General features: G+C 31.3%; 64 protein-coding genes and 1 tRNA gene (1 of these 65 only partly in view). 37 read left to right on the forward strand and 28 right to left on the reverse strand.

Translation table 11 applies throughout. The annotated features are described in order from the left end of the window. The 3 genes from B2741_RS01970 to ligA form a co-directional block, all read left to right on the forward strand. A partial coding sequence (locus tag B2741_RS01970; RefSeq protein WP_291134946.1) for a bL9 family ribosomal protein occupies window positions 1-318 on the forward strand: 318 nt, incomplete at its 5' end. Between the two features lie 73 nt (window positions 319-391). Then, window positions 392-865, forward strand: a complete 474-nt coding sequence (locus tag B2741_RS01975) for a DUF6495 family protein (RefSeq protein ID WP_291134948.1) — start codon at window positions 392-394, stop codon at window positions 863-865. Window positions 866-867: 2 nt separating this feature from the next. After that, entirely contained in the window at window positions 868-2859 is a 1992-nt protein-coding gene (gene ligA / locus B2741_RS01980; RefSeq protein ID WP_291134950.1) for an NAD-dependent DNA ligase LigA, read from the forward strand. Window positions 2860-3590: 731 nt separating this feature from the next. Here the strand turns inward: ligA and B2741_RS01985 are convergent. Then, entirely contained in the window at window positions 3591-4505 is a 915-nt protein-coding gene (locus B2741_RS01985; RefSeq protein ID WP_291134952.1) for a bifunctional metallophosphatase/5'-nucleotidase, read from the reverse strand. 9 nt (window positions 4506-4514) lie between these two features. Continuing rightward, the gene (locus tag B2741_RS01990) at window positions 4515-5303 is read right to left on the reverse strand and encodes a 5'-nucleotidase C-terminal domain-containing protein (RefSeq protein WP_291134954.1); all 789 of its coding nucleotides are present in this window, start codon (window positions 5301-5303) and stop codon (window positions 4515-4517) included. Between the two features lie 45 nt (window positions 5304-5348). Here B2741_RS01990 and B2741_RS01995 point away from each other — a divergent pair, with 45 nt between their 5' ends. The 13 genes from B2741_RS01995 (at window position 5349) to B2741_RS02055 (ending at window position 20981) form a co-directional block, all read left to right on the forward strand. Next, window positions 5349-5867 carry a DUF6913 domain-containing protein gene (locus tag B2741_RS01995; RefSeq protein WP_291134956.1) on the forward strand — a complete coding sequence of 173 codons (519 nt, stop codon included), beginning with the start codon at window positions 5349-5351 and terminating at the stop codon, window positions 5865-5867. Between the two features lie 3 nt (window positions 5868-5870). Then, window positions 5871-6749 carry a 4-hydroxy-tetrahydrodipicolinate synthase gene (gene dapA / locus B2741_RS02000; RefSeq protein WP_291134958.1) on the forward strand — a complete coding sequence of 293 codons (879 nt, stop codon included), beginning with the start codon at window positions 5871-5873 and terminating at the stop codon, window positions 6747-6749. A 97-nt stretch (window positions 6750-6846) separates the two neighbouring features. Beyond that, window positions 6847-7641 (forward strand): outer membrane protein assembly factor BamD, encoded by a 795-nt coding sequence (locus B2741_RS02005; RefSeq protein WP_291134959.1) that lies wholly within the window; start codon window positions 6847-6849, stop codon window positions 7639-7641. Window positions 7642-7651: 10 nt separating this feature from the next. Next, window positions 7652-7966, forward strand: a complete 315-nt coding sequence (locus B2741_RS02010) for a DNA-directed RNA polymerase subunit omega (protein ID WP_026726592.1) — start codon at window positions 7652-7654, stop codon at window positions 7964-7966. Between the two features lie 6 nt (window positions 7967-7972). Beyond that, window positions 7973-9184 carry a bifunctional phosphopantothenoylcysteine decarboxylase/phosphopantothenate--cysteine ligase CoaBC gene (gene coaBC, locus B2741_RS02015; protein ID WP_291134962.1) on the forward strand — a complete coding sequence of 404 codons (1212 nt, stop codon included), beginning with the start codon at window positions 7973-7975 and terminating at the stop codon, window positions 9182-9184. Beyond that, window positions 9174-10067 carry a DUF4835 family protein gene (locus B2741_RS02020; RefSeq protein WP_291134964.1) on the forward strand — a complete coding sequence of 298 codons (894 nt, stop codon included), beginning with the start codon at window positions 9174-9176 and terminating at the stop codon, window positions 10065-10067. The genes coaBC and B2741_RS02020 overlap by 11 nt, the downstream gene beginning before the upstream one ends. 22 nt (window positions 10068-10089) lie before the next feature. Next, entirely contained in the window at window positions 10090-11742 is a 1653-nt protein-coding gene (recN, locus tag B2741_RS02025) for a DNA repair protein RecN (RefSeq protein ID WP_291134966.1), read from the forward strand. 62 nt (window positions 11743-11804) lie between these two features. After that, complete coding sequence (gene fabV, locus B2741_RS02030; protein ID WP_291134968.1) at window positions 11805-12995, forward strand: enoyl-ACP reductase FabV; 1191 nt, start codon at window positions 11805-11807, stop codon at window positions 12993-12995. A gap of 185 nt (window positions 12996-13180) precedes the next feature. Next, window positions 13181-16939: a T9SS-dependent choice-of-anchor J family protein gene (locus tag B2741_RS02035; RefSeq protein ID WP_291134970.1), complete on the forward strand. Its 3759-nt coding sequence runs from the start codon at window positions 13181-13183 to the stop codon at window positions 16937-16939. A 77-nt stretch (window positions 16940-17016) separates the two neighbouring features. Then, the gene (locus B2741_RS02040; RefSeq protein WP_291134972.1) at window positions 17017-18015 is read left to right on the forward strand and encodes a glycosyltransferase; all 999 of its coding nucleotides are present in this window, start codon (window positions 17017-17019) and stop codon (window positions 18013-18015) included. Between the two features lie 3 nt (window positions 18016-18018). Continuing rightward, window positions 18019-18606: a dephospho-CoA kinase gene (gene coaE / locus B2741_RS02045; RefSeq protein WP_291134974.1), complete on the forward strand. Its 588-nt coding sequence runs from the start codon at window positions 18019-18021 to the stop codon at window positions 18604-18606. A gap of 71 nt (window positions 18607-18677) precedes the next feature. Then, window positions 18678-20261: a sensor histidine kinase gene (locus B2741_RS02050; RefSeq protein WP_291134976.1), complete on the forward strand. Its 1584-nt coding sequence runs from the start codon at window positions 18678-18680 to the stop codon at window positions 20259-20261. Between the two features lie 21 nt (window positions 20262-20282). Continuing rightward, window positions 20283-20981 carry a response regulator transcription factor gene (locus B2741_RS02055; RefSeq protein ID WP_290821244.1) on the forward strand — a complete coding sequence of 233 codons (699 nt, stop codon included), beginning with the start codon at window positions 20283-20285 and terminating at the stop codon, window positions 20979-20981. Between the two features lie 30 nt (window positions 20982-21011). Here the strand turns inward: B2741_RS02055 and B2741_RS02060 are convergent, their stop codons facing one another. From B2741_RS02060 to B2741_RS02095, 8 genes are all read right to left on the reverse strand, one after another. Then, the gene (locus B2741_RS02060; protein ID WP_291134978.1) at window positions 21012-21737 is read right to left on the reverse strand and encodes an acyl-[acyl-carrier-protein] thioesterase; all 726 of its coding nucleotides are present in this window, start codon (window positions 21735-21737) and stop codon (window positions 21012-21014) included. 2 nt (window positions 21738-21739) lie between these two features. Next, window positions 21740-22666 carry a tRNA (adenosine(37)-N6)-dimethylallyltransferase MiaA gene (gene miaA, locus B2741_RS02065; RefSeq protein ID WP_291134980.1) on the reverse strand — a complete coding sequence of 309 codons (927 nt, stop codon included), beginning with the start codon at window positions 22664-22666 and terminating at the stop codon, window positions 21740-21742. A 1-nt stretch (window position 22667) separates the two neighbouring features. Next, window positions 22668-23495, reverse strand: coding sequence for an ion transporter (locus B2741_RS02070; protein ID WP_291134982.1), 828 nt, complete (start codon window positions 23493-23495; stop codon window positions 22668-22670). A gap of 17 nt (window positions 23496-23512) precedes the next feature. Then, window positions 23513-24874, reverse strand: coding sequence for an exonuclease domain-containing protein (locus B2741_RS02075; RefSeq protein ID WP_291134984.1), 1362 nt, complete (start codon window positions 24872-24874; stop codon window positions 23513-23515). A gap of 40 nt (window positions 24875-24914) precedes the next feature. Continuing rightward, entirely contained in the window at window positions 24915-25580 is a 666-nt protein-coding gene (locus B2741_RS02080) for a YggS family pyridoxal phosphate-dependent enzyme (protein WP_291134986.1), read from the reverse strand. A 90-nt stretch (window positions 25581-25670) separates the two neighbouring features. Further along, a complete protein-coding gene (locus B2741_RS02085; RefSeq protein ID WP_291134988.1) occupies window positions 25671-26891 on the reverse strand; it encodes a DUF1015 domain-containing protein in 1221 nt (406 codons plus the stop codon). Window positions 26892-26956: 65 nt separating this feature from the next. Continuing rightward, window positions 26957-27847, reverse strand: a complete 891-nt coding sequence (locus tag B2741_RS02090; RefSeq protein WP_291134990.1) for a 3-hydroxyacyl-CoA dehydrogenase family protein — start codon at window positions 27845-27847, stop codon at window positions 26957-26959. Between the two features lie 26 nt (window positions 27848-27873). Further along, complete coding sequence (locus tag B2741_RS02095) at window positions 27874-28845, reverse strand: Gfo/Idh/MocA family protein (protein WP_290821260.1); 972 nt, start codon at window positions 28843-28845, stop codon at window positions 27874-27876. Between the two features lie 98 nt (window positions 28846-28943). Here B2741_RS02095 and B2741_RS02100 point away from each other — a divergent pair, with 98 nt between their 5' ends. Continuing rightward, complete coding sequence (locus B2741_RS02100; RefSeq protein ID WP_291134992.1) at window positions 28944-29585, forward strand: protein-L-isoaspartate(D-aspartate) O-methyltransferase; 642 nt, start codon at window positions 28944-28946, stop codon at window positions 29583-29585. On the opposite strand, the gene B2741_RS02105 is transcribed toward B2741_RS02100, so the two are convergent. Together B2741_RS02105 and smpB are read right to left on the reverse strand one after the other, a co-directional pair. Continuing rightward, entirely contained in the window at window positions 29586-29948 is a 363-nt protein-coding gene (locus B2741_RS02105; RefSeq protein ID WP_133607516.1) for a helix-turn-helix domain-containing protein, read from the reverse strand. Between the two features lie 10 nt (window positions 29949-29958). Next, a complete protein-coding gene (gene smpB / locus B2741_RS02110; RefSeq protein ID WP_133607514.1) occupies window positions 29959-30411 on the reverse strand; it encodes an SsrA-binding protein SmpB in 453 nt (150 codons plus the stop codon). 139 nt (window positions 30412-30550) lie between these two features. Here smpB and B2741_RS02115 point away from each other — a divergent pair, with 139 nt between their 5' ends. The 3 genes from B2741_RS02115 (at window position 30551) to B2741_RS02125 (ending at window position 32278) form a co-directional block, all read left to right on the forward strand. After that, on the forward strand, window positions 30551-31225 hold the full coding sequence (locus B2741_RS02115) for an OmpW/AlkL family protein (RefSeq protein ID WP_291134995.1): 675 nt from the start codon (window positions 30551-30553) through the stop codon (window positions 31223-31225). Between the two features lie 174 nt (window positions 31226-31399). After that, window positions 31400-31681: a hypothetical protein gene (locus B2741_RS02120; RefSeq protein ID WP_291134997.1), complete on the forward strand. Its 282-nt coding sequence runs from the start codon at window positions 31400-31402 to the stop codon at window positions 31679-31681. 18 nt (window positions 31682-31699) lie between these two features. Then, on the forward strand, window positions 31700-32278 hold the full coding sequence (locus B2741_RS02125) for a hypothetical protein (RefSeq protein WP_291134999.1): 579 nt from the start codon (window positions 31700-31702) through the stop codon (window positions 32276-32278). Here the strand turns inward: B2741_RS02125 and B2741_RS02130 are convergent. From B2741_RS02130 to B2741_RS02145, 4 genes are all read right to left on the reverse strand, one after another. Then, window positions 32275-32415: an SsrA-binding protein gene (locus B2741_RS02130; RefSeq protein ID WP_133607505.1), complete on the reverse strand. Its 141-nt coding sequence runs from the start codon at window positions 32413-32415 to the stop codon at window positions 32275-32277. The genes B2741_RS02125 and B2741_RS02130 overlap by 4 nt on opposite strands. Before the next feature lie 60 nt (window positions 32416-32475). After that, complete coding sequence (locus tag B2741_RS02135) at window positions 32476-34338, reverse strand: M56 family metallopeptidase (RefSeq protein WP_291135002.1); 1863 nt, start codon at window positions 34336-34338, stop codon at window positions 32476-32478. A gap of 1 nt (window position 34339) precedes the next feature. Further along, the gene (locus B2741_RS02140; protein ID WP_290821275.1) at window positions 34340-34699 is read right to left on the reverse strand and encodes a BlaI/MecI/CopY family transcriptional regulator; all 360 of its coding nucleotides are present in this window, start codon (window positions 34697-34699) and stop codon (window positions 34340-34342) included. An 83-nt stretch (window positions 34700-34782) separates the two neighbouring features. Beyond that, window positions 34783-36009, reverse strand: coding sequence for an MDR family MFS transporter (locus tag B2741_RS02145; protein WP_291135004.1), 1227 nt, complete (start codon window positions 36007-36009; stop codon window positions 34783-34785). A gap of 84 nt (window positions 36010-36093) precedes the next feature. On the opposite strand from B2741_RS02145, the gene B2741_RS02150 reads away from it, so the two are divergent. From B2741_RS02150 to B2741_RS02160, 3 genes are read left to right on the forward strand one after another with little or no spacing between them, the layout of a single operon-like run. Continuing rightward, the gene (locus B2741_RS02150; RefSeq protein ID WP_291135006.1) at window positions 36094-36684 is read left to right on the forward strand and encodes a DUF1684 domain-containing protein; all 591 of its coding nucleotides are present in this window, start codon (window positions 36094-36096) and stop codon (window positions 36682-36684) included. Further along, window positions 36677-37327 carry a TatD family hydrolase gene (locus tag B2741_RS02155; protein WP_291135008.1) on the forward strand — a complete coding sequence of 217 codons (651 nt, stop codon included), beginning with the start codon at window positions 36677-36679 and terminating at the stop codon, window positions 37325-37327. Before B2741_RS02150 ends, B2741_RS02155 begins: the two co-directional genes overlap by 8 nt. 32 nt (window positions 37328-37359) lie before the next feature. Beyond that, window positions 37360-38082 carry a tRNA threonylcarbamoyladenosine dehydratase gene (locus tag B2741_RS02160; RefSeq protein WP_291135010.1) on the forward strand — a complete coding sequence of 241 codons (723 nt, stop codon included), beginning with the start codon at window positions 37360-37362 and terminating at the stop codon, window positions 38080-38082. A 36-nt stretch (window positions 38083-38118) separates the two neighbouring features. Here B2741_RS02160 and B2741_RS02165 read toward each other — a convergent pair whose 3' ends face one another. The 3 genes from B2741_RS02165 to B2741_RS02175 are packed head-to-tail and all read right to left on the reverse strand — an operon-like array spanning window position 38119 to window position 39837. Then, window positions 38119-38568 (reverse strand): hypothetical protein, encoded by a 450-nt coding sequence (locus tag B2741_RS02165; RefSeq protein WP_262318125.1) that lies wholly within the window; start codon window positions 38566-38568, stop codon window positions 38119-38121. A 20-nt stretch (window positions 38569-38588) separates the two neighbouring features. Continuing rightward, on the reverse strand, window positions 38589-39614 hold the full coding sequence (locus B2741_RS02170) for a GyrI-like domain-containing protein (RefSeq protein ID WP_291135012.1): 1026 nt from the start codon (window positions 39612-39614) through the stop codon (window positions 38589-38591). Between the two features lie 34 nt (window positions 39615-39648). Continuing rightward, window positions 39649-39837, reverse strand: a complete 189-nt coding sequence (locus tag B2741_RS02175) for a hypothetical protein (RefSeq protein ID WP_291135014.1) — start codon at window positions 39835-39837, stop codon at window positions 39649-39651. Window positions 39838-39911: 74 nt separating this feature from the next. Here B2741_RS02175 and B2741_RS02180 point away from each other — a divergent pair, with 74 nt between their 5' ends. After that, window positions 39912-40295, forward strand: a complete 384-nt coding sequence (locus tag B2741_RS02180) for a nucleoside triphosphate pyrophosphohydrolase family protein (protein WP_290821285.1) — start codon at window positions 39912-39914, stop codon at window positions 40293-40295. Between the two features lie 51 nt (window positions 40296-40346). Here the strand turns inward: B2741_RS02180 and B2741_RS02185 are convergent, their stop codons facing one another. Beyond that, entirely contained in the window at window positions 40347-41414 is a 1068-nt protein-coding gene (locus tag B2741_RS02185; RefSeq protein WP_291135016.1) for a branched-chain amino acid aminotransferase, read from the reverse strand. A 298-nt stretch (window positions 41415-41712) separates the two neighbouring features. On the opposite strand from B2741_RS02185, the gene B2741_RS02190 reads away from it, so the two are divergent. From B2741_RS02190 to B2741_RS02205, 4 genes are all read left to right on the forward strand, one after another. Continuing rightward, a complete protein-coding gene (locus B2741_RS02190) occupies window positions 41713-42204 on the forward strand; it encodes a DUF4920 domain-containing protein (protein WP_291135018.1) in 492 nt (163 codons plus the stop codon). Next, the gene (locus tag B2741_RS02195; RefSeq protein ID WP_291135020.1) at window positions 42204-42662 is read left to right on the forward strand and encodes a hypothetical protein; all 459 of its coding nucleotides are present in this window, start codon (window positions 42204-42206) and stop codon (window positions 42660-42662) included. Before B2741_RS02190 ends, B2741_RS02195 begins: the two co-directional genes overlap by 1 nt. Window positions 42663-42733: 71 nt before the next feature. Next, the gene (gene mnmD / locus B2741_RS02200) at window positions 42734-43399 is read left to right on the forward strand and encodes a tRNA (5-methylaminomethyl-2-thiouridine)(34)-methyltransferase MnmD (protein ID WP_291135022.1); all 666 of its coding nucleotides are present in this window, start codon (window positions 42734-42736) and stop codon (window positions 43397-43399) included. Between the two features lie 132 nt (window positions 43400-43531). Further along, window positions 43532-43726 carry a hypothetical protein gene (locus tag B2741_RS02205; protein ID WP_111565666.1) on the forward strand — a complete coding sequence of 65 codons (195 nt, stop codon included), beginning with the start codon at window positions 43532-43534 and terminating at the stop codon, window positions 43724-43726. Window positions 43727-43778: 52 nt separating this feature from the next. Here B2741_RS02205 and B2741_RS02210 read toward each other — a convergent pair whose 3' ends face one another. Next, window positions 43779-44717, reverse strand: a complete 939-nt coding sequence (locus B2741_RS02210; RefSeq protein ID WP_291135024.1) for a LysR substrate-binding domain-containing protein — start codon at window positions 44715-44717, stop codon at window positions 43779-43781. A gap of 97 nt (window positions 44718-44814) precedes the next feature. Here B2741_RS02210 and B2741_RS02215 point away from each other — a divergent pair, with 97 nt between their 5' ends. The 5 genes from B2741_RS02215 (at window position 44815) to can (ending at window position 48758) form a co-directional block, all read left to right on the forward strand. Then, window positions 44815-45294 carry a Dps family protein gene (locus tag B2741_RS02215; protein WP_291135026.1) on the forward strand — a complete coding sequence of 160 codons (480 nt, stop codon included), beginning with the start codon at window positions 44815-44817 and terminating at the stop codon, window positions 45292-45294. A gap of 77 nt (window positions 45295-45371) precedes the next feature. Then, window positions 45372-45665, forward strand: coding sequence for a hypothetical protein (locus B2741_RS02220; protein ID WP_291135028.1), 294 nt, complete (start codon window positions 45372-45374; stop codon window positions 45663-45665). Between the two features lie 71 nt (window positions 45666-45736). Continuing rightward, on the forward strand, window positions 45737-47332 hold the full coding sequence (locus B2741_RS02225; RefSeq protein WP_291135030.1) for a SulP family inorganic anion transporter: 1596 nt from the start codon (window positions 45737-45739) through the stop codon (window positions 47330-47332). 2 nt (window positions 47333-47334) lie between these two features. Further along, complete coding sequence (locus B2741_RS02230; protein WP_291135031.1) at window positions 47335-48018, forward strand: carbonic anhydrase family protein; 684 nt, start codon at window positions 47335-47337, stop codon at window positions 48016-48018. A 104-nt stretch (window positions 48019-48122) separates the two neighbouring features. Next, window positions 48123-48758: a carbonate dehydratase gene (gene can / locus B2741_RS02235; RefSeq protein ID WP_291135033.1), complete on the forward strand. Its 636-nt coding sequence runs from the start codon at window positions 48123-48125 to the stop codon at window positions 48756-48758. 21 nt (window positions 48759-48779) lie between these two features. Here the strand turns inward: can and B2741_RS02240 are convergent, their stop codons facing one another. Beyond that, window positions 48780-49352: a pentapeptide repeat-containing protein gene (locus B2741_RS02240; RefSeq protein WP_291135035.1), complete on the reverse strand. Its 573-nt coding sequence runs from the start codon at window positions 49350-49352 to the stop codon at window positions 48780-48782. A 205-nt stretch (window positions 49353-49557) separates the two neighbouring features. Here B2741_RS02240 and B2741_RS02245 point away from each other — a divergent pair. After that, a tRNA-Ala gene (locus tag B2741_RS02245) sits at window positions 49558-49631 on the forward strand. A 31-nt stretch (window positions 49632-49662) separates the two neighbouring features. On the opposite strand, the gene B2741_RS02250 is transcribed toward B2741_RS02245, so the two are convergent. Together B2741_RS02250 and B2741_RS02255 are read right to left on the reverse strand one after the other, a co-directional pair. Continuing rightward, window positions 49663-50421 (reverse strand): TIGR02757 family protein, encoded by a 759-nt coding sequence (locus tag B2741_RS02250; protein ID WP_291135037.1) that lies wholly within the window; start codon window positions 50419-50421, stop codon window positions 49663-49665. 1 nt (window position 50422) lies between these two features. Further along, window positions 50423-51088 (reverse strand): ABC transporter ATP-binding protein, encoded by a 666-nt coding sequence (locus B2741_RS02255; protein ID WP_291135039.1) that lies wholly within the window; start codon window positions 51086-51088, stop codon window positions 50423-50425. Between the two features lie 280 nt (window positions 51089-51368). Here B2741_RS02255 and msrA point away from each other — a divergent pair, with 280 nt between their 5' ends. Genes msrA through B2741_RS02270 form a run of 3 tightly spaced genes read left to right on the forward strand, consistent with a single transcriptional unit; the run spans window position 51369 to window position 52942 of the window. Further along, entirely contained in the window at window positions 51369-51896 is a 528-nt protein-coding gene (msrA, locus tag B2741_RS02260; RefSeq protein WP_291135158.1) for a peptide-methionine (S)-S-oxide reductase MsrA, read from the forward strand. A gap of 15 nt (window positions 51897-51911) precedes the next feature. After that, on the forward strand, window positions 51912-52580 hold the full coding sequence (gene folE, locus B2741_RS02265) for a GTP cyclohydrolase I FolE (protein ID WP_291135041.1): 669 nt from the start codon (window positions 51912-51914) through the stop codon (window positions 52578-52580). Between the two features lie 47 nt (window positions 52581-52627). Beyond that, window positions 52628-52942, forward strand: coding sequence for a hypothetical protein (locus B2741_RS02270; protein ID WP_291135043.1), 315 nt, complete (start codon window positions 52628-52630; stop codon window positions 52940-52942). Between the two features lie 26 nt (window positions 52943-52968). On the opposite strand, the gene B2741_RS02275 is transcribed toward B2741_RS02270, so the two are convergent. From B2741_RS02275 to B2741_RS02290, 4 genes are all read right to left on the reverse strand, one after another. Beyond that, a complete protein-coding gene (locus B2741_RS02275; protein ID WP_291135045.1) occupies window positions 52969-53805 on the reverse strand; it encodes a GIN domain-containing protein in 837 nt (278 codons plus the stop codon). Window positions 53806-54102: 297 nt separating this feature from the next. Continuing rightward, window positions 54103-54828 (reverse strand): head GIN domain-containing protein, encoded by a 726-nt coding sequence (locus tag B2741_RS02280; protein ID WP_291135047.1) that lies wholly within the window; start codon window positions 54826-54828, stop codon window positions 54103-54105. 21 nt (window positions 54829-54849) lie between these two features. Next, window positions 54850-56574, reverse strand: coding sequence for a PspC domain-containing protein (locus B2741_RS02285; protein WP_291135050.1), 1725 nt, complete (start codon window positions 56572-56574; stop codon window positions 54850-54852). Window positions 56575-56579: 5 nt separating this feature from the next. Next, window positions 56580-56634: the end of a PadR family transcriptional regulator gene (locus B2741_RS02290; RefSeq protein ID WP_153200888.1), read on the reverse strand. 275 nt of this gene lie beyond the right edge of the window; 55 of the gene's 330 nt are visible here — the last part of the coding sequence; its start codon lies off the right edge, out of view; its stop codon occupies window positions 56580-56582.

The raw sequence follows: 56634 nt of genomic DNA on the forward strand, positions 1-56634 counted from the left end.
GCTAAAAAAGTTTTAGCTGAAAACTTAAAGCAAAAAGCACACAAAGAAGCTAAAATTGTTGCAGATGCTAAATCTTTAGCTGAAGCATTAAAAGCTTTAGATATCAAAATTACTGCTAAAGCAGGTGGCGATAAATTGTTTGGTTCTGTTACTAACGCTAATATTGTAGAAGCATTAGAAGCTAACGGTCATTCAATTGATAGAAAATTCGTTACTAGTGGTGTAGTAAAACGTGTAGGTAAATATACTGCAAGCGTAAGATTACACAGAGATGTTATCGTTGAATTACCATACGAAATCGTAGGTGAAAAAGCATAATTTTTCTTAAAATATAAATTAGCTCCGATTTTATCGGGGCTTTTTTTTTATCTTTACTTTATAAAATTACTACATGAAGTACGCAAGATTAACCAAAGAGCAATTAGAAGAATTACATCCTGAATTTATTACTTTTTTAGCGACACAATCGATAGATAAAAAAGAATGGGATGAAATTAAACAAAATAAACCACACATTGCCGAACAAGAAATTGACGTTTTTTCCGATATGATTTGGGAAAAAGCATTAACCAATGTAACTCACATTGATCATTTTTCTAAAAACTACATTTTTCTTTTTAAATGTATACAAAATGCGGTTTTTTCTTTCGTAATTAAAACCAATAATCCACAAATCGATTTTGTTTCTGCCGATGGAATTCATTGGTTGTCTGAAAATTTGTTTTCCGAGGATGTAGAAATCACAAGAGGTAAGAAAGACTTGTCAGAAAACAGAAACGAATCGTTGTTTGAAATCATCAAACAAGGTGGAATCATCAGTAAAGGAGAATTGTTTACCAAATTAGACAGCTTAATCAATCAGTAAAAATGAGCGTTTTAGATACTATTAAGAATTTAAGAGACGAATTAAATCAGCATAATTATAACTATTATGTGTTGGATAAACCCACCATTTCTGATTTTGAATTTGATCAAAAACTAAAACAATTACAAGACTTAGAAGCGCAACATCCTGATTTTTTTGATGAAAATTCGCCAACTCAACGAGTAGGAGGAATGGTGACCAAAAACTTCGAGACTATTAAACATGAGTATCGTATGTATTCGTTGGATAATTCCTATTCAATTGAAGATTTACAAGATTGGGAAACCCGAATTCAAAAGGTTTTAGGCGATGTTCCATTGGAATATACTTGCGAATTAAAATACGATGGCGCATCAATTAGTATCAGTTATGAGAATGGTCGTTTAGTTCGTGCTGTAACGCGTGGAGATGGTTTTCAAGGCGATGATGTGACTAATAATATCAAAACCATTAAAGCCGTTCCAATTCATTTAAAAGGTGACTTTCCTGAAAAATTTGACATTCGTGGCGAAATCATTCTTCCGTTTGCCGGATTTGAAAAAATGAATCAAGATTTGATTGAAATTGGCGAAATACCTTATTCTAATCCAAGAAATACAGCTTCAGGAAGTTTAAAGTTACAAGACAGTGCAGAAGTGGCAAAACGTCCTTTAGATTGTTTGTTGTACTTCGTAATTGGAAATAATTTACCCTTTAAAACCCAATTTGAAGGCTTGCAAAAAGCTAGAGATTGGGGATTTAAAGTACCAACACAATCTAAATTAGCTAAAAATTTAAACGAAGTTTTCGAATACATCAATTATTGGGACAAACACCGTCACGATTTGCCTTACGAAACAGATGGTGTAGTAATTAAAGTCAATAATTTACAGCATCAAGAGGAATTAGGTTATACGGCAAAATCACCACGTTGGGCGATGGCTTATAAGTTTAAAGCCGAACAAGTAACTACGAAATTAAATTCGATTTCATATCAAGTTGGACGTACAGGTGCGATTACTCCAGTTGCGAATTTAGAACCCGTACAATTGGCGGGTACAATTGTAAAACGTGCTTCTTTACATAATGCTGACCAAATCGAGAAATTAGATATACGAATTGGCGATGAAGTTTTCGTAGAAAAAGGTGGTGAAATCATCCCGAAGATTATTGCTGTTGCGCAAAGAGGAAATCAAGTGGAACCTACGAAATACATTACTCATTGTCCAGAATGCCAAACAGAATTGGTTAGAAGTGAAGGCGAAGCGAATCATTTTTGTCCAAATTTTTATGGCTGTCCGCCACAAATTATTGGAAGAATTCAGCATTTTATCACCCGAAAAGCCATGGATATTGATGGTTTGGGCGGAGAAACGGTTGCTTTGTTGTTCAACGCAGGTTTAGTTACTAATTATGCTGATTTGTATGAACTAAAAAAAGAGCAAATCATTCCGTTAGAACGAATGGCTGAAAAATCGGCTGAAAATCTAATCAACGGAATTGAAAAATCAAAAACAATTCCTTTTGAACGTGTTTTGTATGCATTAGGAATTCGTTATGTGGGTGAAACCGTGGCAAAAAAATTAGCTAAACATTACAAATCGATAGATGCAATTGCTCAAGCAACCATCATGGATTTGATTTTAGTTGATGAGATTGGTGATAAAATTGCACAGAGTGTTGTTCAATTCTTTGAAAATCAAGAAAATATTCGTATTATTGATAGGCTTAAGAGTTTTGGTGTTCAATTAGAATCTGGAGAAGATGATGTTTTACTTTCGGAAAAATTAAAAGGAAAAACATTTGTGGTTTCAGGAGTTTTTGAAGTTTATTCGAGAGATGATCTCAAAAAAGCGATTGAAGATAACGGTGGAAAAGTAGGAAGTTCTATTTCATCAAAAACCGATTATGTAATTGCTGGAGATAATATGGGTCCTTCAAAACTAGAAAAAGCAAATCAATTAAAAATTGCAATAATTTCTGAAATGGATTTCAAACACATGATAGATGGTTAAAGTAAATTCGGCTTTAATACTTTATTTTACTGCATTTGTACTTTACATAATTGCAGTGCTGATAGGTAGCGATAATTTAGAACTTTTTAGTAAGCCAATTATTATTCCGTCGATTTATTATTTCTATTATATTAGTGTTAGAGGAAAAATAAACTATTTGTTTTCGTTCTCTGTTTTGTCTTTTTTTATTGGCGAAATTCTGCATTTGATTAGCCGTGAAGAATTTAATATTTTGGGACTTATTTTTCTTTTAATTCCTTATTTTATTATTTTATATTTCATCATTCAAGATTTAATTTATTATTTAAAAAAGCATAAGATTAAGCTCAATACATTTTCCTTTTATATTATTTTAATGCTCTTAGTTTATCTCTTTTTTAATGTGTTAATGATGATGATAGAGGAGAGTAGTTTTGATTTTTTTATTTATGCGTTATTTGGAATAACATTGTTATTGATGGGGGTTCTAGTTTTTGTGATGCAAATAAATTACACTAATAGAACAATATTATTTTCGGCATTAATGGTGGCATGTTTTATCGTGTCTGATTTATTTTTTGTTTTTTACAGGAAATTACCTGACTTACTTGCATTGAAAATGATAAATGTTACTACACAAGAACTTTCGTTTTTTTGTTACATAAGTTATTTTATTTACAGGACTAAATTTAAGTCAACTGACATTTTTAATAGTAAATTCAAATACAATGAATAAATGATTAAAGTATTTATTACACAATGATATTCTTTATTTGATTGTGATGAAGTTTGTCGTTAGACAAATAGAAATCAATTCGTCCTAAATTCACACCAAAACATCCTACCTGGTTAATTAAAACTTCTTTTCCTTCGCTATTTTTTTCAATTACAGGTTTGTCTAAAAAAGTATGGGTGTGACCACCAATAATCAAATCGATGTTTTTAGTCTTTTGAGCCAATAGTATATCACTTGGTTTCTCTGGTTCGTCTTTGTACTTGAAACCTAAGTGTGATAAGCAAATAACCAAATCACATTTCTTTTCTTCTTTTAGAATTCGAGTCATGTCTTGCGCTACTTCAATTGGATTGTTGTAAACGGTTTCTTTGTATAATTTTTTATCTACAAGTCCATCTAATTGAACGCCTAATCCAAAAATTCCAATTTTAATTCCATCTTTAATAATGATTTTATAAGGTTTTACAATATCATTCAAAACGGTATTTTTAAAATCATAGTTAGCGGAAACAAAATCAAATTTCGCATGTGGTAATTGTGCATAAAACCCATCAATTCCATTGTCAAAATCGTGATTTCCCATTGTGGCAACATCGTATTGCATCATACTCATTAGTCTGAATTCTAATTCGCCACCATAATAATTGAAATATGGAGTTCCCTGAAAAATATCGCCAGCATCTAATAAAAGTACATTTTTTTCTTCTTTTCTAATGCTTTCAATAATAGCAGCTCTTCTGGCAGCGCCACCCATATTAGGGTTTTTTGGATGATCAACAGGAAAAGGGTCAATATGACTGTGCGTATCATTTGTATGTAGAATGGTAATCTTCTTAGTTTCTAATGTAGAAAAACTACTTAAACTCACTCCTGATAAACCAAGTAAAGCTGAACTCGCAGCTGTTTTTTGGATAAAATCTCTTCTCTTCATAGCTAAGTATTATTCTAAAATTATTTTTTCGGTTGTAATGTTTGGAATCGTATCCACTTTCTTGAAATAATCAATCATCATATTTCTAAGCTTGTATTCCATATCAAATTTGATTTTACTTTCTTTTAAAAACGTCATATTATCGCCTCCATTTGCTAAATAATCAGAAGTTCCTACATAATAAATTCGATTTTCATCCAAAGGTTTATTATTGATTTCGATTTTATTAATGGTTAAATTTGTTTTATTAATGTGAATTTTTATTCCGTATAATGGATGCGGTTTCTTTTCTTTAATGATATATTCGGCTAAGGTTTTAATTTCTTTTCCAGTAAGTCCAACAATTATTAAACTATTTTCAAAAGGCATTACTTCAAAAGCTGTTCTCGTAGTTACATCACCTTTAGGAATAACAGCTCTGATGCCGCCATGATTGAGTAAACAAACATCAATAGTTTTGTTTTCTCTTTTTTGAAAAACCGGATTTCCAAGTTCGAAAGTAATTTCAGCTAATAAATTTCCAATATTAGTTTGCCAAGTTCCTTTGCTTTTGTCTTGTGTTTCAGGGCAATAAGCCAATACACTGTTTAAATCCTTGTTGATGTTATCGCTGTATGGTTTTACATAAGTTGCAATGGCTTCGTTTTCTCCTTTTTCATTGGTAACACCTATTTTTTTTCCTTCAATTTTTGTGGTTTGATAGGAAGAAGTTGATTTACAGGATATAATAAGATTAAATGTTAATAATATAACAAAAAATCGAAAATATATTGTATTCTTTTTTACATTTACAAGCATAACAAAAGCTTAAATTTTTAATTTTGTCGAATAGGTAAAAATACTATGTTTTATAATATTATAAAGAACTTTTTTCTAAAAAAAAATGTTACTAAAAGGTTAGCAACTCAAAATGCGTTGGCTTCAAACGATAAAGTAGTAACTGTTGGAATTTTAGTTGATGAATCTTATTTCTCAGAAACAGCTCAATTAGTTGAAAGAATTACTTCACAGGGAATTGAAGCTGGCAATATTTCGATATTAGTTTACAAAGATAAAATCAAGAAAAAAGAAGAAATTAAGGAGCCTTTTTTGTCCTTGAAGAATATTTCGCTTTCGGGAGAAATCAATAAAAAAGAAGTTAATGATTTTATCGAAACTCCTTTCGACTTGTTAGTGAATTATTATGATGTGAATAAAAGCGGACTTTTGTTATTATCAACCAAATCAAAAGCTAAATTCAAAGTAGGCTTTGATACCGTTGATAAAAGAGTGAATCATTTTATTATAAAATCACTTGTTGAAAATTATAATGAATTTGTTTTAGAACTGTTTAAGTATTTGAAAATTTTAAATAAAATATAAAAAATGCAATCATTTATTGGAACTGGTGTTGCTTTAGTTACGCCATTTAAAAAAGATTTTTCGGTTGATGTTGAAGCGTTAGCTAGAATTGTAAATCATGTTGTTGAAGGAGGAGTAGAGTATTTAGTGGTTTTAGGAACTACAGCAGAATCAGCAACTTTATCGCAAGATGAAAAAGAATTGGTTATAGATACAATTATAAAAGCAAATGCAGGAAGATTGCCTTTAGTTTTAGGAGTTGGAGGAAACAATACGCACAAAGTAGTTGAAGAATTAAAAACAAGAGATTTTTCTCATTTTTCAGCAATTTTATCGGTTTCTCCTTATTATAATAAACCAACACAAGAAGGTATTTACCAACACTTCAAAGCGGTTGCAGAAGCGTCTCCGATACCAGTAATTTTGTATAACGTGCCTGGAAGAACAGCAAGTAACATGTTGCCATCTACTGTTATCCGAATTGCAAATGATTTCAAAAATGTAATCGGAATTAAAGAAGCGGCGGGTGATATTGTACAAGCAATGAAATTAATTCAAACAAAACCAGAAGGATTTTTAGTGATTTCTGGAGATGATATGATTACATTACCAATGGTTTTAGCGGGTGGTGCAGGAGTTATTTCGGTAATTGGTGAAGGTTTTCCAAAAGAATTTTCTGAAATGGTTCGTTTAGGATTACAAAGAAAAGTAGATGAAGCGTATGAATTACATTATTTATTAGCAGATAGTATTGATATGATTTTCGAACAAGGAAATCCTGGCGGAATTAAAGAAGTCTTTAAAGCATTAGGTTTGTCTGAAAACACAGTAAGATTACCACTTGTAAATGTAAATGAAGATTTAGCAACAAGATTGCATAATTTTACTCGTAAATTAAGTTAAAAAAAGATTTTTGTAGTAAACAAATAATGTCTAAATTTGCAGTTGCTTTTTTAGACTTCTAAAGTATTGAATTTTAAGAAAGATTAAATTTAAATAAATGAACAAAGTAGTTAGTTTTCTTTTTATTGCATTTTTATTGATTTCGTGTAGTGAGTATCAAAAGGCATTAAAATCAGATGATGTTGCGATAAAAAATGAAGCAGCAAATAAAATGTATGAAGCAGGAAAGTATGCAAAAGCTATTAGATTATACGAGCAAATAGCTCCTGCTTATAAAGGAAAACCAAGTGCTGAGCGTATGTTTTATTTTTATTCAATGTCTTTGTATAAATCAGAACAGTTCTATTTGGCGGGTTATCAGTTAGAAAATTTTGTAGCTTCTTATCCTAAAAGTGAAAAAAGAGAAGAATGTGCTTTTTATGCTGCAGAATGTTTTTATAAATTATCACCTGAATATAGTTTAGATCAAACAGATACTAACAAAGCATTAGATAAAATGCAACGTTTTATTGATATATATCCTGAATCTCAATTTTTACCTCAAGCAAATGTTTATGTAAAAGAATTAAGAGAAAAACTTGAGAAAAAAGCATTTGAAATCGCTAAGCAGTACAATACAATTTCTGATTTTAAAGGAGCATTAAAAGCTTTTGAAAATTTCTTAGCTGATTATCCAGGAACACCTTTTAAAGAGCAAGCTTTATTTTACAGATTGGATTCTGCATATAAATTAGCAATTAATAGTGTTGAATCAAAAAAACAAGAACGTTTAACTTATGCTAAGAACACATATTCAAATTTAATTAAGCATAACGCTCAAACAGAATACAAAGATAAAGCTGATAAAATGTTAGCTGAAGTGGAACAAGAATTACAAAAATATACTAAATAAAAAGTAAATCATGGATTTAAAGAAAACAAATGCTCCTGTAAATACTATTACTTACAACAAAAGTAAATTAGAAGAGCCTACTGGAAACATTTATGAAGCGATTACTATCATGGCAAAACGCGCTAATCAAATCAATACTGAAATTAAAAAAGAATTGATTGAAAAATTAGAAGAGTTTGCTACTTACAACGATAGTTTAGAAGAAGTTTTTGAAAACAAAGAACAAATCGAAGTTTCAAAATTCTATGAAAAATTACCTAAACCACATGCTTTAGCAGTTCAAGAGTGGGAAGAAGGTAAAATCTATTACAGAGAAGCTAAATAAATCATTATGTCTGTTTTAAGCGGTAAAAAAATCTTGCTAGGTGTATCTGGTGGTATAGCTGCTTACAAAACAGCCAACTTGGTTAGACTATTCATAAAAGCAGGTGCACAAGTACAAGTTGTAATGTCGCCTGCTTCTTTGCATTTTGTTACGCCACTAACTTTAGCTACACTTTCTAAAAACCCTGTGTATTCTACTTTTTATAACGAAGAAGAAGCAACTGGCGAATGGAATAATCATGTAGAGTTAGGATTATGGGCAGATTTAATGCTTGTGGCTCCAGCTACAGCCAATACACTTTCTAAAATGGCAAATGGGAATTGCGATAATTTACTTATAGCAACTTATTTGTCTGCAAAATGTCCGGTTTACTTTGCACCTGCAATGGATTTGGATATGTACAAACATCCTTCTACTTTAGATAGTTTTCACAAACTTAAATCGTTTGGAAACATAATAATTCCTGCCGAAAGTGGAGAATTAGCTAGTGGTTTATCTGGTGAAGGAAGAATGGCAGAACCCGAAAATATAGTTACTTTCCTTGAAAATGATTTGTTAGAAAAACTACCACTTAAAGGAAAAAAAATTTTAATTACAGCTGGTCCAACATATGAAGCAATAGATCCTGTTCGTTTTATTGGAAATCATTCTTCTGGGAAAATGGGATTTGATATTGCAAATGAAGCTGCAAATAAAGGGGCTGAAGTAATTCTAGTGTCAGGACCAACACATTTGAACGTGCAAAACTCTTCGATTAAATTGATTCGAGTAATTTCGGCACAAGATATGTATGACGCTTGTCATGAACATTATGAAAGAGTTGATGTAGCAATTGCTGCTGCTGCTGTAGCCGATTATCGTCCAAAAAATGTTGCCGACCAGAAAATAAAAAAGAATGAAGTAACGTTCTCTATAGAGTTAGAAAAAACAAAAGATATTTTGGCTTCACTAGGAGAACAAAAGAAAAATCAGTTTTTAATTGGATTTGCATTGGAAACCGAAAATGAAATTGAACATGCAAAGCTAAAAATCCAGAAAAAAAACTTAGATTTGATTGTTTTAAATTCGTTAAATGATAAAGGTGCAGGTTTTGGTTTACCAACAAATAAAGTAACTTTTATTTCAAAAGACTTTACCATTGAACCTAAAGAATTAAAATCTAAAGAAGAAGTAGCTCAGGATATTATTAATAAAGTAATTCAATTTTATGATGCGTAAAGTATTTGTATTAGTAGTTTTCTTATTTTCATTAGTGAATGTGTTTTCGCAGGAGCTAAATGCTACTGTTTCAGTAAATTTTCAACAGGTAGCTAATGGAAATCCTCAATTATTTAAAAATTTAGAAACTCAGGTTAAAGAATTTTTAAATACAACTAAATGGACTACGAAAGAATACTCTGATGTAGAAAAAATTGAATGTAATTTTTTTATAAATGTAAACTCTTTTGGTTCAAATAATTTTGAAGCTACTCTACAAATTCAGTCTTCAAGACCTGTTCATAATTCCACTTTGTCTTCACCTATTTTAAATATAAATGATAAAAATTTTTCATTTCGATTTATCGAATTTGAAAATTTAATTTATGATCCAAACACCTTTAACTCGAATTTGGTTTCTGTTTTGGCGTTCTATTCTAATTTAATAATCGGATTAGACCAAGATACTTTTTCTGAATTTGGCGGCTCTGAATACTACCAAATAGCTTCAAATATCGTTAATGTAGCTCAAACAAGTGGATTCAAAGGATGGAATCAATCGGAAGGAAACAATAATAATCGTAATTTTTTAATTTCGGATATTTTATCAAACACTTTTGCTCCATTTAGACAATCACTTTATCAATACCACAGATTGGGAATGGATTTAATGTCGGAAGATGTAAAAAAAGGTAAAGAAGGAGTTGTTAAAGGCATTAACACCTTAGCAGAAGTGCAAAAAATACGACCAAATGCTTTGTTAACCCGAACTTTTTTTGATGCAAAAACTGATGAAATTGTTTCTATTTTTAGTGGTGGACCAAGAGTTGAAGTGGCCTCTTTAGTAGAAACTTTAAATAGAATTTCTCCATTGAATTCTCAAAAGTGGAGTAAAATTAAATAATACTTTATATACTTTATTATTTATGTTACTTTCGCTATCCATAAAAAATTATGCGTTAATCGAATCGCTTGAAACTGATTTTTCCAATCAGTTTTCTGTTATTACAGGAGAAACTGGAGCAGGAAAATCGATACTTTTAGGTGCTTTAGGTTTGGTTTTAGGCAATAGAGCCGATTTGACTTCATTGAAAGATAAAGAGCAAAAATGTATTATTGAAGCACAATTTGCTATCTCTAATTATAATCTTCAGTCTTTTTTTGATGAAAATGATATGGATTATGAAGATAAAACCATTATTAGAAGAGAAATTTTACCATCAGGAAAATCGCGTGCTTTTGTAAACGATAGTCCTGTAAATCTTCAAGAATTACAAGAATTAGGCGCAATGTTGTTAGATATTCATTCTCAACACCAAACGCGCGAACTTACCGAAGAAAATTATCAAATTGATATTTTAGATGCCGTTGCTAATAACGGAAATAATGTAATTTCGTATAAAAATGCTTTATTTGATTTCAAATCAACTCAAAAAGAGTTAAAGCAATTGATTTCAGAGAAAGAAGCTTTGGTTAAGGAATATGAATACAATTCGTATTTATTGAACGAACTTTTAGCTGCCAATTTAGTTGATGGAGAACAAGAAGAGTTAGAACAAGAATTGGAGCAATTAAGTAATGTTGAGTTCATAAAAGAAAATTTTGAAAGAATCTTAGCCATTGCAAACGAAGAACAAGTAGGTGCTTTAATGAATTTAAAAGAAATTAAGGCTTCGCTTCTAAAAGTGGCTGGATTTTCAAGTCAAAATGCACAATTGTTAGAGAGATTGACAAGTAGTTTACTGGAAATTGAAGATATTATTTCTGAATGTGAGCAAAATAACGAAAAGATTTTAGCCAATCCTGAACGATTAGAATTGGTTAATACAAAATTACAATCGATTTATAATTTACAGAAAAAACATCAAGTACAAACTATTGCTGAATTACTTACAATTCAAAATGAATTGGATGCAAAAGTCATTCGTGTGGATGATTTGGATGGTGCAATAAATAAATTAGAGGCAGCATTAAATAGTCAACAGACTAAAGTTGATGGAATAGCAAAGACCGTTTTTGAAAACAGAATGAAAACAGCTCCAATCTTAATTGAAAAAATAAGAGCTATTTTATCACAATTAGGAATGGTAGAAGCAAATTTTCAAATTGAAATTAACCACACAGATTCATATTATCCAAAAGGAAAAGACGAAGTGATTTTACTATTTTCAGCAAATAAAGGAACTAGTTTTGGATTGTTAAAAAAAGTAGCTTCTGGAGGAGAAATGTCGCGTATTATGTTGGCGATAAAAGCTATTTTAGCCAATTATTCTAAATTACCAACTATTATCTTTGATGAAATTGACACTGGTGTTTCGGGAGAAATTGCAATAAAAATGGGAGAAATTATGAAAGAAATGAGTACTACGATGCAAGTATTTGCAATTACTCATCTTCCACAAATTGCTGCTAAAGGAAATTCACACTATAAAGTATCAAAACGAAATCAAGGTGATACTACGATTTCAGAGTTATATCTGCTGAGTCCAGAAGAAAGAATTCAACAAATTGCTGAAATGTTATCGGGTAAAGACATAACTGATTCAGCTTTACAACATGCAAAAGCTTTGCTTAATTAATTTTTTAAAGTACTTTTGTTATAGAAATTAAACGACAACAAACCAATATAAAAAAGAATAAGATGATTATAGAACCAAGAATGCGAGGATTTATTTGTTTGACAGCACATCCAAAAGGTTGCGAACAAAATGTAAAAAATCAAATTGAATATGTAAAATCTAAAGGAAAAATAAACGGACCTAAAAGAGTATTAGTAATTGGTGCTTCTACTGGATTTGGTTTAGCTTCAAGAATTACAAGTGCATTTGGTTCTGATGCTGCTACAATTGGTGTCTTTTTTGAAAAAGCACCATCTGAAGGAAAAACAGCATCTCCAGGTTGGTACAACTCTGCAGCCTTTGAAGTAGAAGCTGAAAAAGCAGGATTGTATGCTAAAAGCATTAATGGTGACGCATTCTCTAACGAAGTAAAACAACAAACAATCGATATGATTAAAGCCGATTTAGGTCAGATTGATTTAATTATTTATAGTTTAGCTTCACCTGTTCGTCAACACCCAATTACTGGTGTTTTACATCGTTCTACTTTAAAGCCAATTGGGTCAACTTTTACAAATAAAACTGTTGATTTCCACACTGGAAATGTAACTCAGGTTTCAATTGAACCAGCCAATCAAGAAGATATTGATAACACTGTTGTGGTTATGGGTGGAGAAGATTGGTCAATGTGGATAGATGCAATGAAAAACGCAGGTGTTTTAGCAGAAGGAGCAACTACAATTGCTTATTCTTACATAGGACCTGAAGTTACAGAAGCGGTTTATAGAAAAGGAACTATCGGAAGAGCAAAAGATCATTTAGAAGCAACTGCTTTCGAAATTACAGAGAAGTTAAAAGACTTAAACGGAAAAGGTTACGTTTCAGTTAATAAAGCGTTAGTAACACAAGCAAGTTCGGCTATTCCAGTTATTCCATTATACATTTCATTATTATATAAAATTATGAAAGCAGAAGGAATTCACGAAGGATGTATCGAGCAAATTCAACGTTTGTATGCTGATAGATTATATACAGGAAATGCAGTTCCAACAGATGATAAAGGAAGAATTCGTATTGATGATTGGGAAATGAGAGATGATGTACAAGAAAGAATTGCTAAACTATGGTTAGAATCAACTACAGAATCTTTAGTTGAATTAGGTGATTTAGCTGGATATAAACAAGATTTCTTAAATTTATTCGGTTTTGGCTTTGATGGAGTTGATTATCTGGCAGATACTAACGAAATGGTAATGGTGCCAAGTATTAAATAATAACACATTTCGCATAAAAAATGTTATAAAACCCTAATTAAATTAGGGTTTTGTGTTTTTTATCGATTTTTTTTGTTTTTCATCGATATTCTTGCTTGATTTTTGTTTTGAAATTTATTTTAACTTTTGGAGTATTATTAAATCGTTAAATTTGCTTTTATATAACACAAAAAAAACAGTATTTCATGAAAAAAATTACCTTATGGTTATTTGCTCTTTTAACCTGTTGGCAAGTAAATGCACAAACGTGTAGCCAAACTTTTACTGCAACAGGACAGGACGATGACCCAACAGTCTTAACAATTAATGCGGCAGACATAACTTGTTATGGTGCTAATCCATTAACAAGTTTGAAATTAATAAACCCAGCAGGAAGTTTAACTTCTGGTTTTTGTACTGCTGATGGTTCGAGTTGGTTTGGCTTTGATTTATCTGTTGATGGAGGTCCAATCATTACAGGTTGTGCAGCAGCTTTTAATAATTTGGACATCACAGGATTTACTACGCTTACCATTACTTCACATGATGATGATGTTTGGTCTGATGCAGTAACTATTACAATAGGTGTTGAAGCTACTTTTGTTCCTTTAACTCCACCTTCATGCGTGGCAGTTTCCTCTCCTTTAAATGGAGCAATTAATGTAAGTTCTACTATAGTTTCATGGCCAGCGGCGGCGGGTGGTGCAACAGGTTATAGAATAAGTGTTGGATCTTCATCAGGAGCAACAGATGTTTTAAATAATTTTGATGTTGGTAATGTACTTTCTTACTCATTAACTGGTTTAGTAGGTGGTTCAACTTATTATGTTACTGTTTTTCCTTATAATGTTAATGGAGCAGCAACAGGATGTGTTGAAAGTAATTTTACAACATGTGATGTTTTTACAGTACCTTTCTTAGAAACTTTTGATTCGACTTCTTCTTCAGAATCTTGTTGGTCAGTTTTAAACGTAAATGGAGATGGAGATACGTGGAATACGAGTTATGCTAATACACCAATTACAGGTGATGAATCAGCAAATATATACACTGACTTCAATGGTGGGGTAAATGATGATTGGTTAATTTCTCCTAGAATTACTTTAACTGGTAATCAAAGATTAGTTTTCAAATATAAAGTTCAAAGTGAGTTTGAACCAAATGATTTTAGAGTAATGTTGTCAACAACAGGAAATGCTCCTGCTAATTTTACTATCGAATTAGCATCTTTAGCAAGTTATTCTAATACGGCACCTGAAACTATGGCTTTAGATTTGAGTGGAGTTTCTGGTGATGTTTATTTTGCTTGGCACGTACCTTCTGGAGGTCTTGATGGATGGAGAATTTATATTGATGATGTAGTAGTTGAAGATATTCCTGCTGTTGCTCCAAACTGTGTAGCCATTACTTCACCAGCAAATAATGCAGTTAATGTAATGAATTCAAACGTAACATGGGCTAGTGATTTAGATGCTACTGGTTATTACATTAGCGTAGGGACTTCATCTGGAGCTACTGATATTTTAAATAATTTTGACGTGGGTAATGTTTTATCATATTCATTTCCAACAGATGCTGGATCAACTTATTTTGTAACTGTTTTCCCTTATAATGCATTTGGACAAGCTGCAGGTTGTACGGAAATTAATTTTACTACTTGTGACGCTTTAGCTGTACCTCATTTAGAGCAATTTGATACGTTCTTACCAAGTTGTTGGCAAGAAGCTGATGGTGGTGACTTAACTACAGGACCAGCTACATTTGGAGATTCTAGTTGGGCTGCTGATGGTTTTGCAAATGCAGGTGGAACTGGAGCAGTTAAAATTAATATTGATTTTACAGGAGATAATGATTGGGTTATTTCTCCAGTTGTTAACATCCCAGCAACAGGTTACGAATTAAAATTTGATGCAGCGGTTACTCAATGGAATGGAACAGTAGCTCCAACAACTCCGTGGGAAGCTGATGACTTTGTTGAAGTATTAGTATCAACATCTGGTTTAAATAACTGGACAGTTTTATATACTTATAACAATACAAATGTTCCAGCACCAACTGGATCATCAAATGTTATTGATCTTGACTCTTATGCAGGTGATGATGTTCGTTTTGCTTTTAGAGGTGTAGAAGGTGCTGCTGATGGTGGTGCGGATGTTGATTTCTTTATTGATAATTTTGAAGTTAGATTAACTCCTGCTTCAGCGCCAGTTTGTGCGACAAATGTTGTAGCAACACCAAATCCAACTTGTGGTAATTTTGCTAACGCTATTACATGGGATGCAGTTGCAGGTGCAGATGGTTACAATATAACTATTGGTACAACTTCTGGTGGAACTGAAATTGCTAATAATGTTAATTTAGGAAACGTATTAACTTACTCTTTTAGTGGTAATGCTAATACAATGTATTATTTTACAATTTCTCCATATAATGGTGTTGGTCCTGCTATAGGTTGTTCAGAAGTATCATTTACAACAAGCTTAAATGGATGTTATTGTATTCCTACTTACACAAATGGTGGAGGTGGAGATAACATTACAAACGTAGTAGTTGGCTCTTGGTCAAACGCTTCAACAGGTAATGTTTTACCATATTATGAAGATTTTACTTCACAACAACCAGCTCCGATAGCTATTCCTACATTAACTGCTGGATTAAATTCAACAGTTGCGGTAACAATGGGTACAGATGGAACTCAATATAGTAGAGTTTGGATTGATTTTAATCAAAATTTAACTTTTGAGCCTTCAGAATCATTCTCTTTAGGAACTAGTGCAGGTGGTAGTGGAACTGCTAATATTATCGTTAATGTTCCTTCTGGAGCAACTTTAGGAGTTACAAGAATGAGAATTAGAGGTGGAGATGATGCTGCAATTTTGGATACACAAGCTTGTGGCGCTTCTTCAAGCACATATGGTCAAACAGAAGATTATTTAGTAAATATATTGCCAACACCAGCTTGTTTACCACCTACATCTTTAAACGCGACAACTACTTCATCTTCAGCTAATTTAGGTTGGACAGAAGCAGGGACTGCAACATTGTGGGATGTAGAATGGGGAACTTTTGGATTTACTCCAACAGGAACTCCAACGATTGTTAATGCTACTAATACTCAAGGAATTTCATCATTAAGTCCAAATACTACTTATAGTTTTTATGTAAGAGCTAATTGTGGTGCGGGTGGTTATAGTACTTGGTCTGGACCATTTAGTTTTACAACTTCATGTGTTGCTGATAATGTACCTTATACTCAGAATTTTGAATCAGCAACTGTTCCAGGTTTACCTTCTTGTACAACTCAACAAAATGTTGGTACAGGTAATCTTTGGACTGTTCAAAATAATCCTGGATACGGATTTACTACTAATGCTTTACGTTATGCTTGGAATAGTTCTAATGCTGCTAATGTTTGGTTCTATACAAATGGAATTAATTTAGTAGGTGGAACTACTTATAGAATTACTTATGATTACGGTGGAACTGGAACTTTTTTCCCAGAAAGATTAAAAGTTTCTTATGGTAATTCGGCTAATGATGCTGCGATGACAACATTATTAGCAGACCACTCAAATGTAACAAGTGCAACTCCTGTTAATAATATTGTTGATTTTACACCTGGAACATCAGGAGTTTATTATTTTGGATTTAATGCTTATTCAGTTGCAGATCAATTCTATTTATTTGTAGATAATATTGTAGTTGATATAGCATTATCTAATGCTGATTTCGATAATTCTAATTTCATAGCATATCCAAATCCAGTTAGAGATATTTTAAATATTTCTTATACATCTGAAATCTCTTCTGTAAGAGTTATCAATATGTTAGGTCAAGAAGTAATTTCAAGAAATATTAATGCAACTTCAACTCAGGTTGATATGTCTGAATTAAGTGCTGGCACTTACATTGTGAATGTAACAGTAGGTGACTCAGTTAAAACTTTAAAAGTTGTTAAACAATAAATATTAAATTGAGTTAATGATTAAAGTCCCGATTTATTCGGGACTTTTCTTTTTATTATATTTGCAAAAAAAATTAGATGTATTTTTCGTTTATAGTTCCAGTTTTTAACCGACCAGATGAGATTGATGAATTACTTGAAAGCTTAACTAAGTTTACATCTACTATTCCTTTTGAAGTTGTAATTGTAGAAGATGGTTCGACTATTCCTTGTCAGAATATAATAGAAAAGTATACTGATAAATTAACTATTTCCTATTACTTCAAGCCAAATTCAGGTCCGGGTGATTCTCGAAATTACGGAATGAAAGTAGCCAAAGGTGATTATTTTATCATTTTAGATTCAGATTGTATCATTCCTCAAGAATATTTAACTCAAGTTCAGCAAAGTTTAGATACAGAATATGTAGATTGTTTTGGTGGACCTGATGCAGCCTTAGATTCATTTTCAGATATCCAAAAAGCAATTAATTTTACGATGACTTCTTTCTTAACTACTGGTGGAATTAGAGGAGGAAGCGAAAAAGTAGATAAATTTCAACCTCGAAGTTTTAATATGGGATTATCCAAAAATGCTTTTGAAGCTTCAAATGGTTTTGGAAATATCCACCCTGGTGAAGATCCTGATTTATCTATTCGATTGTGGAATTTAGGTTTTAAAACAAAACTAATTAAAAATGCATTTGTTTATCATAAAAGAAGAATCAGTTGGGAAAAATTCCAAATCCAAGTCAATAAATTTGGAAAAGCACGTCCAATCTTAAATTCATGGTATCCAGAATATACTAAAATCACATTTTGGTTTCCAAGTCTGTTTTTATTAGGATTTCTATTTTCTGGTTTAGTAGCTTTTTTTAATATCTACTTTTTTATCGGTTTGTATGGATTGTACTTTTTTATGCTTTTCATAAATTCACTACTAACCAATAAAAGTCTCAAAATTGCGTTATATTCAGTATGGGCTGCGGTAATTCAGTTTTATGGTTATGGAAAAGGATTTTTGCTTTCGTACTATAAAGTTGCGATATTAAAACAAGAGCCTCAAAAAGCATTTCCAGAATTGTTTTTTAAGAAATAAGTCATGACAAAAATTATTGGTTTAACAGGCGGTATTGGAAGTGGAAAATCTACTGTAGCAAATTACATTGCTTCAAAAGGAATTCCTGTTTACATTGCTGATGATGAAGCCAAAAAAATAATGGAAAATGCAGATGTGAAACAAAGAATTCAAAATTTGTTTGAAGAATCTATTCTTAATGCTGATAAAACTTTAAATCGAAAAAAAATAGGCGAACTCGTTTTTACTAATCCAATTAAATTAAAAGAATTAAATGCCATTGTACATCCTGAAGTGCATGATCATTTTAAAAATTGGGTCAAGAAACATAAAAAATGCCCTTTTGTAATTAAAGAAGTCGCTATTTTATTTGAAACAGGTGGAAATAAACAATGTGATAAAGTTATTTTAATTACTGCTCCAGAAGAACTTAGGATTCAAAGAGTCATGAAACGCGATAATTTAACAAAAAATGATATTTTAGTTAGAATTAACAATCAACTTCCTGAGTCAAAAAAGAAAGAAATGAGCGATTTTGTCATAGAAAACGTTGATTTAAGCAATACTTTCTTAAAAATCGATGAAATTCTTAAAATATTAGCAAAAACATAAAAAAATGTTCATATGTTAATCTTTGGTTAATGTATTTTAGCAATAAATGTTAAAATGTTAAATTTGTTTCGATGAATAAATCAAGATTTAGATTATTGGTCTTTTTAATGAGTTTATCATTAATAGGAATAATTTTAGTTCAATTATATTGGATTTCTACCTCATTGGATAAAAATGAAGAGGAATTTAAGTATCACGTTCAGCAAGTTTTAGGAAATGTATCCAATACAATTAAAGAAAAGGAGTTAGTTGCTTTCTATAATCACTACAATAAAATTATTGATAGTACAGGAAAAGTTCCACAAGAAGACGAATTAAAAGAAATTTATTTCTACGAACGCGATAAAAAAACAAATGAAACTATAATCTACACCAATACTTTGGTTGCAGAAAACTATGGTATAAACGGTTCGTTCTTTGATAAAAATGCAAATTCAGTCAATTTTGGAAACGTAGTTTCTAAGAGAAAAACAGAAATTTATAACGGAAATTCAATCAACGATGGAAGTTTACAAATGCGTTCTTTTCCAGATGTTACTATAAAAAAAACAGGAAATGTTTCCAGTTTAGATAAAGCTAATTTTGAAGTAGCGTTTAAAGATGTAGTGTCTTTAAAACCATTACAACAAAGAGTTTCAACAGAACAATTAGGAAAATATTTAAAAGCTGAACTTAATAAATATGGAGTTGAAACACCTTTTGAATTTGGAATTTACAGTAATGGTTTGGCAACAAAAGTACGTTCAGAAGATTTTAAATACGATATCAATACAACATACGGAATTCCGGTTTTTCAAGATAATGAAGGACTTTCAAAGTATCAATTGTTAGTGAGTTTCCCTCATAAAAATAAATTCGTTTTTTCCTCATTGATTGGAATATCAAGTTTGTCTTTGTTGTTTACTTTGGTTATCGTTTTAACGTATTCAAGTGCGTTGAATCAGTTAATCAAACAAAAGCAAATTTCTGAAATTAAAACCGATTTCATTAATAACATGACACATGAGTTCAAAACGCCTATAGCAACAATTAATTTAGCTTTAGATGCTATAAAGAACCCAAAAATTATAGATGATAAGGAAAAGGTACAACGTTACCTTCAAATGATAAAAGAAGAAAATAAACGCATGCACGCTCAGGTTGAAAATGTGTTGCGAATTTCTAAATTAGAGAAAAATGAGTTAGACATTTCTAAAGAACCAAGAGATGTCACTGAAATAATAGAAGATGCAATCGAACACGTTAGTTTAATTGTTGAAGATAGAGAAGGTATAGTTCACCAGCATTTTAATGCACAACGAAATACCATTCTTTTAAACGAAGTTCATTTTACCAATGTTTTGGTAAATATATTGGATAATGCGATTAAATATTCGCCAGAAGCTCCCATCATTGATGTGTTTACAGAAAATATTAAAGATTTCATTGTAATCAAAATTCAAGATCAAGGAGCAGGAATGAGTAAAGTGGCTCAAAAAAGAGTTTTTGAAAAATTTTATAGAGAACATACGGGGGATTTGCATAACGTAAAAGGACATGGTTTAGGCTTGTCTTACGTAAAACAAATTATAGAAGATCACAACGGACAAATTTTTGTTGAAAGTGAAAAAGGAAAGGGTAGTACCTTTATTATAAAATTGCCATTGATAAATTAAAAAAAAACATACACAATTACTATGGAAGCAAAAAAAATATTATTAGTTGAAGACGATCCCAATTTCGGCGCCGTATTAAAAGATTATTTAATGATAAATGATTTTGATGTTACGTTGGCTAAAAACGGAATGGAAGGTTTTGAAAAATTTAAGAAAGACACTTTTGATTTATGCATCTTAGATGTTATGATGCCATATAAAGATGGATATACTTTAGCAAGAGAAATCCGTGAGAAAAACCAAGAAGTGCCAATTATCTTTTTAACAGCTAAAACATTAAAAGAAGACGTTTTAAAAGGTTATAAAGTAGGAGCAGACGATTATTTAAACAAACCGTTTGATTCAGAGGTACTTTTAATGAAAATTAAAGCCATTATCCAAAGAAAAGCATCGGAAGTAAAACCAGATACGACTAAATTTGAGTTCGAAATTGGTAAATTCCATTTGAATTCTAAATTACGTTTCTTAACCTTCCCTGGACAAGAACCAATTAAATTATCTCCAAAAGAGTGCGAATTATTAAAAATGTTAGCACTTCATGAAAATGATTTAATGCCAAGAGAATTAGCGTTAACGAAAATTTGGAGAGATGACAACTACTTCACATCAAGAAGTATGGATGTTTACATCGCTAAATTGAGAAAATTTTTAAAATTAGATGAAAACGTAGAAATCTTAAACATTCACGGAGAAGGTTTTAGATTAGTAATCAAAAAATAACAAAAAAGTCCTGAGAAATCAGGACTTTTTTTATTCGTTTATTTCTAGTGCGAAGCAAATTTTATCTTCTTTCGTTATGACGTAGGTATTTTCGTTTTTCGAAATAATTACTTCATCATTCAAATTTAATTCTTTTAAGAAATTCATTTCAAAACCTTTTATGTGTTGTTTTAAAATGAATTTTTTATCCATTGTGTTCAGACACCATTCCAAGTATTTTACGTTGTTAGCATGATTTACAATATCTAAATCCGACAACTGAACTTTGTATTCCATCAATTTTTCAAATGAAACCTCTAAATTAATTCGCTGCACCGATTTTTCAGTTGCATTATGTTCAGGATATTTGATAAAATGTTCGTGAGGCAAAGCCAAATTTTCTGGTCTTCTGATTTGAGTATTCAAAACAGCCCAATAGGTTTCGCAACCCGCTAATTTTTCATCACCACGATACAATTCCAAACAACGAGTTGAACGCGAATTTTCTAACGATTTAATCCAAGTTTTTATGGTAACTTTCTCTTTCCATTTCGGTAAACTGATAATTTCCAAACGCATTTTACTCATTACCCAAGCTTGGTGATGTTCTTGCATATCGCTAAAACTAATTCCACCTAAATCGGCATGAATTCCAGCGGTGATTTGAAAAATATTACACAAATCGGTATATTTCAGCAAACCATTAGGATAGCATTGTAGAAAATTGATTTCGTATTCTTGTTCTAAAATTGAAGTAAAGTTGGGTGATATGGGCATTTTTATAGTTTTTGAATCTGTGATTCTATTGTTGTAATAATCTCTTTTCTATCGGTTAAATAATCGAACCAACTCACATTTTCAGTTCGTTTAAACCAGGTGATTTGACGTTTAGCAAAACGTCTCGTATTCATTTTGATTTGTTCGATGGCGAAACCTAAAGTTGTTTTTCCATCAGAATAATCGAATAATTCTCGGTAACCAACTGTTTGTAACGCATTCAAATGTTTGTTTGGATACAATGCTTGCGCTTCAGCTAAAAGTCCTTCATTTAACATAATATCAACACGCTGGTTAATTCTATCATACATTACTTCTCTATCAGCTTCGAGTCCAATAACAATAGGAGTGAAGTTTCTAACATTTTTTCGTTTTCCAATAAAACTCGAATACGGTTTTCCAGTTCCCAAACAAACTTCAACAAAACGTTTCATGCGTTGCGGATTTTGTAAGGTTTGCGAATTTTCAACGGAAAGTTTGTTGTAATATTCCGAATCTAATTCTTGTAATTGTTGTTGTAAATAGTCAATTCCTAAAGTATCAAATTGTGCATTTATTTCATCTCTTACCGAATTATCAATATCTGGAAAATCATCAAATCCTTTCAATACCGCATCCACATATAATCCTGAACCACCAACCATAATTTGAATGTTGTTTTTCTGAAACAATTCCTCCAATTTAGATAAGGCTTCTTGCTCAAAATCACCAACAGAATACGATTCAAAAATCGATTTATTTTGGATAAAATGATGTGTTGCTGAAGCTAATTCTTCATCACTCGGAACAGCCGTACCAATTTTCATTTCTTTAAAAAACTGACGACTATCGCACGAAATAATATCGCAACCAAAATGTTGAGCTAAAGCAATACTTAGCGCCGTTTTTCCTATGGCGGTTGGCCCGATAATGGTAATTAGGTAATTCATTTTATAATTCGTGTCCGCAATCTTGACAAAATTTAGCGTTTACATAATGTTCGTGACTTCCGCAATTTTTGCACACTTTGGTCTCACTTTCTTTTACAGTTGGTTTATTTTTTGCAAATTCGGCAGAGACAATTCCGGTAGGAACGGCTATAATTCCGTAACCCATTATCATTACAAACGATGCTATAAATTGACCGAGTGGCGTAACTGGTGAAATATCGCCATAGCCAACAGTAGTTAAGGTTACAATTGCCCAATAAATTCCAGTTGGAATACTTGTAAAACCACCTGCTTCGCCTTCAATAACATACATAACTGAACCAATAATGATGGTGCTAATTAGCATAAAATACATGAAAATCAATATTTTCCCTTTACTTGCGACTAACGATTCTTTTAAGTGCGTAGATTGATTATTGAATTGTGGATGGTTTAAAATTTTGAATAAACGCAACAATCGTAATGCTCTAATAACTGTAAATACACTGGTTCCAGTAATGAAAAATGATAAATACATTGGTAAAATCGCAATCAAATCAATGATTCCGTAGAAACTTAAAATGTAGTTGATTGGTTTTTTGATGGTGATAATTCGTAAAATGTATTCTAAAGTAAAAAATACAGTAATAACCCATTCAAAAAATACTAAATAAGCGTGATATTTTGTATCAAAACCTTTTACAGTTTCAAGCATGACTAAAACTACGCTTAAAACAATTAAGCCTAATAAAAATAAATCAAAAAGTCGCCCAGCTACTGTATTGGTGCCGTAGATGATAATGTGCGCCTTTTGTTTGAAAATTTCGTATTTTGACTTAATTTCACTCATACAACAAAATTAAGCAATTAAAAATGAATTACTTTATATACTTTGTTTTTGCGTAAGTAGCTTTGAATAATTGTTTTTACATCACGATTGTTTTGCATAGGAATAACGATGTTTTTAAGAATCTCAATGTTATTCACTTGATAATTCAATTCGTAAAAACAATAGCCTTTATAAATTCCATTTTCAATTAAAACAGCACTTCGTTCATCAAAAGTTCTACCACGGTCGATAATGACCATATTGTTGTTTTCAAAAGAAGTTTCTTCAATAAATTCCTTTACTCTTTCGTTGTAGCTTTCTGGAGTTTCTTCGCCAATACAAGCACCATTGCATTCTTTTATTTTATGTTGAAAACAATCGTTTTTAGTTACATACAAACCATTGATTTTCTGACACAAATTGTGTTTTTCGGTAATTTTAAATAAGGCGTTTCTTCCTTCTTGTAAAGTAGTAAAAGAGGTAATTTCTTTTTTACGACCATCTGCTTTTTCTACGCTTAAAGCCAAATAGCCTTCTTCATTTTTATGCATGTATAATGCATATTGAAAAATACTTTTGCGTTGCGCTCGGTTGTAAATAGGTTTATTAATTTTGATTTCTTCACTTTCTTTTAAAAGTGAAATCAATTCGCTACCCGTTTCTTCAAAAGTAACTGCATACACATCGCGTTGTATTTTTTTACTCTTGCTAGATGTTCCAGTGAAATGTTGGTTAACGCGTTTTTTGATGTTTTTACTTTTGCCAATATAAATTAAATCGCCTTTTTCATTGTGAATGTAGTAGATTCCCGTTTTTGAAGGCAAACTTTCAACAATATCTAATAGTTTTGGAGAAATTCCCGATTTGATTTCCGTCTTAATGAAACTTTTTACGATTTCTTTTTCAACGTCTTTTGCCATCAACATTTTGAACAACTTTACAGTTGCCATAGCATCTCCACTTGCTCTGTGACGATCTGCCATAGGAATTCCCAAAGCACGAACTAATTTTCCTAAACTATACGATTCTTGTTCCGGAATCAACTTTTTAGCTAACTCAACCGTGCAAAGAGTTTGCTTTTTGAAATCATAACCCAAACGTCTGAATTCGGTTTTCAGAATACGATAATCGAATGACGCGTTGTGTGCTACGATTACGCAACCTTCAGTAATTTCGATAATTCTTTTGGCTACTTCATAGAATTTTGGAGCACTTCGAAGCATGGCATTATTAATCCCAGTCAATTTCACCACAAACGGTTGAATTGGCTTTTCAGGATTTACCAAACTAATGAATTGATCCACTACCTCATGACCATCAAATTTATAAATGGCGATTTCGGTAATTCCTTCTTCGTTGAATTGGCCTCCAGTGGTTTCTATGTCGAGTATACAGTACAAGTTAGTGAATAGTGATTGGTAATTAGTGAATAGTTTTTTTTTATCTGGATCCAAAGATACTACTTCCAATTCGAACCATCGTACTTCCGCATGAAATTGCGAGTTGATAATCGCCCGACATGCCCATGGAAAGAGTGTTCAGTTGACAGTGTTCAGTGTTCAGTTTTTTATATTTGTCAAAAATCGTTTTTAGATGTTTGAATTCTTTTTCGATTTGGTTTTTATTTTCTGTGAAGGTTGCCATTCCCATTAAACCTACGATTCTGATGTTTTTAAAATTATCCTTGTCATTCTGAACTAGTTTCAGAATCTCATCCAATTCTTGTTCATCTAAGCCAAATTTACTTTCTTCTTCTGCAATGTAGACTTGTAATAAACAATCAATCACACGATTATTTTTAGCCGCTTGTTTGTTGATTTCTTGCAGTAATTTTAAACTATCAACACCATGAATTAAACTCACATAAGGCGCCATGTATTTGACTTTGTTGGTTTGCACGTGACCAATCATGTGCCATTCGATGTCTTTTGGCATGACTTCCCATTTATCGGTCATTTCTTGGATTTTATTTTCTCCAAAAATACGTTGCCCAGCATCGTAAGCTTCCATTAAATCCGCTACAGGTTTAGTTTTTGAAACCGCTACTAATGTAACGTGTGCTGGAAGTTGAGATTTTATGTTATTGAGGTTTTTTGAGATTGACATTGTTTTATTTTTTTGGAACACAGATTTAAGAAATTATTAAAATTTCAAAAATTTATTCAATCTGTGTTTCTAAGTTTTAATTTCTGATAATTATAGTTCATACACCACCAAACCACTTCTAAACTTCGGCTCAATGTACGTTGATTTTGGGGGCATAATCAAATTATTATCAGCTAAGGCTTTGATTTCGTTGATGTCGGAAGGGTAGAGCATGAAACCTACTTCAAATTCGCCTTCGTCAATTAAATCTTTTATTACCGAAATGGATTGTTTTCCTGGAATATAATCAATGCGTTCGTCGTTTCTTAAATCTTCGATTCCTAATATTGGAAATAATACTTTATCATATAAAATTTGGGCATCTAAATCATCTAAAACAGTTGTAGCAATGTGGTTTTCGTATTTGTAAAATAAAGCATAAAAACTACCATCTAAATACATCCCAAATTCAAACTTGTTTTGAGGTTTCCAAATTTCTTGGTCTTTTGCTTTGATGATAAAGTTTTCGGATAATTTTTTGATGAACTCTTCTTTGTTCAAACCATTCAAATCGCGAATCAATCGGTTGAATTCGTAAATTTTGACGTTACTTTCAGCAATTAAGAAACTCATAAAATAATTCAGATTTTCGTTTCCTAAATGCTTGTCTTGTTCGTACAATAATTCCGCTGAAGCCGAACGATGATGTCCATCGGAAATATATAAATTAGGAATTTTTTCGAAATGTTCTTGCAACCAATCGATTTCTGATTGCGTATCAATTTTCCAAAGCGTGTGTTTTTCTTTATTGGTAGTCGAATATTCATAAACAGGTTTACTCTTTTTTCGCAACGCAATAAACGTATTGATTTCCACACTATCGGGATAAGTGATTAAAACGGGTTCGGTGTTAAAATTCGTTTGATGTAAATAATCTTTGAACAATTCCACACGATATTGCAAGGTATCTTCGTGTTTTTTGATGACATTATCTTGGTAATCTTTTACAGAAGTTCCGGCAATAATTCCAGTAAAAATTTGCCCTTTTGACTGGATTTCGTAAAGATAAAAAACAGGATGTTCTTCTTCAATCAGAATTTGGTCGTGTTTGAAATCTTGATATTTATTAGCAACGGCTTTAAAACGCTTTTCCAATGACACTTTTTGCGCATTAGCATAAGCAGGATGAATCACATGCAAAAATGAATACGGATTAAAATCCAACCAAGCGGCAAGCTCAGCCGAACTATAATCGTCATATGTTCTGCAAGTAACTAAGGCAACTTTATCGGCTACCGGACGAACTGCTTTAAAAGGTTTTATTTTGGCCATTTTTATTTAGTTATCAGTCTCAGTCGCAGTATTCAGATTTAACTGCGACTGAAAACTGTGACTGTTTACTTTGAAAATTGCTTTGCAATTTTTTCTGCTTTTTTGCTTTCTAAGTAATCGTAGAAACCTTCTCCTGATTTAACTCCTAATTTTCCAGCCATTACCATGTTTACTAATAACGGACATGGAGCATATTTTGGGTTTTTGAATCCGTCGTACATTACGTTTAAGATTGACAAGCAAACGTCTAATCCGATGAAGTCAGCTAATTGTAATGGTCCCATTGGATGCGCCATTCCTAATTTCATAACGGTGTCAATTTCTTGTACACCTGCAACACCGTTATATAACGTTTCAATTGATTCGTTAATCATTGGCATTAAAATTCTGTTGGCTACGAAACCTGGATAATCGTTTACTTCTGTTGGAGTTTTTCCTAATTTAACGGATAAATCCATGATGATTTTAGTCACTTCATTCGATGTAGAATATCCACGGATAATTTCAACCAATTTCATAATTGGCACCGGATTCATAAAGTGCATTCCGATTACTCTTTCAGGATGTACTACTTGTGCTGCAATTTGCGTAATTGAAATAGATGAAGTGTTTGAAGCTAAAATTACGTTATGGTCACAAACATCACTCAATTGTTTGAAGATGTTCATTTTTAAAGTTACGTTTTCCGTAGCTGCTTCTACTACTAAATCACAACCTACAACACCGTCTTTGATGTCAGTATACGTAATAATATTTCCTATAGTTTTTATTTTATCATCTTCCGTAATAGTTCCTTTTGTAACCATACGATCAAGGTTTGCAGCAATAGTTGCCATTCCTTTTTCTAATGATTTGTCTGAAATATCGATTAATTTTACGGTAAATCCGCTTTGCGCGAAAGTATGAGCAATTCCGTTACCCATAGTTCCTGCTCCAATTACAGCTATTGTGTTCATTTTGTTATTTTAGGTTTGTTTGGTTTTTATTTTCTAGCGTTCATACAATCAATAATCTGATACGCCACACGTAATGCTTCGGTTCCGTCTTCTAACGTTACGATGGGTGTGGTGTTATTATTGATAGCGTCTGCAAATGTTTCTAATTCGTCCAAAATGGCATTGTTGGCATCTACATGTGGATTGTCAAAATAGATTTGTTTTTTTACACCTTCGGCATTTTGTAAAATCATATCAAAATCACCTGGAACTTCTGGCGCATCTTGCATACGAACGATTTCACACACTTTATCTAAATAATCTACAGAGATATAAGCATCTTTTTGGAAGAAACGCGATTTACGCATGTTTTTCATGGAAATACGGCTCGAAGTAATATTCGCCACACAACCGTTTTCGAATTCAATACGTGCATTTGAAATATCTGGAGAGTCTGAAATTACAGCAACACCGCTAGCATTTACTGATTTCACTTTCGATTTTACAACACTTAAAATAGCATCAATATCGTGAATCATTAAATCCAAAACCACAGGAACATCAGTTCCACGAGGATTGAATTCTGCCAAACGATGTGTTTCAATAAACATCGGATTATTGATTTTATCTTTTACTGCAGTAAAGGCTGGATTGAAGCGTTCTACATGTCCAACTTGCCCTTTTACATTGTATTTATTAGCTAAAGCGATAATTTCTTCTGCTTCAGCAACGGTGTTTGAAATTGGTTTTTCGATGAAAATGTGCTTTCCGGCTTCGATAACTTGTTTCGCACAATCAAAATGTTGCATGGTTGGCGTTACAATATCTACCACATCTACTGCAGCGATTAATTCGGCAATAGAATCGAATTTTTTATAACCAAATTCGGCTGCTACTTTGTTGGCGTTTTCTTCAAAAGCATCGTAAAAGCCTACTAATTCATATTTTTCAGATTGATTTAATAATCTCAAATGTATTTTTCCAAGGTGACCAGCACCTAAAACTCCAACTTTAAGCATAAAAAAGTATTTTCAACAAAAATAGAAATTAATTGATAAATCTTAATTGATAATTGACAATTTGTTTTCTATTTTTACAAAATAAATTCGTACCCAAATTGAAAGATACTAATAAGCATCAAGGACTTAGAAATCAGCTCGTAAAACAGTTGGAAGACAAAGGAATTACCGATAAAAACGTGTTAGCTGCTATTGGTAAAATTCCGCGCCATTTGTTTTTAGATTCTAGTTTTGAAAATTTTGCCTATCAAGACAAGGCATTTCCTATTGAAGCAGGTCAAACCATTTCGCAACCCTATACTGTGGCTTTTCAAACACAGTTATTAGAAGTTGAAAAAGACCATAAAATATTAGAAATTGGAACCGGAAGTGGTTACCAAACGGCTGTTTTATGTTTGATGGGAGCCAAAGTATATTCGGTAGAAAGACAAAATAAATTGTTTAAAGTAACTTCAAATTTGTTACCTAAGTTGCACATTCGACCTAAATTTTTATCTTTTGGAGATGGTTACAAAGGCTTACCTGATTATGCTCCGTTTGATAGCATCATTGTAACGGCTGGAGCTCCTTTTATTCCGCAACCTTTGATGGCACAATTGAAAATAGGAGGAAGGTTAGTAATTCCAGTAGGAGAAAAAGAACAAATCATGACGTTGTTGATTCGTAAAAACGAAACGCAATTCGAGAAGCATGAATTTGGTGATTTCCGATTTGTACCACTTTTGGAAAATAAAAATTAATTAGCGAAGATTCGTTAATTTTTGTTTCAAAACTTCCAATTCGTCTAGAATGGAAGTGATTTCTTTTTCTTTAGATGAATTGCCAACTTCAATGCCTTTTTCTTGAAGAATTTCAGTAATGGCTTGAATGGCAAATGGATTTAAATCGAAATTATGGTCTAGTTTCACTTTGTACCAAGCTACTAATAATGGCTTTATGTCGATTTCTAAAATTTGAGCTAGCGTTTGGATTTGTTTTTTTGTTGGAATGCGAAATCCGTTTTCAAACTTACTAATTAAAGCTTGGTCGATTTTTGCTTGTTCCGCTAACTTTCTAGTGGAAAGACCTTTTTCTATTCGGGCTTGTTTTAAAATTTCTTTCATAAAAGTATGATTAGAAACTTTTTTTAATTCGGGCTATATCCCGTTTGGTATCTTGTTCTTTTAGCGATTCACGTTTATCGTAGTTCTTTTTACCACGACATAAGGCAATATCTAATTTAGCCAATCCTTTTTCATTGGTAAACAAACGAAGTGGAACAATCGTCAAACCTTTGTTATCAGAATCTTTGAATAATTTCTTTAATTCTTTCTTGTTTAAAAGTAGTTTACGCTCGCTTTTCGTTTTATGATTGTAGTGCGTTCCGTATAAATATTCTTCGATGTGTGAGTTAATTACAAATAACTCACCATCATTAAATTCGCAAAAACTTTCAGTAATAGCAGCTTTCCCCAAACGAATCGATTTGATTTCCGTTCCGGTTAAAACGATTCCAGCGGTGTATTTGTCTAAAATTTCGTAATCGAATTTAGCACGTTTATTAAGTATGTTAACTGTCTTTTGCATAAGGACCACAAATGTAAATCAAAATTGTAGCATTTTAAAACGATAATTACAGATAAATATTTTTTAATCTATGATTTATATCAGTTTTTAGGTTTTTACATCTAAATATCTTTGACTTATAATTTTAAACTAATTAAAAATGAGAAAAATAGTTTTTGCTTTAATGGCAATGTCTTTAATGACAGTAAATTTTGTAAATGCACAAGATAACGAAACAAAAGAAGAGTCAAAATCAAATGAATTTAAAAGATGGCAAGTTCGTTTAAGAGCTGTTGGCGTTGCTCCAGACGAAAGTGCTAAAATTGGTATTATCGGTGGTGATGTTGCTATTTCAAATGCCTTAATTCCTGAATTAGATTTTACCTATTTCTTTACAGAACATTTTGCTGCTGAATTAATTTTAGGAACTGCAAAACATGATGTAAAAGCGATTAATACAGCTGCAGGTGATGTGAATTTAGGAAGTGTTTGGTTATTGCCTCCTACATTAACTGCTCAATACCATTTTTACACTTCAGATCAAAAAGTTTTTAAACCTTATATTGGAGCTGGTGTAAATTATACATTATTCTACAATGTAAAATCTGGTGATGTTGCCGGTGTAGACTATGATAATGCTTTGGGTTATGCTGCACAAGTAGGTTTTGATTTAATGTTAGATGATACATTTTTTATAAATTTAGATGTTAAACGTTTATTTTTAAGTACTGACGTAACTGTTGATGCTTCAAACTTAGCACCAGGTTTAAGTATTCCAGCTGAAGTTGATATCAATCCTTGGTTAATTGGAGTAGGTGTTGGTATGAAGTTCTAAACTGTTAATCACATAGTTTTATTAGAAAAGAGACTGCTGAGAAGTAGTCTCTTTTTTTGGTATGCATTTTGTTAATTGTTTGAAGTTATTTTTAGGTCTGAAATAAAAGAGAAAAAAAGTGACTTTATTTAGTTTTTTTTTTAATTTTATGAAACTAACCCAACTAATTAAACTATGAATACAGCATTTGAATTAATAGACAAAGAATTAATAGCATCTTTAAATTTTCCAAAATCGGATGTATTAGAAGATAAAGAAGATATATCAGGACGTAAAAACGATTTAGACAGAGCACTTTCCTTAGGTAACTTGGAGCATGTTAAAATTAAAATTTATTTTGAAGATGATATGTCAAAAAAAATGGTTGAAACTACTATTTGGGGTGTTACTGACAGCCGAGTAATTTTAAAGCAAGGTGTTGTAATTCCCGTGAATAGGATACATAAAATTGTTTAATTTAAAATTTGATTACTTATGAAAAAAATCGCTCTTTTGGGTTTATCCCTTTTATTTACATTAGGTTCTTTAGCACAAGAAACAAAAACAACTAAAGAAGCTAAAAAAGCTACAACAGAAAAAGCTGAGAAAGACAAAAAAGCAGCTGAAAAGAAAAAGAAAGCAGTTGACAAGAAAGTAGCAGATGCAAAAAAAGATCATGATAAAAAAGTAAAAGAGGCAAAAGAAGAAATTTCGAAAGCGAAAAAAGAAACAGATGAAAAAGTTTCAAAAGCAAAGAAAGAACTAAAATCTAATAGCACTTCAGAAAAAGGTCAGGCTAAATCTGTAACAGGAAAAGCAAAAGCAGAAGCTAACAAAGCAGAAGCAAAAGCTAAAAGTGAAACAAAAACTAAGGCTACAGAGACAAAAACAAAAGTTAAGAAAACAGCAGTAGAAGAAAAAGAAGACTTAAAAGAAACGGCATTATCTAAAGCAGCAGAGAAAAAAGTAAAAGATAAAGTTTCAGGTGAATACAAAGGAAAAAAAGTATTTACGGGACCAAGAGGCGGAAAATATTACATCAATAAAAACGGTAATAAAACGTATATTGACTAATCCAAAGATTTTATTGTAACGTAATAACGATAAGCAATAATTGCTTTTTGCCATTTTTTAGCTTTGATAGGATCTAAACCTTGTTTGGTAAAACTAGGTAAAAGTGCTTTATTAAGTTTGGCAAGTAATTTATACATCATTTAATTTTTGGCAAATATAGTAAAATAAAAAATCCCGAGTGAATCGGGATTTTTTTGTTATTTGGTTTTTCCTTCATGTTTTTCTATCTCTTTTAGATATATTTCCATTTCTTTTTCAAACACTTTCATTTTTTGTTCAAAAATTTTCATTTCCTCTTCAAATTTTTTCATGTCAGGTTCTTTGAGTTTTATTTCTTTTTCATAAACTTCCATTTTTTTTTCAAATTCTTTCATTTTAGGCTCAATAGCTTTCATTTTTTTCTCAAAAGAAACCATTGCTTTCTCGTATTTTTCCATAGCCTTTTTATCATCTATATTTGATGGAAAATCTGGAACTTCTGGAAAATCTGGTGGAGTTGGAGCGTCCATTAAATTTTCAAAAGGATGGTTTGGCGGTGTTGGCGGTGTTGGAGGTGTTGGAAAATCTAAATGCTCAATAGAAACATTTTTTTTAACTTTTACCTTAACCGTCTCAACTTCATAATAATACTTGTTTTTATCTGCTTTTTGTTTGTATTTCTTTTCAAATTCATTAGGCGTTATTTCTTCCATATCACCTAACTCTTCATCTATAGGAAATTTTACTTTTTCAGTAGTACCTTTTATTTTTCCGTTAATTATTAGAACAACATCTTTTCCATTTTTTTTCATGTTATCCATACTCCAATATTTTTCAGTTGGTTCGTTGTCATTATTGTAATCATCAACTAAATCGGCTTCAACAACTCTGTTATCTACTTCTTCAAATCCACAAGTAACATTATCATCTTTATCAGAATTAATAAAAATTTTAATAGCATCAATAGGTTCAGTCGATTTTCTTTCAAGAATTTCAACGTAGGTTTTTCCTGAGTCAAATAAGAGTTTTATTTCGATTATTTCGCCTTTTTTATTTCGCTTTACTTTTGAAATTTTAAGTTTGTGTTTTTCATCTGAAAAAGTCTTTTCTAATTCACGCAACTCTTTGTCAGTGGTATTTTTGGTTAAAATTGAAGAATAATTAGAGGAAACCGCATAATTAGTTTCTTCAATTTTGCTTTCTTTTACTTGGGCTACCGTTTCAATTTGAAATAATAACATAAAACCTACTAATAGCGGAAGAATGGTAGCATACTTCCAAACATTCTTTTTGTTGGATTGATTTGTGTGTAACATAACGATTCGTTTTTTGATTAATGATTGATAAAATTGATTAGTAATACTTAAGTCGTGTTGATGAGTCACTACTTTTAATAAGGTTTTTTGATATAAATATTTGTTTTCGATTTGTTGAAAAGTTTCGTTATCAGCAATAAATTCAAGGTTTTGCAACATCGCTTTTCGGTACAACCAAATGATTGGGTTTACCCAAAATATAGCACAAAACACTTTTCCGATTAGTACATCAAACGAATGTTTTTGTTTTACATGAATGCTCTCATGCGTTAAAATATGTTGTAATTCTTCTTCAGTAAACATATCTCTATTAATTACGATGTAACTAAAAAATGAAAAAGGATTTTCAGCTGAATTTGAATCTACCAACGTATAATCACTTTCTTTTTGCTTGTTTTGTTTTTGAATCCTTCTGAAAAATGAAACTAATTCCATTCCAATCTTCAATATAATTAAAATCGAAATTACGATGTAAGCCGACATTAAAATCAATGACCAATCAATGGTTTCTTGAACGGGAATTTCTACTTGACTATAAGTAAAAGGAATTGATTCTTCATAAACTTCAGAAATCGGAGTTGGTTCTATCCAAATGGTCTTAGTAAACGTTACCAAAGGTAAAATCAATGACAATACTAATCCCGACAAAAAATACCAACGATTTGGAGTAAAAAAGGTTTCTTTTCTCAAAAACAAAACATACATCAAGTAGAACAAAGCAATGAGTCCGTTTACTTTTACGAAATAAATTAGTAGATTTTCCATACTATTTCTTTTTTTCGATTAAAGCTAAAATCTCACGAAGTTCATCAGCCGAAATTTTGTCTTCTTCTGCAAAATAGGAAACTAAATTTTTATACGAACTATTGAAATAATTGTCAATAGCGGTATTCATAAATGTTTTTCTGTAATCTTCAATGGCAACAATAGGGAAGTACTGATGCGTTTTTCCGTAGGCATTATAACCAACATAACCTTTCTCTTCAAGATTACGAACAATGGTAGAAAGTGTATTATAATGCGGTTTATCGTCGGTGATTTCTTCCATGATATCTTTTACAAAAGCTTTTTTAAGCTTCCATAAAATATGCATGATTTCTTCTTCTTTGTTGGTTAGTTTTTGCATGACTTTTAATTTGATAAGTCAAACTTAAAACTATTTTTTTAGTTATACAACTATTTTTATAGTTATTTAACTAAATTTTTAGTTTATATATTTCTTGGCGGTTCATATTTAACCAATTTCATGGTCCAAATAAAGAGTAAAACACCAATGATACCAAGTGTTCCCATGAAGAACCAATTGTTTTGATAGCTAAACAAGCGAATCATATCCATTCCAGCTTCGGCACTTAAAATATGAGCTGTACTGTAACTCATGGTAAAAATTGCCATGTAACGACCTTCATGACCTTTAGGTGCCCGACTCATAGCAAATGAATTGGAAAATGGAAATACAAACATTTCACCAAAAGTCATAAATAACATCATAATGATTAAAATACCAGCCCAGTAGTTAACTAAGAGTAAATACATACTTATTGCCATGGCCAAACAGCCTAATGTGATGACTTTTAGTTTGTTGATTTTATGGCGTTCGATATAACTTACAATTGGCATTTCTAAAAAGAAGATTAAAACACCATTCAGAGTTAACAATAATCCTGTTTGTAATTCGGATAAATTAAATTGCTCTTTATGATACAATGGAATAGTAGTAAACAATTGGAAAAATAGTATTCCTGTAATTAAAGTAGCACCAAGAAATATCCAAAAAGGTCGGTCTTTGAAAACAGAATGCGTTAAAATTTCACCAGGATGTTCTTTATCGGTATATTTTGATTTTTTCTTTTCTTTTACTTTAATCCAAAATATCAAAATGGCTAATATACAAGTAGCACCATCCACCCAAAATAAACCTTTGTAGCCTACAGTCATAATTAATAATCCTCCAAGTGCAGGTCCAGCTGCAAAGCCTAAATTAATAGCTAATCTGACTAAGGTTAAGGCTCGAGTTCTGTTTTCTGGTTTGGCATAAGCGCCTAAGGATACAAACATGGCTGGTCGGAACATATCGGCAACTACCATAATGAAGAACATAGCGACAAGTAAGCCTTCAAAACTAGTGACAAATTGTAATCCAAAAAAGGCAATTCCACTGGTCATTAAACTGAAAATCATGATTTTATAAAAACCAATTTTATCAGATAATTTCCCTCCTAACCAAGAACCTACAATGGAACCCAATCCAAAACTTATCAAAATCCATTTTACTTCATTGTACGAAAAATCCAAATCTTCTCTTAAATATTTTGATAAGAAAGGAAGTACCATTGTTCCGGCACGATTGATGAATGTGATAAGTGTAAGTATCCAAATTTCGCGAGAAAAACCTCTGAAATTGTCGATATATTTGTGGAAGGCGCGTTTTAACATGGCTTTATTTCTGATGCAAATTTACGAAAGGCATGCGTAATAAAATGTTATAGAAATTATATATTTTTGTAAAAATTGAATCTGATGAAAAAAATACTAGTTTTACTTTTTTGTACGTCTTTAGCTTTCGCTCAAAAAGACTTGTCTTCGGCTGAAAAATTTCAATCTGAGTTGAATAAAAGTTATGCGGATTCATTGAAAAGTCCTTTGATGAAAGAGGATTTTAAGCAATTTAAAGGTTTGGACTTCTTTTCTATAAATGAAAAATATATTGTTGAAGCGACTTTTATTAGAACCAAAAAGGAAAAGCCTTTTGGAATGAAAACAACAACCTCAAGAACTCCATTGTACAAAAAATATGGTGAATTACACTTCGAAATTGATGGTAAAGCATTTAAACTAAATGTTTATCAAAATGTAGATTTGAATAAAAAACCGGGTTATGAAGATTATTTATTCTTACCATTTTCTGATTTAACTTGCGGAAAAGAAAGCTACATAGGTGGAAGATATGTTGACATGAAAATTCAAAAAGGAAAAATTTGGACTATTGATTTTAACAAAGCATACAATCCGTATTGTGCCTATAATTATGAATATTCTTGTCCGATTGTGCCTTTAGAAAACGATTTGGATATCGAAATTTTAGCTGGTGTAAAGAAATTTCATGACTAAGTATATCAATTTACATACGCACAAATTTTCTAATCTTTTGGATGTGATTGAAGTCGTAAATCAATATCCGTGGGAATTTGATGCTTCGATTCCTAATTATTCTATTGGAATTCATCCTTGGTACATTGATGAGAATCGTTTAGAATCAGATTTAGAAATCATCAAAGAAAAACTGCAATTATCTGAATGTTTAGCACTTGGCGAATGTGGTTTAGATAAACGAATAGAAATTCCATTAGAATTACAAATATCCGTTTTCAAGAAACAATTAGAAATCGTAAAGCAAACAACTAATAAACCTATCGTTTTACATTGTGTTGCGGCTTATGATGAAGTTATTGCCATCAAGAAAGAAATGAATATTGAAAATCCAATGATTATTCATGGATTCTCAAAAAACGAACAAGTTGCAAAATCACTTTTGAATAATGGATTTTATCTTTCGTTTGGAAAATACCTACTTCGTAATCCAGATTTAGAAAAAGTATTTACCTTTGCACCCGAAAATCAAATTTTATTAGAAACGGATACGATTGAAGAATCTATTTATGAAGTGTATAAAAAAGCAGCTTCCATAAAAGGAATTTCGATAGAGGAGATGAAAGCTATCATTTTCAATAATTTTTCAAGGATTTTCAGTTAAACAATTAATCAATTTAACGATTCAACACTGTTATGGCAAAGTGGAAAGAAAGAGCGGTATTATTATTTAAAGAAGAAGGAATTCAAAAACTTGAAAATGCTAATGTTTTAGTTGTTGGATTAGGTGGAGTTGGAAGTTTTGCTGCCGAATTTTTGGCTCGTGCTGGAGTGGGGAACATGACCATTGTGGATGGTGATGTGGTAGATATTACCAATATTAATCGTCAATTGCCAGCTTTGCACAGCACTGTGGGTGAACCAAAAGTAAAAATTGTTGGTGATCGTTTGATGGATATTAATCCAGAATTAAAATTAACACGTATTGAAGAATTTTTATCTCCAGAACGCGCATTTGAATTAGTAACACCAGAATTTGATTACGTTTTAGATTGTATAGACAGCTTAACACCAAAAATCAATTTGATTGTGGCTTGTAAACGTAAGAAAGTGAAAGTAATTAGCAACATGGGAGCTGGAGGAAAGTTTGAAGCCGAAAAAGTTCGTGTAAAAGACATCAGTAAAACCGACTATTGTCCTTTAGCGAAACAGGTAAGAAAACGATTAAAATTAGAAGGAATTTCGAGCGGTGTTAAAGTGGTATATTCTTTTGAGCGACCTGATTATGATAGTGTGAAAATGACAGATGGTTCTAACTTTAAGAAGTCGTTTTATGGAACGAACAGTTGGATGCCCGCTTTGTTTGGTTTACATGCTGCAGAAACGGTCGTAAAGTATATGATAGGAAAAAATAAGTAATAAAAAAAGGACATTTTAAAATGTCCTTTTTTTATTTTATCTAGAAGTTCTTTGTGTGATGTCTTCGTTATATTTATCGTAAAAAGTTTGTAATTTTTCAGTATTTAAATTTCCTTTTGAATCTAATACTTTTTCTTTAATCAACCATTTTATTAGTTTTTGCATGTTCTTTTTAGAATTCATTCCTAATCCTGAAATAACATGCTCCACACTTGTAGTTTCTACTTTTACTTTAGCAGTTAAAAAATTTAAAATAATATAATCATCTTCATTATATTGACTCGTTTCATTGTCATGCCATTTGAAAAGTAAAATTTCATCATCGCTTTCTATTGAATAAAAAGAATGTTGTAAAATGTTTATTTTCTCATATTTTAAAATTGGTGTTCCATCTAAAAGGACTTTATCGTCTTTAATTTCAACTTCTTGTGCATTTATGAAAGATCCAATTAGTATAAAGGCAATTGATAAAAAAAGTTTATTCATTAGTGTAAAATTTAAAATAATTATTGATTTGTATTAGTTGTTGTACCTTCTACAGGCGTTGTGATTTCTTTTTCAGTTTCAACTGGTTTTGGTTTTGGAATGTAAGCTCGTTTTTTTATTGGCACATAAATTTCGGTTACCCATTTTGAAGGTTTGCGTTCTTTTGGTAAACTAATTTTGTAAACTTCAATGTTAGTGCCTTCTAAATCCTCAATTAGTTTTTTCTTTTTAATATAAGCTAAGGTTTTATCCCATGCTTCTTGATTGTGTGAATAATCGCCTGTTAAAGTTGTTTTTACAGCTAGAAATTCATCAAAATGCCCACCTGAAATTTCGCTTCCTGGAGTTGTTAAAATTTCTTCCTCAACCGGAACACACATTGAAAAAATTGTAGTTTTGTTTTGCTTATCCCAAGTGTCATAAGTAATAAAAGGTAAACCTGTAATGATAATGTCATTTTTCTCCACAAAAGCCATCATATTTTGCAACATGGTTTTAGAAACTTTTTGAAAATCGGCAAAAGAGCAAGTATCTATTTGTTGAATATAATTGGTAGCATGTTTAGTTACCAATCCGTGAATTTTGATATTGTAAGTAGTTAATTCCTTAACTAAATAGGTGTCAATGTTGTTTAATCCGTCTTCTAATTTATCGCCCAATACATTATCAACACCACCTTGTATAACACTCAATAATTTTAATTCAAAATCTAATTTTCCTTTTAATTCCCAAGTAACTAAAGCACCATTTTTGGTTTTTTGAAAACGCATAAAAGATTCGTTTTTCTCACCTGAAACTGTAATGTTTTGTAAAATCGTATCTCCTGGAATTAACTTTAGATTTTTAAAAACTGCATTGTCTTTATTCCAAGGATTCCAATCGACTAGAGAAGTACTATCGGAAACAAAATTATAAACAATATCTTTTGAAGCTTTTATTTCTTTAGAACGAACCACTCTATAGTCGCTTTGCTGAGTAGCAACAAAGACTACAAAGGCCACACTAAATAGAAGCAATAAAAGAAGTATGTATTTTAAAATTCTCATTGAAGCATGAATTTGTTTTTCAAAAGTAAGAAAATTAATCTTTCATTAGTACTTTAATTAAAAAGAGTAATCCAATAAAACCTAAAAATCCAATAAAAACCCAATACGTTCCTTTATAAAACGGTTTCATTTGTTTTAAATCTTTGCGGTATACCAATATCATTGTGGTTACAAATGCAATTATAAAGAAAATTGCAAAGTAGATTTGTCCTGTTGAAAACATATTGAAAATTTTTACAAAAATAAGAATTTAATACTATCTAATTTTTTAAATTAGAGAAATTTATAAGGTCAATTATGCAAAAACAATTAAAAGCAGTAAGATTATTTCATGAAACCTATGGTTTAGGAGTAAGTGAAGAAATGAAAGCCGATTTAGGGGCTTTAAAAAATGAACTTCGTTTCAACTTAATGAAAGAGGAAAATGAAGAATATTTAGAAGCGGTTCAAAACAATGATATCGTTGAAATTGCCGATGCTTTAGGCGATATGTTATATATTTTGTGTGGTACTATTTTAGAACACGGATTACAGCATAAGATTGAAGAAGTCTTTGATGAAATTCAACGTTCTAATATGAGCAAACTTGGAGAAGATGGAAAACCAATTTACAGAGAAGACGGAAAAGTAATGAAAGGTCCAAATTACTTCAAACCAAATTTTGAGGAAATTTTAAAATAAAAAAAGGCGATTTCAATTTTGAAATCGCCTTTTTTAAATATTTCTAAATTCTTATATCTTAACAGTCCAACCAAAAGTGTCTTCTGCTAATTTATATTGAATGTTAGTTAGCTTTTCTTTAATTTCTAAAGCCACCGAGTTTTCTAATTTTGGTAATTCATAGTATTCACCTAAATAAGAAAAACCTACGATTGGATTAATTACAGCAGCAGTTCCTGCACCAAAGATTTCTTTTAATGAACCATCTTTTGCAGCAGCCACTAATTCGTCAACTAAAACCGAACGTACTTCTATATTAATATTTTCTCTTTGCGCTAATTCAATAACACTTTTACGCGTTACACCATCTAAGATTCTTTCACTTGTTGGTGCTGTGTAAACTGTATCATTAATTCTAAAGAAAACATTCATGGTTCCTGCTTCTTCTAGTTTTGTATGCGTAGCATCATCTGTCCAGATGATTTGTTGGAAACCTTGCTCGTTTGCTAATTTTGTTGGGTAGAACTGTGCAGAGTAATTACCAGCAGCTTTAGCCGCACCAATTCCTCCGTTAGCCGCTCTACTGAAATGTTCAGCGATAAGCACCTTAACTTCACCAGAATAATAAGCTCGAGCTGGAGATAATATAATCATAAAACGGTATTCCTGAGAAGGAGCTGCAATTACACCATGTCCGGTTGCAATCATAAAAGGACGAATATATAAGGTATTACCTTTTCCTTTTTTAACCCACTCTTTTTCTATTTCTAATAAACGGTGCAAACCTCCTAAGAAAACATCTTCAGGGACTTCTGGCATTGCCATTCTGGTAGCACTTTTATTAAAACGGTGATAATTTTCATCAGGTCTAAACAACCAAACATCATCTTGCTCATCTTTGTAAGCTTTCATTCCTTCAAAAATAGCTTGTCCGTAGTGAAACACTTTTGCAGAAGGATCAATCATGAAAGGTGCGTATGGTTCTATAACAGGTTTTTGCCATGCTCCATCTACATAATCACATACTAACATATGGTCTGTAAAAACATTACCAAAAGTTAGGTTTTCAAAATCAACCTCGCTGATTTTTGAATAAGGAGCCGAAATAATTTCAATTTCGTTTAAAGTTTTTAATTCCATTAGGGTCAAACTGTTATAATTTATGGTTTTGTAAAATCAACAAAAAAAATGTCAATTTTTACGTATTCGTTGCAAATTTACTAAAAAAAAGAAGTTTTATTTTTACTTACCAAAAAATAATTATCAACAACTGACAAAATTTTATCTTGATAAAAACTTTAAATTGATTTTAAATCACCTAAATAAATAGTAAATCTTCGTGTCGTCAACTTTTAATTAATAGACATGAAACTTTTTTTTTGATGTTCCGAAAATATAAAAAATATCGTTATTTTTGTTGAAATTATTCACAATTAAAATGAAAAAAATACTTACTCTATCACTTCTGACAATCGCATTTGTTAGCTGTGAACAAAAAAAGGAAACTACACCAGAAATTGCTAAAGTAGATTATGCTGTTTTTGGAGATTCTATTTCATCTGAAGGTGCTTTATCTAATGCTGAAATGATGGAAAAATTCAAATCTTTAAAAGAAGGCGATACTTTAGAAGTAAAATTCAAATCAGGAATTAATGAAGTTTGTCAAAAGAAAGGTTGTTGGATGACTTTAGATTTAGCAGATGATAAAGAAGCTTTTGTAAAATTCAAAGACTACGGTTTCTTCGTTCCAAAAAATGCACAAGACAAAGAAGTTATTGTAAACGGAAAAGCATTTGTAAGTATTGAAAGTGTTGATGTTTTAAAACACTATGCAAAAGATGCTGGAAAATCGCAAGCAGCAATTGACAGTATTGTAGAGCCAAAAGTAACGTACTCGTTTATGGCAAATGGCGTTTTAATTGCTAAATAATGAAACAGTTAATTCTACTATTATCTTTTGCTATTTTGTCGATTTCTTGTGATAAGAAAATGGATGAAAAAGTAACAGATAAAGAAGCTTGTGAAACCGATTCAAAAGTAAATAAAGACGGATTTGAAATGTACGAAATGTCAGAAATGGCAGCTCTTATGGAACAAATGTATGTTGATAATGAACGTTTGAAAGAACGCATTATGAAAGGCGATACGATTGGTAAATTTCCGCAGCATTTTATTCGTATTCATAAAGCTGTAATGACGGATGAAACCGATAAAGATGCTTTTTTCAATGAACAAGCGGCTAAATTTATCAAAGCGCAAGAATTGATTTACGAAGATCCAAAAAATGCTAAAGAACATTTTAATAACGGAATCGATGCTTGTATCAAGTGCCACGAAGTAAAATGTGGCGGACCGATACCGAAAATTAAGAAATTATATATTGAGTAATGTACTCATTAAAATAAAAAGGTTTAAGAGCTAGATTTCGAATTCTTAAACCTTTTCTTTTTGAATTTGCTATGAAAAGAGAAATTATTATCACCGATGACGGTTCCACTACTATTCGAATTCCTGATTGGGATGAGAACTATCATTCTACTCATGGTGCAATTCAAGAAGCGAAACATGTTTTTATCAAAAATGGATTGGATTTATTTCAAAATCAGGATTCAATTTCCATTTTTGAAATTGGTTTTGGAACAGGTTTGAATGCTTTCATTACTTTTTTGGAAACTATAAATAAAGAAAAGGTTAATTACGTTGGAGTAGAAGCATATCCTATTTCTCAGGAAGAAATAGCGCAAATGAATTATGTTTCTGAATTAGATTCCGAAATGTATCAGGAGATTTTTGATAAAATGCATTCTTGTGATTGGGAAAACCAACAAACTATTACTGAAAACTTTCTTTTAACTAAGAGAAAACAGTTTTTTCAAGATATTGAAGATAAAAATCGATTCGATTTGATTTATTTTGATGCTTTCGGTTTTCCATTACAACCCGAATTGTGGAGTGAAGTTATTTTTAAGAAAATGTACGATGCACTTTTGCCAAAAGGGACTTTAGTCACTTATGCATGTCGCTCATCAATTAAAAAAGCAATGCTAAGTGTCGGATTTTCAATTGAAAAACTACCTGGAGCTCCAGGAAAGCGTGAAATGTTACGAGCTACAAAAAATGTATGATTTTTACTGTAAAGTAAGAATTTAATAAAATTTTAGCATTTTTTTTGTCAACTACATCGTTTTCGAAAGATTTTTTTATTTATCTTTACGACAAGTTCTTACCCCCAGTCTAACCTTTTATTTAGAAAAAGTATGCCCAGACCGATGTTTTCTTACACCAAGTCAATTTTGGAGAGAGTGAGTTTTGATGCGAAACTATTTTGTAAAGAATTAGAGAAAGCAGTGAGAATATTGCTTCCTTATGAAATAGATCAATTGAGAGAGTGGCTTTTACAGTTTACCGAAGAAAAGCCCGAATTAAGACAATGTTTAATTTATATCAACTAAAAATACAAAGTCCCGATAATCTCGGGACTTTTTTTATGGTATAAATTGAAATCTATTTTGTTTTTGGACTTATAATCTGCACATCATTAAAAGCAATAGCTCCTCTTACAACTCCCGATATAGTATCTCGTAAGGCATTAATAATGTGTATTTTCAATTCGTTTTTAGGATAAATCAAGCTTACTTCTCTAGCAGGTTTTGGATCTTTAAACGGTTTTAGTTTTTCTTTGTTCTTCTCATTCAAATCTAAAGTATGTAAATAAGGAAGAAGAGTGGTTCCTAAACCTTCATCTGCTAATTTGATAAGTGTTTCAAAACTGCCGCTTTCCAATTGAAAATGACTATCAGCTATATATTTATTGTTTTTGCATAAGTTAAGGATTCCGTTTCTGAAACAGTGACCGTCTTGTAGAAGTAAAATCTTGTCCAAGTCTAAATCAGAAATTTCTATTTCTTTTTTATCAATTGAAGGATGATTTGAAGGTACATAAGCTACGAAAGGTTCATAATATAAAACGATTTCCTTTAAATTTTCTTCTTCTAACGGAGTGGCAGCAATAGCACAATCTAAATGACCATTTTTTAATTTCTTGATGATATCTTCAGTGGTTTGTTCTTCAATAATCAAATTTACTTTTGGATATTTTTTAATGAAATTATTCAAAAACATAGGAAGTAATGTAGGCATTACTGTTGGAATTATTCCCACTTTAAATTCGCCACCAATGTAGCCCTTTTGTTGATCAACAATATCTTTAATTCTTCCTGCTTCATTTACGATGTTTTTGGCTTGGTTTACGATTTTCTCACCAACCTCTGTTAACAATATTGGTTTTTTGCTTCTATCAAAAATCAAAATATCTAATTCATCTTCTAATTTTTGAATTTGCATACTCAGTGTAGGTTGTGTTACAAAGCATTTTTCAGCAGCTAACGTAAAGTTCTTATATTCGGCTACAGCCAAAACGTAGTATAATTGAGTAATTGTCATAACATTGATAAATTTGATACAAATATAAAAACTATCAATTAAATTTATAGGAAATGGGTGTGTAATTTTGTAAATTTGAGAAAATAAATACTAAATTATGAAACTTAATAGCTTAGGATTACCAGTTGAACAATCTGAAGAATTAGTAAATGAATTGAACGGATTGTTATCTAACTTCCAAATATATTATCAAAATTTAAGAGGTTTACATTGGAATATTAGAGGGAAAAGATTTTTTGATTTGCACTTAAAATTTGAAGAATTATACAACGATAGTCAGTTAAAAATTGATTTAATAGCAGAGCGTGTGCTTACTTTAGGAGGAACTCCTTTACATACATTTTCAGATTATATTGCAAATAGTAAATTAAAAGTAGGAAAAAATATTTCAAAAGATTTAGAAGCTATTCAGCTGATTTTAGAATCGTTAAGTGTTTTGTTACAAGTTGAAAGAGTAATTTTAACTAAAGCATCAGAAATCAATGATGAAGGAACTAATTCTATGATGAGTGATTTTATTGCTGAGCAAGAAAAAACAAATTGGATGCTTAAAGCATGGATGGAAGAAGAAATTTAAAATGACTACCACTTTTTTGGTGGTTTTTTTATAAAAAAATTAAGAAATGTTTCGGTTTGAAATAGTATATTCGCAATATGAAATTATTAGTAAATATCTTCTTATTTATTTTCATTACTTTTTTAGCTACTCCAACTTTAATTGGAATGGTAGATAAAGAAGCAGATACCTCTTATTTTTACACGATGTGTGAAGAAGAGGAAAATCATTCGCCGTTTAATGAAATTAAAACGGTACAAACTACTAATTATTCAGTTGTTCATTTTTCATTCGGAGAATTAGCAAAACTTAATGTCCTAATGGAACATGATTTATTAAGTTTTGACAATTTGGCTCACCAAATTTTCTCTCCACCTCCCAATTTTCTATAATACATTTAGTTTTTCTTTATTAACACTCTTTAATTTTTGAGTGTACTATTAATGTATTATACAAAAAATTCATGAATAATCATTCTATTTTTTCCAATGTAAGAGGAGATCTTGCAGCTGGACTTGTTGTATTTTTAGTGGCATTGCCATTGTGTTTAGGAATTGCATTAGCATCTGGAGCACCTTTGTTTTCAGGTATTGTTTCGGGTGTAATCGGTGGAATTGTTGTTGGATTTTTAAGTAATTCTTCATTAAGTGTTACGGGTCCAGCGGCTGGTTTAACGGCCATTGTTTTATCTGCAATTACCGATTTAGGTGGGTTTGATATTTTCTTAGTAGCGGTAATTTTGGCGGGATTAATCCAAATTGCCTTAGGATTTTTAAGAGCAGGTAGTTTTTCAAATTATTTTCCCACAAGCGTAATCGAAGGCATGTTGGCTGCGATTGGAATCATCATCATTTTAAAACAAATTCCCCATGCTTTTGGTCACGATGTAGATAACGAGGGTGATTTTTTCTATATTGAAAAATCAGGTCATACTACTTTTGATACCTTGATAGAATCGATAAATTATATTCATACAGGAGCTTTAATTATTGCACTATTATCATTAGCTATTTTGATTACTTGGGAAAAAGTTCCCGCTTTGAAAAAGATAAAAGTTATTCCAGGAGCTTTAGTTGTTGTTGTGGTAAGTATTTTATTGAATGAATTTTTTATTCAATCAGGTTCAAGTTTAGCTATTGTCACTCAAAATCATCTTGTAAGTTTGCCTTCGTTTACCGAAATTAGCAACGGATTTGCATTGCCAAATTTTCTAGCATTAACTAATGAAAAAGTTTGGATTGTAGCTGTAACCATTGCGGTTGTTGCATCTATTGAAACCTTATTATGTATTGAAGCAACTGATAAATTGGATCCATACAAAAGATTTACTGATACTAATCGTGAATTAAAAGCACAAGGAATTGGTAACATGTTAAGTGGTTTATTAGGTGGTTTACCTATGACATCAGTTGTTGTTCGTTCGTCTGCCAATATAAATTCAGGTGGTAGAACAAAATTCTCAACTATTTTTCATGGATTGTTGTTATTCACTTTTGCATTATCTATTCCGTTTATTTTAAATAAAATTCCTTTAGCGGCTTTAGCAGCGGTTTTATTAATGGTGGGTTATAAATTAGCAAAACCAAGTGTTTTTGTTCATTTATGGAATAATGGTTATACTCAATTTATTCCTTTTGTAGTTACGGTTATAGCTGTAGTGCGTATTGACTTGTTGAAAGGAGTTGGAATTGGTTTAGCAGTAAGTATCATTTTTATTTTATACCAAAATTTAAAAATTGCCTATTCATTCAAAAAGGAATCATTTAAAGATGGTGATGTAATTACAATCAAATTAGCACAAGAAGTTTCGTTTTTGAATAAAGCTGCTATTAAAAGTACTTTAGGAAGCATTCCAAATGGTTCTAAATTAATTATTGATGCATCAAATGCTAAATACATTGATTTTGATGTTTTAGAGCTTATAAAAGATTTTAGAAATGCCCAAGCGGAAGACAAAGAAATTGATTTAACATTAAAAGGTTTTAAAGACCAATATAATCTAGATAATACAGAATTTAAACACGTAAAAATTAAAGATTCTAAAGAAGAAATAAAATAATTATGAAAGCACACAATAAAGAAACACAAGCATTAATGACACCTCGTAAAGCATTACAATTTTTACAAGAGGGAAATGAACGTTTTATAAATAACTTAAAAGCCAACAGAAATTTATTAGAACAAGCAAACGAAACTCGTGATGGTCAATGGCCATTTGCTACGATTTTAAGTTGTATTGACAGTAGAACTTCTGCGGAGTTAATTTTTGACCAAGGTTTAGGTGATATTTTTTCAGTAAGAATTGCTGGAAATATTGTAAATACCGATATTCTTGGAAGTATGGAATTTGCCTGTAAAGTTGCGGGTTCTAAATTAATCGTGGTTTTAGGACATTCAAAATGTGGCGCTGTTAAAGGCGCTTGTGATCATGTTGAAATGGGGAATTTAACCGAGTTATTGTCTAAAATTCAACCGGCAGTTTATCAAGAAAAGGAAACAACAAACAATAGAACTTCAAAAAATAGTGAATTTGTTGAAAATGTTGCCGAAATCAATGTAAAACGAAATGTAAAAAACATTATTGAAAGAAGTTTCGTTTTAGAACAAATGTTAGAAGAAGGACAAATCGGAATCGTTGGAGCAATGCACGATATTGAATCGGGTAAAGTAATTTTCTATGATGATGTAATGTACGTTAAAGATGATTTAAATCCTGAATTTACAGTAGCTGCATTAAGACACTAAATAAATTTTAATACACAATTTATAAAGGGCTATCATTTCTATATATTTTAATACGGAATTGATAGCTTTTTTATTTTATATTTGATACCACTTACACCATGATAATGAGCGATTTTTACAAAAAGATATTAGATAATAACAAAAAATGGGTTGAAAACAAGTTAGCCATAAGCCCAAATTATTTCAAGAATTTAGCCGACGGACAAAATCCACCTTTATTATGGATTGGATGTTCTGATAGTCGAGTTCCAGCAAATGAAATTATTGGTGCTGAACCTGGAGAAGTTTTTGTTCATCGAAATATTGCTAATATGGTTGTGCATTCAGACATGAATATGCTAAGTGTATTAGATTATGCTGTAAACGCTTTAAAAGTAAAACACGTAATTGTTTGTGGACATTATGGTTGTGGAGGTGTTAAAGCAGCAATGGGAAATAGTTCTATCGGAATTATCGACAACTGGATTCGACATATTAAAGATGTATATCGTTTTCATCAACAAGAATTAGACGCTATTACAGACGAAAAAGAACGATTCAATAAATTTGTTGAAATCAATGTTAAAGAACAAGTTATGGATTTAGCTAAAACATCTATCGTTCAAAATGCCTGGAAAAATGGGCAAGAATTATCTTTACACGGATGGGTTTATGGGTTAAACGATGGTTATGTAACCGATTTAGGTGTAAATTTTAGTTGTGATAAGGATTTAGATGATGTCTATCAATTGAAGTTTTAGTCTTAATAAATCTTTTTGAAATTACTTAATCACCAAATCATATTTTTTCAAAAGCCCGGCTAAATTGTCTGAAGAAAAAATAGCACGTTTTAGTTTGTTTTTTTCAGGGTCAATGATGAAATCATAACTCGTTGAAAAATCCGTTTTGTGAGCTGTTGTACCTATGAAAACAGCATGTCTTAAATTACAATTGTCAAACATGGCTTCCGATAAATCACTTTCCATAAAATCTACGGCAATCATACTACAATTGATAAACTGCATTTTCTTGAGTTTTAAACTGTAAAACTGAGCGTAATCAAGTAAGCTGTCTTTAAAATGGAATTCATATAAGATTTGATCCGTCATGGCAAAATTCACAGAAGTAAAATCACATTTCGTAAACCAAACATCACGCAACGACACATGGTTGATTTTTGTACCTCTAAAATTACAATCAATAAAATTGCAATCGATAAACGTTACCGCAATAAACGAACACGCTCTAAAATCGCAATTCGTAAACGTACAATTTTCATATTCTTTATACTTTACATCACTTTCTGCATAAGTAATATCAGAGAAATTTTGGTCGATAATATAATCTGCGTGCATGGTTTTATTTTAGAAATGTAAAACTACTTCAATTTTTTATCGAATCAAAAAGAATCTTTTTAGTAGGTTTGGTTGATGAAAAACATATTCACATAGTTTTATAATATTGTCTATGTAGGCTATTTAAAGTGAAACGTCTAAAATGTAGAGAAAGTAGGACTTATGTGTCTATGTGTTTAAAAAAAGCTATATTCGTGAAAATTTTGGGGATGTAGCTCAGTTGGCTAGAGTGCTTGACTGGCAGTCAAGAGGTCGTGGGTTCGAGCCCCATCTTCTCCACAAGAATCCTGTTTCGGCAGGATTTTTTGTTTTAAAACCCTTCGAAAACACCTAATCCAAATAATGCAAAATCGTATTTGACTGGGTCAGTTGCGTCTAATAATCGTAAGTTAGTATCTAATTCGGATAATGCTTTAGCGTCGTTTTGTTTGCGAGTTAATAATTCTAATTTCCGAGCTACATTACCAGAATGCACATCCAATGGACAAGAAAGTAGTGCAGGAGAGATGCTGTTCCAAATCCCTAAATCTACACCTTTGTTGTCTTTTCGAATCATCCAACGCAAATACATATTAATGCGTTTCGCTGCCGAACCATTCAACGGGTCGGAAATGTGTTTTTCAGTTCGAGCTAAATGTGGAATTTCAAAAAATAATTGTTTAAACTCGGAAATGGTGTGTTGCATTGTTAGATTTTCTTTCGAAAAAACTGCTTCTAATCCGTTATGATTTTGATAAATGTGTTGCAAACCTTTAACGAATCCAACAAAGTCTTTTCCATTAAAAGTACGATGAACGAAATTTTCTAACGATTCTAATTGCGATTCTGAATGATTCATGACAAAATCGTAAGGCGAATTTCCCATCAAATCCATCATTTTCTTCGCATTGTTGATAATCATTTTGCGATTTCCCCAAGCAATTGTAGCAGCAAGAAATCCAGCAATTTCAATATCTTCTTTTAGCGAATACAAATGAGGAATTTGAATTGGATCGCTTTCAATGAAATTCGGATTGTTATACAATTCTACCTTTTCGTCAAGGAATTCTTTTAGCTCGGATTGTGTCATTTTAAGAACTTACAATATTCCCATCAACCATAGTTAGTTTTCTATCTGCCATGTTGGCTAATTCTTCGTTATGAGTCACAATTACGAAGGTTTGCCCAAATTCATCACGCAATTTAAAGAACAATTCGTGTAAGTTTTCGGCTGTTGTAGTATCTAAATTTCCTGAAGGTTCATCTGCAAAAATAACCGCTGGCTTATTAATCAAAGCTCTGGCAACCGCAACACGTTGTTGTTCTCCTCCGGAAAGTTCACTTGGTTTGTGATGCGTTCTTTCGGCTAAACCTAAATAAGATAATAAACGTTTAGCTTCTGTTTCCACTTCTTTTTTATCGCGATTGGCTATAAATCCTGGAATGCAAACATTTTCTAAAGCAGTAAATTCAGGCAATAATTGGTGAAACTGAAAAATGAATCCTAAATGTTGGTTTCGGAATTTAGAAAGTTCTTTATCTTTTAAATTCAAAACCGATGCTCCATTGATTTCTAAAACGGTATTATTTTGCTTTGCAGGCAAGTCTAATGTACCTAAAATTTGGAGTAAAGTTGTTTTACCAGCACCAGAAGCACCAACAATAGAAACGATTTCTCCTTTTTTAATGTGTAAATCCACTCCTTTTAAAACATGAAGCGAATCGTAATATTTATGTAGATTTTTTGCCGTAATCATAATGGAACATTTCTACAAAGAAACAAAGATTTTTGGCTAATAAAAAAACTATTCGAAATCTATTCACGTATCTCAATTAATAAAGTTTAGTTAAAATAGTATTTATGTTTAATTTTTATGTAAATTTGTTAAACAAAATAAACGAATGTAATTTATGAGAAATAGTTTAAAAGGGTTGTCGTTAGTTTTGGGTTTGTTTTTTGGTTCATGTACGGCAAAAGAAAAACCAATAGTAAAAGAAGAGTTTAAAGAACCTGTAAAAATAAAAGTAAAAGAAGGTATGGAAGTAGCAACATTTGCTGGAGGCTGTTTTTGGTGTACCGAAGCGGTCTTCCTAGAGATAAAAGGAGTAGAGAAAGTGGTTTCGGGATATATTGGAGGAACAACTAAAAATCCAACTTACAAGGATATTTGTACGGGAGAAACAGGTCATGCTGAAGCGATTCAAATTACATTTAATCCGAATGAAGTGGCGTATGAAGATTTATTAGAAGTTTTCTTCGCAACACACGACCCAACAACATTAAATCGTCAGGGTGCCGATGTAGGAACACAATATAGAAGTGAAATTTTCTATCATTCGGAAGTTCAGAAAACGAAAGCAGAAAACTACATTCAGTTATTAGAAAAAGAAAAATTGTATGATAAAAAGATTGTAACGAAAGTTTCTTCGGCTACTGTGTTTTACAATGCAGAAGAGTATCACCAAAATTATTACAATCAAAATTCGAGTCAAGGTTATTGCCAAATGGTGATTGCACCAAAATTAGAAAAATTGCGCAAGTATTATAAATCGAAATTAAAATAGAAGGGAAAAATTGCTATGAACACTACTATTGAAAAAGAAATATTCGACATTATTGGTGACAATCATCAAATGACATCTGTGGAAACTCCTTTGAGACCAGATGCTTTTGTACGATCTGACGCTCAAAAAATGGAAGTTATTGAACACCATTTTGAAATCATCATGAAAGAGTTAGGCTTAGACTTAACTGACGACAGTTTGCAAGGAACGCCACATCGCGTGGCAAAAATGTTTGTGCAAGAGATTTTTTCAGGATTAAACCCTGCGAACAAACCAAAGATTTCTGTTTTTGATAATTCGTATCAATATGATAAAATGTTGGTGGAAGCGAACATCAGTTTCAATTCAACTTGCGAGCATCATTTTTTACCGATTGTAGGGAAAGCGCATATTGGTTACGTTTCTTCTGGAAAAGTAATTGGTTTATCCAAACTGAATCGTATTGTAGATTACTATGCGAAGCGTCCACAAGTACAAGAGCGTATGATTATGCAAATTTTCAACGAACTAAAAACGGTTTTAGAAACTGATAATGTGATTGTGGTGATGGAAGCTACTCATTTATGTGTTTCGAGTCGCGGTATTAAAGATGAAAGCAGTTATACATCAACTTTGCAGTATGGTGGTGTTTTTAATCAGAAAGAATTCCGTGACGATTTTTATAAAATGATTCATAAAGAATAATTTGGCATCTATTTTGTATATTCGTAATAGAATTTACAAAATAAGAAATGATAGAAAAAGCAATTAATAATCCAGCTCAACCCGTAAAAAGCGATAAAACATCGAAATTAATTTTGAGTTTGTTGTTTGATGGAATAGGAATGTTGTCTTATATAGTTCCTGTATTTGCAGAAGTAACCGATTTAGTTTGGGCACCCATTTCAGGAATATTATTAATGACAATGTATAAAGGAACTATTGGAAAATTAGCCGGTGTTTTTGGTTTTATAGAAGAGTTGGTTCCGTTTATAGATTTTGTACCAACATTTACTATAACTTGGTTTTACACCTACATAATTAAAGGCGGAAAAGGTCAAGAATAAAAAAAGGAGCAATAAAGCTCCTTTTTTTATTTTTCTTTCTTAGACAAAGTTGCGTTATTGATGAATTTATTAATTTGAATTTTTGATTCACCTAATAGTTCTACTTCAGTTTTTCCTGATGCTGATAATGTAAGATTGGTTGATACATTAACATAGCACTTTGCATAACCTTCCATAGTTAAATCTAAACTAGCTATTATTAGTTTTTTTGCGATAAGTAATGAAGAGTTGTCTAATCTTAATTTAGCATTATTACAATTACCTTCAATTGTAGCCTGACTTTTTTGATACATGTCTAGTTTTAACTCAGGTGATGTAACTAAAGCTTTTAATTCAGCATTTTTGCTTAATTCTAAAGAAGTGTTTTCTGCTTTTACGTTAATCTCTGCTTCTGCTTTATCGTTTAAAACTAAGGCAAAATAGTTAGCTTTAACATTTAAGAATGCCCTAGAATTATCATAATTTTTAACAGTAATGTTTTCTAATTCTAAATCAGCTAAAGCATGAATTGAACTTTCGTTTTTTGCAGTGATTAATTTTAAATCAGAAGTATAGTTAATTCGTAATGCGAATTTTTTTGCTCCACTAGCTTCTCTTAAAGATGAAACTCTTAATGTACCAGCTACGACTTCATAATTGATAATTTCGTGAAGATTATCATCGGCTTCAATTTCTAAAGAAGTTTTATCTGCTTTTACTAGGAAGACTTCAAAATTGTCATTGATTTCAATATTTTCAAAAGCAGGAATTTCTTTAACCGAAACTGTTACAATTTTTGAACCTTTAATTTTTTCTTTTTTTTGAGCCACAGCAGTTGTAACTAAAAATAAAAGGACAAACAGAAAAGATATTTTTTTTGTCATTTTTATGATAATTTGATATCACAAACATACACAAAATTTGTTCCAATTTTATTTTTTCAGAAAGAGATTAAAAAAATAACGCTATCTGATAGGGAGATAAAAATAAAAAGCACTAGTATTTATACTAGTGCTTTCATTGTTTTATATAATGGAATCTATTAAATTTACTACTAAAGTAAAAACAAATTCTACGACTTGTATTATCAACTTAATCATGAGAGTGAAGTTTTAGTTGTTAATGTAAAATTATAAAATGCTTAAAATAAAGCTGTTAATTAAATACTAATTATTTGTTAATTAGTTAAGGCTCACACTTCCACCAGAAGTTTCTTCTTTAATCACTTTTTTTGGTTCTTTAACATAATCAATAGAACTTCCGCTTGAGGCTTTTGCATTTAACAGTACAATTGGATTTACTGTAGTATTGCTTCCGCTTGTAGATTGAGCTGTGATTTCGTTTGCAGCTAAGTCTTTGGCATCTATTTCACTTCCGCTTGACGATTTAGTATCTAACACAAGTGCTTTTCCAGATAGTTTTATTTCGCTACCACTTGTTGATTCGCTACTTACTTTTTCGTATTCTAAATCGGTATTAATTGTACTTCCGCTACTTGACTTTAAAGCTAAATTAGTTCCTTTTAAAGTGCTTTTTGAACGAATAGTTGCACCACTTGAAGATTCTAACCCTTCAATAGTTTTTGTGCTCACACGAACAATTGCACTTTCCATTGTATTAATGTTGCCATCAATTTTTACAATTAAAGTTCCATTTTCAACTCTTGTAACAATGTGTTCCATTAAGTTGTCATCTACTTCCACTTCTACTTCTGTAGTTGCACCTTGTTCTACGATTACTTCAACACCTGTACTAGCATCAATTTTAGTAAAAGGAGCATCAATTGTTCTTTTTTCAGTTACTACGTTACCGCTTCCATCAATACCATCTCCTAAATTTAGATTAGCATTGCACGAGGCAAGACTAAGAGTTAGTAGAAGAGCAACTAATTTAAAAGTCGTTTTCATATTTTAAATTTTTAATAGTTCTTATTTAGTTTTTATCGTAATGATTTCTTTGGTTTTTGATGAATCAGTTTCATTTACTTTAACCTCTTTTTTTATCAAAACTCCATTGTCGTCATAATAAATGGTTGCAGAAGAATCTTCATTTTCTATCCCATTGTTTTCTCTATTTTCTTCAGCTAAACAATTTAAGCATCTTACTTTATCGGCATCCACTTTATAAACTGGATTTTTTGTATCGTATTCATTTTCATCGAAAAATCCGTAATCACTTCTGTCAAAGTTACTAAAATTTTCGTCAGTTTGAAAGATAGTTCCTTTTGGTAAATAAAGATAAATTTCTACTTCCTGACCTCTGAATTTATTTTCAACAGCTGTCAATAAATAATTGTCTAAAATGATGGTATTACCTTCAATTTTATAATCGTATTTTATTTTTTCAGCTCTTTTCTTAGCTTGAGAAGTTGATTTTCCATTGGCTAATTTTTCAATTAACATGTATGGAGTTGTTTCATCTGTATATTTAACTTCTATAGAAACATTGTTTGAATAGATGATTTCGTTATCACCTTCATCTTGTGTTATTTTGAAATCATGATTTCTGTAATTACTTTTCGAATAAAAATCATTGTTTTTGAATTTGATTTTCAACGTATCTGTTGGCGCAATAGTAATAACCTCTTTTTGAACCGATTTTCCATCAAAAGCTAATTGTGAAGCTTCGTTAATTCCTAAGGAAATAATAATTCCTACTGCAATAATCCAAACGGCTAGTAAGCTATATTTTACATAATTACCTATTGATTTTAGATTGTTAACCATTAATTTTAATCCTAAAATAAATAAGAAAAATAACGGAATTCCAAATCCTAATAAAAATAGTATTCCTTGTGCCCAAAGTGGTGTTTCTAAACCAATAGGTGTTTGAATGTGATTTAAAATATAGTTCTCTGGCATTGTTGATGAAAATATCATAATAATGCTTGTTATGATAATGCCTAACAATGCTATTGCTGAGAAAAATAAGATAAATGAACCTATTATTTTTGCAAATACTTTGAAAATTGTGGTAATAACTTCTTCTATTGATGATCCAATTCTTGAAGCGCCAGATTTTGCACTATTAGTAATCTTTTCATGATCGATACTACTTATTTTCGAAGTAATATCATCAAAACCTTCCTTTACTTTTTTTTCGATATTAGAGATGGTTATAGGTTGCCCTTTCATTTCTAATTTTTGAGTAGTTGTAACGGCTTCTGGTACTAAAATCCATAATACTATATACACAAATAAACCAGTTCCAAATCCAAAGAATAATATCACCATTAAGATTCTTAACCACAACGAATCAATTCCTAAATAATGGCCTAATCCTGCCATTACGCCACCAATCATTCCATTTTCTTTGTCTCTATATAATCTTTTTGACGGATAATAGAAATTAGTTGATGAAGAAGAACTAGATTGGTATGATGTTTTTTCGTCATCAATTTTATAATCTTCTGGTTGTCCCATAATCGAAATTACTTCTTCAATTTCGCTTAAACCTACTACTTGTTTGTCGTTTTTTAAACGCTCTTGAAAAAGTTCAGCAATACGACTTTCTATATCTTTCATGATTTCGTCTCTTCCATCAGGCGAAAGTGAACGCTTCACCGCATCAAAATAACGCGATAATTTTTGATAGGCATCTTCGTCGATGTGAAAGAAAAAACCTCCTAAATTTATACTTATTGTTTTGTTCATGACCTTTAGTTTTGACTTGTTATTATGTTTACTGCATCTGCTAATTCTTTCCAGGTGCCA

The organism is Flavobacterium sp. UBA7663, assembly GCF_002483315.1.
GTDB lineage: Bacteria > Bacteroidota > Bacteroidia > Flavobacteriales > Flavobacteriaceae > Flavobacterium.

Bases quoted from the DNA above. Each gene is read 5' to 3' on its own strand.
- miaA (WP_291134980.1), bottom strand. From the start codon at position 22,666: ATGAATTACCTAATTACCATTATCGGGCCAACCGCCATAGGAAAAACG.
- B2741_RS02210 (WP_291135024.1), bottom strand. From the start codon at position 44,717: ATGACAATTACTCAATTATACTACGTTTTGGCTGTAGCCGAATATAAG.
- B2741_RS02230 (WP_291135031.1), top strand. From the start codon at position 47,335: ATGAAAGCACACAATAAAGAAACACAAGCATTAATGACACCTCGTAAA.
- B2741_RS02105 (WP_133607516.1), bottom strand. From the start codon at position 29,948: ATGAAAGAAATTTTAAAACAAGCCCGAATAGAAAAAGGTCTTTCCACT.
- B2741_RS01990 (WP_291134954.1), bottom strand. From the start codon at position 5,303: ATGCTTGTAAATGTAAAAAAGAATACAATATATTTTCGATTTTTTGTT.
- B2741_RS02035 (WP_291134970.1), top strand. From the start codon at position 13,181: ATGAAAAAAATTACCTTATGGTTATTTGCTCTTTTAACCTGTTGGCAA.
- B2741_RS02060 (WP_291134978.1), bottom strand. From the start codon at position 21,737: ATGCCCATATCACCCAACTTTACTTCAATTTTAGAACAAGAATACGAA.
- coaE (WP_291134974.1), top strand. From the start codon at position 18,019: ATGACAAAAATTATTGGTTTAACAGGCGGTATTGGAAGTGGAAAATCT.
- mnmD (WP_291135022.1), top strand. From the start codon at position 42,734: ATGAAAAGAGAAATTATTATCACCGATGACGGTTCCACTACTATTCGA.
- B2741_RS02205 (WP_111565666.1), top strand. From the start codon at position 43,532: ATGCCCAGACCGATGTTTTCTTACACCAAGTCAATTTTGGAGAGAGTG.
- B2741_RS02125 (WP_291134999.1), top strand. From the start codon at position 31,700: ATGAAAAAAATCGCTCTTTTGGGTTTATCCCTTTTATTTACATTAGGT.
- B2741_RS02050 (WP_291134976.1), top strand. From the start codon at position 18,678: ATGAATAAATCAAGATTTAGATTATTGGTCTTTTTAATGAGTTTATCA.
- B2741_RS02120 (WP_291134997.1), top strand. From the start codon at position 31,400: ATGAATACAGCATTTGAATTAATAGACAAAGAATTAATAGCATCTTTA.
- dapA (WP_291134958.1), top strand. From the start codon at position 5,871: ATGCAATCATTTATTGGAACTGGTGTTGCTTTAGTTACGCCATTTAAA.
- B2741_RS02070 (WP_291134982.1), bottom strand. From the start codon at position 23,495: ATGAGTGAAATTAAGTCAAAATACGAAATTTTCAAACAAAAGGCGCAC.
- B2741_RS02250 (WP_291135037.1), bottom strand. From the start codon at position 50,421: ATGACACAATCCGAGCTAAAAGAATTCCTTGACGAAAAGGTAGAATTG.
- recN (WP_291134966.1), top strand. From the start codon at position 10,090: ATGTTACTTTCGCTATCCATAAAAAATTATGCGTTAATCGAATCGCTT.
- B2741_RS02190 (WP_291135018.1), top strand. From the start codon at position 41,713: ATGAAAAAAATACTTACTCTATCACTTCTGACAATCGCATTTGTTAGC.
- B2741_RS01975 (WP_291134948.1), top strand. From the start codon at position 392: ATGAAGTACGCAAGATTAACCAAAGAGCAATTAGAAGAATTACATCCT.
- B2741_RS02220 (WP_291135028.1), top strand. From the start codon at position 45,372: ATGAAATTATTAGTAAATATCTTCTTATTTATTTTCATTACTTTTTTA.
- B2741_RS02040 (WP_291134972.1), top strand. From the start codon at position 17,017: ATGTATTTTTCGTTTATAGTTCCAGTTTTTAACCGACCAGATGAGATT.
- B2741_RS02255 (WP_291135039.1), bottom strand. From the start codon at position 51,088: ATGATTACGGCAAAAAATCTACATAAATATTACGATTCGCTTCATGTT.
- folE (WP_291135041.1), top strand. From the start codon at position 51,912: ATGAACACTACTATTGAAAAAGAAATATTCGACATTATTGGTGACAAT.
- B2741_RS02215 (WP_291135026.1), top strand. From the start codon at position 44,815: ATGAAACTTAATAGCTTAGGATTACCAGTTGAACAATCTGAAGAATTA.
- B2741_RS02285 (WP_291135050.1), bottom strand. From the start codon at position 56,574: ATGAACAAAACAATAAGTATAAATTTAGGAGGTTTTTTCTTTCACATC.
- fabV (WP_291134968.1), top strand. From the start codon at position 11,805: ATGATTATAGAACCAAGAATGCGAGGATTTATTTGTTTGACAGCACAT.
- B2741_RS02150 (WP_291135006.1), top strand. From the start codon at position 36,094: ATGAAAAAAATACTAGTTTTACTTTTTTGTACGTCTTTAGCTTTCGCT.
- B2741_RS02155 (WP_291135008.1), top strand. From the start codon at position 36,677: ATGACTAAGTATATCAATTTACATACGCACAAATTTTCTAATCTTTTG.
- smpB (WP_133607514.1), bottom strand. From the start codon at position 30,411: ATGCAAAAGACAGTTAACATACTTAATAAACGTGCTAAATTCGATTAC.
- B2741_RS02145 (WP_291135004.1), bottom strand. From the start codon at position 36,009: ATGTTAAAACGCGCCTTCCACAAATATATCGACAATTTCAGAGGTTTT.
- B2741_RS02085 (WP_291134988.1), bottom strand. From the start codon at position 26,891: ATGGCCAAAATAAAACCTTTTAAAGCAGTTCGTCCGGTAGCCGATAAA.
- B2741_RS02270 (WP_291135043.1), top strand. From the start codon at position 52,628: ATGATAGAAAAAGCAATTAATAATCCAGCTCAACCCGTAAAAAGCGAT.
- B2741_RS02055 (WP_290821244.1), top strand. From the start codon at position 20,283: ATGGAAGCAAAAAAAATATTATTAGTTGAAGACGATCCCAATTTCGGC.
- B2741_RS02280 (WP_291135047.1), bottom strand. From the start codon at position 54,828: ATGAAAACGACTTTTAAATTAGTTGCTCTTCTACTAACTCTTAGTCTT.
- B2741_RS02135 (WP_291135002.1), bottom strand. From the start codon at position 34,338: ATGGAAAATCTACTAATTTATTTCGTAAAAGTAAACGGACTCATTGCT.
- B2741_RS02180 (WP_290821285.1), top strand. From the start codon at position 39,912: ATGCAAAAACAATTAAAAGCAGTAAGATTATTTCATGAAACCTATGGT.
- B2741_RS02020 (WP_291134964.1), top strand. From the start codon at position 9,174: ATGATGCGTAAAGTATTTGTATTAGTAGTTTTCTTATTTTCATTAGTG.
- B2741_RS02185 (WP_291135016.1), bottom strand. From the start codon at position 41,414: ATGGAATTAAAAACTTTAAACGAAATTGAAATTATTTCGGCTCCTTAT.
- B2741_RS01995 (WP_291134956.1), top strand. From the start codon at position 5,349: ATGTTTTATAATATTATAAAGAACTTTTTTCTAAAAAAAAATGTTACT.
- B2741_RS02160 (WP_291135010.1), top strand. From the start codon at position 37,360: ATGGCAAAGTGGAAAGAAAGAGCGGTATTATTATTTAAAGAAGAAGGA.
- B2741_RS02240 (WP_291135035.1), bottom strand. From the start codon at position 49,352: ATGCACGCAGATTATATTATCGACCAAAATTTCTCTGATATTACTTAT.
- B2741_RS02165 (WP_262318125.1), bottom strand. From the start codon at position 38,568: ATGAATAAACTTTTTTTATCAATTGCCTTTATACTAATTGGATCTTTC.
- B2741_RS02115 (WP_291134995.1), top strand. From the start codon at position 30,551: ATGAGAAAAATAGTTTTTGCTTTAATGGCAATGTCTTTAATGACAGTA.
- B2741_RS01985 (WP_291134952.1), bottom strand. From the start codon at position 4,505: ATGAAGAGAAGAGATTTTATCCAAAAAACAGCTGCGAGTTCAGCTTTA.
- B2741_RS02140 (WP_290821275.1), bottom strand. From the start codon at position 34,699: ATGCAAAAACTAACCAACAAAGAAGAAGAAATCATGCATATTTTATGG.
- B2741_RS02080 (WP_291134986.1), bottom strand. From the start codon at position 25,580: ATGTCAATCTCAAAAAACCTCAATAACATAAAATCTCAACTTCCAGCA.
- B2741_RS02275 (WP_291135045.1), bottom strand. From the start codon at position 53,805: ATGACAAAAAAAATATCTTTTCTGTTTGTCCTTTTATTTTTAGTTACA.
- B2741_RS02005 (WP_291134959.1), top strand. From the start codon at position 6,847: ATGAACAAAGTAGTTAGTTTTCTTTTTATTGCATTTTTATTGATTTCG.
- B2741_RS02170 (WP_291135012.1), bottom strand. From the start codon at position 39,614: ATGAGAATTTTAAAATACATACTTCTTTTATTGCTTCTATTTAGTGTG.
- coaBC (WP_291134962.1), top strand. From the start codon at position 7,973: ATGTCTGTTTTAAGCGGTAAAAAAATCTTGCTAGGTGTATCTGGTGGT.
- B2741_RS02130 (WP_133607505.1), bottom strand. From the start codon at position 32,415: ATGTATAAATTACTTGCCAAACTTAATAAAGCACTTTTACCTAGTTTT.
- B2741_RS02225 (WP_291135030.1), top strand. From the start codon at position 45,737: ATGAATAATCATTCTATTTTTTCCAATGTAAGAGGAGATCTTGCAGCT.
- B2741_RS02195 (WP_291135020.1), top strand. From the start codon at position 42,204: ATGAAACAGTTAATTCTACTATTATCTTTTGCTATTTTGTCGATTTCT.
- B2741_RS02175 (WP_291135014.1), bottom strand. From the start codon at position 39,837: ATGTTTTCAACAGGACAAATCTACTTTGCAATTTTCTTTATAATTGCA.
- B2741_RS02090 (WP_291134990.1), bottom strand. From the start codon at position 27,847: ATGAACACAATAGCTGTAATTGGAGCAGGAACTATGGGTAACGGAATT.
- can (WP_291135033.1), top strand. From the start codon at position 48,123: ATGAGCGATTTTTACAAAAAGATATTAGATAATAACAAAAAATGGGTT.
- msrA (WP_291135158.1), top strand. From the start codon at position 51,369: ATGGAAGTAGCAACATTTGCTGGAGGCTGTTTTTGGTGTACCGAAGCG.
- B2741_RS02010 (WP_026726592.1), top strand. From the start codon at position 7,652: ATGGATTTAAAGAAAACAAATGCTCCTGTAAATACTATTACTTACAAC.
- ligA (WP_291134950.1), top strand. From the start codon at position 868: ATGAGCGTTTTAGATACTATTAAGAATTTAAGAGACGAATTAAATCAG.
- B2741_RS02095 (WP_290821260.1), bottom strand. From the start codon at position 28,845: ATGCTTAAAGTTGGAGTTTTAGGTGCTGGTCACCTTGGAAAAATACAT.